Genomic DNA, 57671 nt, shown 5'->3' with positions numbered 1-57671 from the left:
AACAATCAGGCTTTTGATCTGTTTGGTCTCATATTGGGCAAAGGTTGCATTGATATTTTTCTGATTCTGATTGTTATTCTCAATCTCTTCAAATGAAGATAAGGCCAAATACCCGATGTTGTTACCGCTATAGGTATATATCGTATCCTTGTAGATCGGATTGATCACATACGAATTGTTATAGCTCATCGCTTTTTCGAAGATCTTATTATCAGCACGCTTCACCTGCAATGTAAGAGCTGCTGCATCCAATGCCGTATTGATATTATTCCGCAAACGGCTGTAGGCTGCAGGATCTTTCACTTGACAGGTACCACCCGGGTCAGGACAGCTGACTTCGATCGAATAATTTTCCTTGTCATTATTGACAGATGTAATGATATCTGCACGTTTAAATCCAGCGACTTGTGCCGGAGACCCGCCTTCGACAAAGGAAATATAGGGCCGCGCAGTCTTACTATCTAGCGAAAACCATTGTACTGAGATGCCATAGCCTTCATTGTTATCCATCTTTGTACTGGCCTGCTCGGCGATATTGTAGCCGTTGATACCTTCCATAAAGGAAAAGCGGTCAAAAACACCTGCATATCCTGCGGCAACATGGACTGGTGTCAGCCTTTTGAGTGCATCAAGCACGTTACTCGCCGAACCATATTGATCGGTATACTGAGCCGGATTGTTTAAATAATCCGGGATGGATCCATCCGCCCATACGGAATAGAGCTTATAATATTTATAAATATCGTCTTTAATAAGCTGACCATCGGTACGGTCAGTTGGTTCCGGCTCCGGTTCGGGCTTTGGATTATCCTTTTTACAGGAAAGAACAGTAAGTCCGATCAGCGCTATCGCTGCCCAACGCCCTACTTGCTTTAGAGGCACTATGTTCATATGTTGAAGCAATTTGTAAAACAAACATAGATAAATTGCTTTTTATATGCAATTTAATTACGCTTGATATCAAAGAATTGTAGTTTTTCGGCGGCCTCTTAAGCTCAAAAAAACAGGATCACATCAAAACCACAGTCTTTAATAAAAATAACCATTGCCTGGTAGACTTACACCCCATAATCTAAATACTAACTACTAAGATCTAAATACTAATATCTATATTTCTCTTTCCACTTGTCCCGAAGGCTCTGGCGGATCTTCTCCTCCTGAGGATTTTGCCCCGGTTCGTATAATTTTACACCACTAACCTCTTTGGGCAGAAATTCCTGTAGCACAAAATTTCCAGGATAAGCGTGTGCATATTTATATTCGGCTCCATAATTAAGCTCCTTCATCAGTTTAGTCGGTGCATTACGGATATGTAAGGGAACCGACAGATCACCGGTTTGTTTCACGAGCGCCTGTGCCTTATTAATGGCCTCATAGGATGCATTGCTCTTGACCGAAGTCGCAAGATAAATGACGGTTTGCGAAAGAATAATACGTGATTCGGGCCATCCGATGACGTTCACTGCCTGGAAACAGTTATTAGCCAACAGGAGCGCATTGGGATTGGCATTACCAATATCTTCTGAAGCTAAAATCAATAACCTGCGGGCGATAAATGAAGGATCTTCTCCCCCTTCGATCATCCGGGCAAGCCAGTATACCGCAGCATTTGGATCGGATCCTCGTATAGATTTAATAAATGCCGAAATAATATCATAATGTTGTTCCCCCGCTTTGTCATAGATCGCCATATTCTGTTGCACCTGCTTCAGCACAAAAGCATTGCTAATGGGTTCCTTATGGAGAACTGCAGCATTGACAACAAGTTCAAGTACATTCAACAGCTTGCGTGCATCACCACCAGACAAGCGTAACAGCGCCTCATACTCTTCAACAGTAATCGCTTGTTTTTGGAGATATTCATCCTCATGAAGTGCCTTTTGAACCAGACCGATAAGATCTGCCTCTGACAGGTGCTCCAGCACATAGACCTGACAACGGGATAACAAGGCTGATATAACCTCGAATGAAGGGTTTTCAGTTGTCGCGCCAATCAGTGTAACCAAACCGCGCTCAACAGCCCCCAGTAGCGAATCCTGTTGGGATTTGGAAAAACGATGTATTTCATCAATAAACAGAATTGGCTGATCCTGATTGAAATTCATCAGTCGCTCGGCTTTATCAATGACCTCCCGGATATCTTTTACGCCAGCCTGAATTGCACTCAGGGCAAAGAAAGGTCTATCCAGCTCCTTGGCAATCAACAGCGCTAAACTTGTCTTTCCAACACCTGGAGGCCCCCATAATATCATTGAGGGGATATTCTTTTGTTGGATCGCATGATAAAGTACTGCATCGGGACCAACAATATGCTGCTGCCCCACATAATCTTTCAATTGATGTGGTCGTAATCGTTCTGCAAGAGGGATACGTGTTGCCATAGTACAAATTTAAAAATTAAACCCTACAATAACTAAATATTTTAGTTTAGCCAAATAAAGGACTCCCAAGCAGTGAACGTATAACTAAAAAAGAAAATAACCGGTAAGCCACAGGTTTGTGCCACCAAGGTCTCAATACTCAATACTAACTACTTCATACTCAAAAAACACTTTAACATTTTTTCACACAATTTTTCTTCATATTTGCTCTATTATTAAAGTTCTTTATGGCGGAGCAGAGATCGATAAATTGATTTCACTATACAATTTATCTGAGTTTGCTCTATTATTAAAGTTCTTTATGGAAGAGCAGAGATCGATAAATTGCTTTTGGTATACAATTTATCTAAGTTTGTATGAGACGTTAATTGACGCGTAATAATGAATGAGTATGACGAAATACTGGACCTTACTTTTGACTGCCCTAACCACGACCCTTGGAATGAGCGGAAAGGTTATGGCACAGAATACCCCAAAAGACTATACTGGGGCAATAAAAAAATATGATGCTTCCTTTAGCGGCGTAGGTCCAGAGGTGTATTTCCTACCTCCCCCAAAGACTGAAAACGAAATTATTGAAGACAATTATACGAGCAAAAAAAGCTTTAGTAAGGAAATCGCCAGGCAACTGCTATTCCAACGTTTGTTACTGCAATTGAAAAGCACCAATAATATGGGGCATTTTCAATATTTGATGAATCCCGTTCCTGCTAATACCACAGCATGGAATAATACCATCGAAAATCAGAAAAAAGTAGAGAACTGGATTGCAGGCTATGCCTTAGCCAATGAAGCTGCCCTATTTTCAATTAAGAATAATGATAGTAGTGCTGCTTCAAAATTTCTATATGATGCATTATCATTAGCAAATCGTACCGACAACAAGGATGATATTGCAACAATTAACTTGAATTTGAGCAATTTTCAATTGTATCATGGCGATTTCGACAAAGCCGAAGAAAGCGCCCAAAAATATCATACCTATGCCACGGTAAGTAAAAGCTATCTCGAGCAGGCCAATGCATGGTTATTAATTGCCATGGCCCGTGCAGGGCAAAAGAACTTTAAGGCCGCAGAAAATAACATTATCCGAAGCGCTATCCCTTTATTTAATAAAGCAAAGGCTTATGAAGGTAAAATATTCGCATGGGAGATGCTGGCGGAAATCTATTTTAAACAAAACAAATACACCGAGGCACAATGGTTTTTATTGCAGGCACGTGATCTGGCCAATGCAAAAAATCTAAGTGGTGAGCTTGCAGAGATCGAATATCTGCTTGCCGCTTCCAAGCAAAAGGATGGGAATTACAAGGTGTCCATTAAAGAATTTATTCAAGCTGCTGAATTGGCCTCCAACGAGAATAACAAACAGTTGTCCTTGGCGATATTAGACAAATTAGGCGAAGTATACCTTGTATTGAAGGACTATCCTTCGGCCGACCAGACCTACAAGGCCTATACACAACTGAAAAACGAATTGTACAATTAATTGATCTTCGTACGATAATAACAACCGAAGAATCGAAAGTAAGAAATAAATCGTATTTTAAGCTTTTTGTAAATATTAAAGGATAAATCAAATAAATTTTTAGAATCTATGATAATGTGCTATGAATTTCACTAAATTTAGCACGCTTATCAATAAGAGCTGAATATTTTTTTTATAAAATGATTATTAAAACTGTCGAAAATATGTTTAGGAAACTCATATTTGCACTTTTTGTGGTATCTATTGTCTCCTGTGGATCAAAACCACGGGTGGCGCTTCCAGATGACGGTGGGCTCAAGCCGAGCACCCAGCATCAGATCATCGCGAAAGAAGTGATTGGATTACTGGAAAATGCGAGCTACAAGAAGGTCAAAATGAATGACTCGATATCTGGAATTATCTATGATAATCTGATCAAAGGTTTGGACCAAAGCAAAAATTATTTACTCCAGTCGGATATCGATGAATTTCAAGCTTACAAGAGTAATCTTGCCCAAGATATAAAAGATGGCGACCTATCGCCGGCTTTCCAAATCTTCAATGTCTATAAAAAGAGATATTTGGAAAGAATGCAATATGCACTTTCTGAAATCGACAAAAAGCAAGATTTTACCAAAGATGAATATTATCAGCCTAACCGTGAAAAATTAGGTTGGTTCAAAACGGATGCCGAAGCCAACGACCAATGGCGTAAACGTGTGAAGTACGATTTGTTGAACCTGGAAACCGCTAGTGGTAAATCTACTGACAGTGCAAAGACTAAACAGGTAGAAACATTGAAAAAACGTTATGTGAATTTAATTTCCCAAACAAAGAAATATAATTCAAATGACGCCTTTCAGATCATTATGCAGGCGCTTACAGATGCTGTAGATCCACATACTTCTTATTTCAACCCTTCTTATGCACAAGCCTTTAATGAAGGGATGGCCAATACATTTGAAGGTATTGGAGCAAGACTGACCATAGACAATGAGGCCGTAAGCATCAATGAGATCATTCCGGGGGGACCTATCTTTAAAGACAAGACCATCCAAGTGAATGACAAGATCATTGCTGTGGCGCAAGGTAAAGATGGTGAATTTGAAGATATCATCGGCTGGAGATTAGACGCCGCAGTAGCCAAAATAAAAGGTCCGAAGGGAACGATCGTACGACTTAAGATTATCCCTGCAGGACAACCGATGAACTCGCATCCGCGCATTGTTTCCTTAGTACGAGAAAAAATCGTTGTCGAAGAAGAGTCTGCCAAGAAAGAGATCATGAACATCAAAGGGGCTGATGGAAAAATGTATAAAGTCGGGGTGATCAATATCCCTAAATTTTATATGGATTTTGAAGCCTACAGAAGACGCGATCCGAACTATAAAAGTACAACAAGAGATGTGAGACTGATCTTAGATACGCTAAAACAAGCCAAAGTGGATGCTGTAATTATCGACCTGCGTTTCAATGGCGGTGGCTCACTACCTGAAGCAATTGATCTTACGGGATTGTTTATTGATAAGGGCCCTGTTGTACAAGTAAGGGATACTAAAAATAATATTGATGTCGAAGAAGATAAGAATGCAGGTGTAGCATGGGACGGCCCATTAGGTGTAATGATCAACCGTTTCTCTGCCTCAGCCTCAGAAATTTTCGCTGGTGCAATTCAAGATTATGGTAGAGGAGTAATCCTTGGCTCACAAAGTTACGGTAAAGGAACTGTTCAATCGGCTATCGACATGTCGCGTGTGATTAGCCCTACAAGTCGCCTATTATTAAAAGCATCAGGAGAGAAAGATCCGGATACACCGGAAGGTGCGCCACAATATGGACAGATCAACATCACGTTGGGTAAATTTTATCGTGTCAATGGTAGCAGTACGCAACACAAAGGAGTAACTCCCGACATTACATTCCCATCCCAATTCTCTGCAGAGAAATTTGGTGAAAGCTCAGAAAAATCTGCTCTTCCTTGGGATCAAATTCAATCCAGTAACTTCAAAAAAGTAGCAGATATGAGTGGAGTGGATAAAAAGTTGGAGACGCTACATGAGACCCGGATTAAAAATTCACTGGAATACAAATATTTGAAAGAAGACATTGAAGAGGCTCAAAAAGATGAAGATGTCAAAATTTCATTGGAATTAAATAAATTCAAAAAAGAAAAAGATGACAATCTTAAGAAAAATAAGGACCGCATCAATGCTTTATTGAAATTACAGGGTAAACCGGCATGGGAAGAAGGCAAACCTCAACCGAAGATGGACCTTGACTTTGTAAAAGATGAGAGTGCGAAAGTAATGACTGATTACATCATTAATTTTGCGAACAAAAAATAAAGACGGATAAAATTCCACGAAAAAAAGGCAATCGTAACAACGGTTGCCTTTTTTTATGATGCTCATCACAACCTCAAACCTTTAACATCAAATTCATATTTTCTTTGTAACTTATCATAACATTAATTGTTCTACATATAAAGGCTTAAAAAATAGAACTGACAATTGCTTCACAAGCTCAGAATCTATAAAATGAGAGTCTGGATAATGATGGATTTTACCCTTAAAACGATATCACAATGAAACGTATCCTACTTCTAACCGACTTTTCAGAAAATGCACTTTTAGCCGCAAAACAAGTAGCCTTATGTGCAGAGGCTTGGAAAACTGAAAAAGTTATTGTTTACCATACTTATAACAGTGTAACAATTGTAAACAATGAACCCATTGTTGTGGTTAATGACGAAGTAAAAGAGGCTAAAGAGAAAGAGTTAAATGCCTGGTTGGAGCTGATCGGACCACTCTTTCCACCACAAGTGACACTGTCCCACAAGATGGAAGATGTCGATCTTCCGATAGGTGTAAATGACCTATGTAAATCCGGAGATATTGATCTTGTCGCACTAGGGATCACAGGACAGACTGGTTTCGCGAAGATCCTGGTGGGAAGCAATGCCATTACCCTAATGGACATCTGCAATAAACCGATGTTGATTGTCTCCCATAAGGTAAATCCGGCTGTTCCAAAAAATGTATTGGCAACCACTGACCTTAAAGAAGTTGACAGAAAACTGAGTTTGTTTAATCTGGATCAAGTCCTCGACACATTTTCAGCGCAGTTATATGTTTTGAATGTTGCGAAGAAAGAAGGCTCCGCCGCAGATTTGGCGCAAGAATTAAAACATTTGCATGAACGGCTGGATAAGTATAAACCAATCTATGATTACATCAGTCATGAGGATATTACATTGGGAATAGCAGAATATGCGAAAGAGAAACATATAGACCTCATCCTATCCTTTCACAAGAAACAAGGTCTATTGGCGAGCTTATTTAAAACAAGTATATCCAAAAAAATTGCTTGGAATGGCGCGGCAAACTTATTAGTCATTCCGATGGATAAATCATAAATAGCATAAAGGGCTAGGGCAAAAGTATCTCTCCAAATATTCAATATTCAGGATATACTTTTGCCTTTTAGGGTTGCTGCCATTTTACATAGATTTCTATGTATCCGCAATCTACTTCTTGTCTACAGAATGTTTGCCCGGACCAATAAAGACGAGTCCCAGAAATACAAAGAACAATTCAATGGCATGAGATGCGCCAGAGACACCATCGCCTTTTGAAAGATGCATCAATCCGGCAACCACCATGGTAAAAGCAAGTAACAAGGCTGAAGGTCTAAAGAAAAGACCCAATAGTAAGAAAAGACCACCAATAGTTTCCGTTGCCGCCGCCATAAAGCCCCAAAATGTCGGAATAAAATTGATACCGATATTGCCCATAGCCTTTCCAACCCCCGTCCAGAGCTCAGGACCTCCTTGCAGCTTTGGCAAACCATGCATAATCATCATGACACCTAATCCGATACGAAGGATCAATAAACCTGTATCCCTATATTTTCCCAATGAATTCCAAATTGCCATAAATAGAAAATTATAATGTATTAAAATGTTAATTACTGATTGATATTTCTAAAATAATCAATTTTTGTTGATTATTGTCTATTTTCAGCGGCATCAATGAGCCCACTCCGTTCGGTTATTGATTTGTGTTTATTTCTCAAAGGTATCAATAAACTCATTTCATTCGCTAATTAGTGTCTCATTTATCCTACTTGGTATCGGTGACCTTTCCCCCTTCATGCGACATACTTTATCCACCTTTAACGAGAACAAAATAAGGTCAAAATGTGTTACCTTTCCTTGATATAGATTAAGAAATTCAACAAAACATGCCTATTTGAGTGAAAGAAACAAGGACGAAATGAGGGAATACACTTAAAGAAAAATAGGGAAGCTGACAGAAAAATATTGTATTTATGATTCTAAATACGTAATTTAAGTCTCATAGACCCGATTATAAAATTATTATGAAGAATCTTCTCTTGTTAACAGATTTCTCGGACAATGCCTATGCTGCAGCTCAATATGCCGCAAAATTAGCTCCACTTTGGGGCATAGAAAGGGTTGTGTTGTACCATACTTATGAGGTGATACCAACGGTTGGAACAGAGCCTGTTGTCATCAGCAATCTGGATATACTAGAAGAAAAACAAAAAGACCTCAACGTGTGGCAGGAAGATCTCATGCAACTCTTTCCACAGGGAATAGCATGGAAAGTAATACTGGAGGAGTATGAATTGAGCTATGGTGTCAACCGCACTTGTGCTGAGGAAGATATCGATATTGTTGTCGTCGGAACTGCTGGAAAAAGTGGTTTTAAAAAGCTTCTCTTGGGTAGCAACACACTAAAATTAATTGAGAATTGCCACACGCCGTTATTGGTTGTACCTGCCAAAGCCGAATTCAGAATCCCTAAAAAGATGCTGATCGCAACCAATCTCAAAGAAGTGAAGCTTAAGTTAGACCGGCTGCTGATCAATGCAGCTGAAGTACTCCGAAAGAGTGAGGTCTATGTGGTTCACGTCACCAAGGAAGATCCCGCCAGTAAAGTTGTCAGCACAGAGATTAACATTATGAACGATCTGCTGGCCCCCTACCATCCCATATACAGCTATATCTTACACTCGGATATTGCCGTTGGCATCAATCAATATATTAATGAAAACCATATTGATATGATGGTTACATTCCATCGCGACAAAGGCTTACTTAGCCGGATTTTCAACACCAGTATTGCACAAAAAATGGCTTGGAAAAGTCAGGCAGCCATGATGGTTATTCCTGTACATTCAGGATAATATAAAAATATCGACAATTAAAACGTATCGTCCCGGACACAACTATTTAATTGTCGACATAGTAAATCGCTATAAATAGATGAGTTCCGTTTTATCGGCACTCGTTACCAATTTCACTTTCCGGCCTAATACCAATGCATGGTTATCATCTATATGTCCTGCTGGATAACCAAAGGCGACAGGAAAATCATATTCTTTGACTTTATCCCAGATAATCTCCTCTACAGTCTGTCCAAAAGTAGGATCATTGTCTTTCATGGATGAAAAACTGCCCACAATAAGACCTTTCAATTTTTTGAATTTGCCAGCACGTTTCAGCGCCCACAGCATCCGATCCACGGAATAATAAGCCTCACCCACATCTTCGATGAAAAGAATCTTATTTGCATACTTGACATCTGAGTCTGACGCCAAAACAGACAATAAAATAGCCAAATTTCCGCCAATTAGCTTGCCTTCAGCCTCACCGGAGCGGTTTGGGAATACAGATTGTTCATAGCTAAAGTCTGTGGAAGCACCAAACAACGCATTTTTTAATGTCTCCAAGGAAGCTTTGGTTCCTGATTCAAAAGATTTGGGCATCTGCCCATGTATCGTCGCAATTTTATAATTACGTTGGATATGGCTATGCAATACCGTGATATCGCTAAAGCCGACCAACCACTTGGGATGCTCCTCAAACTTAGAAAAATCGATCTCGTCGACAATCCGAACACAGCCATAGCCCCCTCGGGCAGCAAATACGGCTTTAATGGATGGATCATCCAGGGCCCATTGGAGGTCTGCAGCACGTAAGTGGTCATCGCCAGCAAATTGATGATAAGATGTCCCTACTGTCTCCCCTACCAGGACTTCAAGCCCCCAGCTCTTCAATGTTTCTATCCCCATATCAATATTCCCACGGATAAAGCTTGCAGGGCAAACGATGGCGACTTTGTCGCCCTCTTTAAGAAAATCAGGTATTTTAGACATATTTATTATGTTTCATATATAATTTGATTCTTTATGGCCATGAAGCGATCATTAGCCAACTCATTTTATTTTAACCCAAAGTAATTTGTTCTAACTCATGATGGTTTCCTCCAATAAAAATTTTCAATGGATGAGGAGACAACAAATTTATCTTAGTATTATACCGCAAATTGAATTATCTTTGTGAAAGAAACAAGTAAAAACTTTAATATACTTTCAAGCATTGAGTATTCTAGATAAAAAACGTTATACAATTACTTCGGCATTACCCTACGCCAACGGTCCTTTACATATCGGACACCTTGCCGGAGCTTATATTCCAGGTGATATCTTTGTTCGCTATTTGCGTTTAAATCAAAAAGATGTGGTCTATGTCTGTGGTTCGGATGAACATGGTGCAGCCATTACCATCCGTGCAAAAAAAGAGGGAATTACGCCTCAGCAGATCATTGATAAATACAACAAACAAATCAAAGAAAGCTTTGAGGAGTTTGGCATTTCTTTCGATATCTACCATCGTACTTCCGAACCGATTCACCACCAATTGTCTCAAGATTTTTTTCTGAACTTATACAATAAAGGTGAATTTGTCGAGAAATTTTCGGAGCAATACTACGATGAGGAGTACCATCAGTTTTTGGCTGACCGTTATATTACCGGGACCTGTCCAAACTGTAAATCCGAAGGTGCCTATGGTGACCAATGCGAAAAATGTGGTACATCACTAAGTCCAACAGATCTGATCAACCCAATTTCCACATTAAGTGGGAAAACTCCTGTATTAAAAGAAACGAAGCATTGGTATTTACCATTGGATAAATATCAGCCTTGGTTGGAAAAATGGTTAATCGAGGGTAAGAAAAACATTCTTAAATCCAACGTTTTTGGCCAATGTCAGTCTTGGCTCAAGTCAGGATTGCAACCACGTTCTATGACCCGAGATCTGGATTGGGGGGTAGATGTTCCCTTGGAAGAAGCAGAGGGAAAGAAACTTTATGTATGGTTGGATGCACCAATCGGTTATATTTCTGCAACAAAGCAGTGGGCAATCGACCACGGAAAAAATTGGGAAGACTATTGGAAAACCCATGACAATCCAGCGGACGATTCAACATTGATCCATTTTATCGGAAAAGATAATATTGTATTCCATTGCATCATATTCCCGGCGATCCTTCATGCTCATGGAGACTATATCCTGCCAGAAAATATACCTGCAAATGAATTCCTTAATTTGGAAGGCGATAAGTTATCGACATCCAGAAACCATGCTGTTTGGTTACATGAATATCTACAGGAATTCCCAGACAAACAGGATGAATTACGTTATGTATTAACCTCTATTTTACCTGAGACCTCGGATGCTGAATTTACCTGGAAGGATTTCCAAGCGCGAATCAACAACGAGCTAGTAGCGATCTTTGGTAACTTTGTCAACCGTGTGATGGTACTTTCCCATAAATATTTCGATGGCAAAGTATTAAATGGATCTCCATTAACAGCAGTGGATCAAGCGGTATTGGATGAGTTAAAATCCTATCCGGCGTCTATCAAATCATCACTGGAGCAATTCCGTTTCCGTGAAGCGCTGGCGGAGTTTATGAATGTGGCACGCCTTGGAAACAAATATTTGGCTGATGAAGAACCTTGGAAAGTAATAAAAACGGACGAGGAACGCGTAAAAACGATCCTAAATGTAGCGTCTCAGATTGTTGCTAACCTTGCCGTGCTGGCACAACCATTTTTACCAAAAACAGCAATCAAATTATTTGAAATGCTCAATTTCCCACAAGGAAATTGGAACGATGCAGGTAGCGAAGGCCTAATTCAGGATGGTCATCAACTGGGTGAAGTCCAATTGTTGTTTGATAAGATAACCGACGAACAAGTGGAGTTTCAATTAAACAAACTTGCGGAAGCGAAACTAAAAAATCGCGCGGACAATGCGAAGGTCGCCCCAGCTAAAGAAAATATTAGTTTTGACGATTTTGTCAAAATGGATATCCGTGTAGGGACAATTTTAGAAGCTGAAAAAGTTGCGAAAACAAAGAAATTACTAAAATTAACAATAGACACAGGTATTGACAAACGCACTGTTGTATCTGGTATCGCGGAGTTTTTTAGTCCGGAAGAGATTGTCGGACGCCAGGTCTCAATTTTGGTAAATCTAGAACCTCGTGAAATCAAAGGCATTACCTCACAGGGTATGATCCTGATGGCCGAAGATGCTGATGGTAGATTGGATTTCGTCAAACCGGATACAGCGATCAAAGTTGGTAGTACAGTACGTTAGTTAAACGTTAGATATAGCATAAACAAAGAATGCCTGTCGTAAAAGACAGGCATTCTTTGTTTTCAAAAGCCATCTAGTATTTCTATTCCCTTTTAATGATTGGCTTTAGCTACTGATACCAAGCCAAGAGCGATTAGAATAAGACATTCTGTAATCTCTTCTTAAAATCTTTCTCATCCATCCAATCATAGACAGTACCTTTTAACTTTTTTATAACCTCCGTTTTCGATTCGGCAACAACTTTCTTCTTTTTGGTAAGTACATTGGACACTGGAGTATTGGTGATCTCGACCTTCGTTGCAAACATATTGATATTCATACTGGGGATAGATATCCCTAAGATCAAGCCTGGAAGCCCATGGATTAATTCTGGCCCCCCTGGTATTGGAATCTGTCCCGCAAAAAATGCGACAACATAGATTGAATCTTGTATGATTCCATTTGCTCGCCGACAATCATAGCCGGCGATATTCCGATACTCATCAGTGTACTTCCATTTCACTGTTGGCAGAGAATCTTTCATCAACAGTTGCTCATCGCCAAAAGGCAATAATTTGATGAATTCTTGGTTCTTGAAATTCAAATAAGTTTTTGAATCAGTCAATGCCGGATTATACCAGGAAACATTTCGATAGTTAGCGGGGTAATCTTCCTGTACGGTTTCAAACAAAGTCTCGGTATCATAAAACTTCAATGTATGATGTGTGATCACTTCAACAGGTCCATTTTTGACCGCATTCTCTACCCCCAGTTTATCCCAGGTATCCAGATCTGGCTTACTTAAATAAGTTCGTTTCAAGTAGTTCTGCACATGAAATTTCCGTTCGAAAGTCACAGTACCACTGTTCGGAAAGAATGCATGCTGTGCCTGTATAGTAGTGACGGACAAGCATAAAAGCCACATCATTAATATTATTTGCTTCCTCATTTGGCATCTCCTTTCATTGTTGTAAAATTGTAGATCACTTTTAACATCCCATAACGACGCAATACATTGTTGCTCGTCTGGATAAATGCAGTACCATCTTGATAGCGACGCACTCCAATATTTTTATTTAATATATCGTTGACAAATAATTGCGCTTCCAAAGATTTGTCCTTTAAGAACTTTTTAGAGATATAGCCATTCATGTTCATCATGTTAATGGATTGCAAGGTCTTTGTTGCAGCCTGATAATTCTGTTGCATGGATAGCGAAATTTTAAAGTCTTTGGGTAAGTAATAGGTGACTTGTGAATAAGAATTGAATTTAAATGTTGTCTGGTTCAATTCGGGCTGTAAATAGGAATCCATTTTTTCTAGGCCTGGACTCAAGGTAACATAAAAGTCCATTTTATTTGCTTTATAACGGTTAAAACCTATATTAGGACCTACGCTCCAAGTTTTGTTACGGTTTAGCTGTGGTTCTTGATTCAATAAAGAAAGATAGCTATACTGGCTATTATAGTTAAGGTCCATACCAAGGTTCATCTTTAATCCCCATTTCTTTTGTATCGGAAAACTATAGCTTCCACCTCCATACACAGACCAATTATCCTTATCAATATTGACATAGGAGATTTGTCGGGTACCCTCTTCCAAGTTATAGCGCACACTACTATTAATATTACGTTTTCTCTGATAAGCGCCAACATAGAAATACATATTTTGATCTTTTAGCTGCTTATAAGAGTTATAATTGACAGAATAGGAATTATTGAAACCAGCTTTCAGATCCGGATTGTCCAAGTATTCTACGAGCGGCTGGGCATTTTGTTTGAGTGGTTCGATCTGTGTCAATGAAGGTTGGGCAGTCTGTCCACTGTAACGGAAACCGATGTTTCTACTTTTAGAAATTTTGTAATTTACCGAAAGTGAAGGCCTTAAAGAAGTCTGATCACGTTGCAATACGGTGTTTAAATTATTATAAGTCCTTTTCACAGCCTCAAATTCTGTTTGGTTACTCAGATTGACTGTCAAGTCATTTGTTTTATAGTTCAGCGAGGTATTGATACTATTTTTTAAACTGGAAAAATTAAAATCATTCAATACACTTTCATCCAGCACGGTATATTTTTGTGTGATAGGATCTCTATTGAAGGATTGATTGAGTGTCTCTGATCTATTGCTTGAAAAGGAATACCCTATTGATCCTGTAATCTTTTTCGAAAGGGGTTCTGTATAGGTTACCGAACCGCCATACGTATTATTTCTGAATTCATCTTTTTTAAATTGATCGATTGTGTCGGTACGCCGGCTATTTTCAAAATAGTTTTCCGAAAAATACTGTGTCTTCGAAAGGTTCCGATCCGTATTTGCGTTGACATTAAATGTGATGGAGCGACGTTCTTTTTTAAACCGTCGGGTCAAGATAGCATTCACATTGAATTTATCCTGATCACTATTCAGATCCGTACGCGATATGGTATTTGTAATCGGCTGTCCACTCAATGTTTTCTGATAAGCTTCCGCCTCAGAGATATTATCCCTATTGGATTTATTAAAGCCCATATTCACGGTCAAATCAGCTAACGAGTCCAACTTATAATCGTACCTCAAGTTAGCAACATTTGCTCTGTTTTCATTTTCCGTTCTGGTCGTATTACTGTCTATTTGTGCCCGTTCTGGTAAGTTATTCTGCGCATTATAGGTACTTGTATTATCAACATTGATCTGACTACGTTTGTAATTGACGTTAATTTTGTGCTTATCATTTTTAGATTTATCGGAATAACTTACCCCCATATTCAACGCTTTAGGCACCCCTCCACCCCTGTATTGGCCATCCCATCCACCATCAGTTTCGTCTCCACTGGAAGAGATCATGATACCTCCACCATCCATCATCTGCACATTGCCACTTCCACCCACACCATATTTTTGACTATCCTCAAAGCCCAAACCTACCATGCCATCATTGGCCAAAATACCATAAGTGGCAATCTTCTGCGCTCCCTTAAACTTATTGAGCATGACTTTCCCGCCATAATACTTATCTGTTCCTGCACCAGCGATTGCCTGACCAAACATCCCTTTCTTTTTATCCTCCTTGAGTTTTATATCAATAGTTTGTGTACGCTCTCCGTCATCCACACCCGTACGAACAGCCAGATCGGACTTCTTTTCGTATACCTGTACCTTGCTCACCATATCTGACCGAATATTTTTGGTGATCAGGGTCGGGTCATCCCCAAAAAACTCCTCCCCATCAAGCAGTACCTTTTTTACCTCTTTTCCCTGCGCTGTAATCTTCCCGCTCCCATCGATCGTAATACCGGGAAGCACTTTGAGCAAGTCCTCAACCTTAGCGTCTTTCTCAACCTTAAAACTACCGGCATCATACTCTATCGTATCTCCTTTAATAACGACTGGAATTCGTCCATTGACCTGTACCTCCTCCAAAAGTAATGCTGCCTTTGACAGCGATATCATACCAAGATCAAGACCTTGTGCTGTAATATGGATATCTTTCACGAGATCTGCATATTGCGGATAGGACACGACCATTTTATAAATACCTGTATCCAGATTGGCAATTTGGAAAGTCCCATTTTCTTTTGTTCGATCGAACTTAATTAAAATAGAATCTTTAGGGTTAAGTAAAGCAACTGACGCTTGATGGAGTTTGGCTTTGTCTTTGGTATCAACAACTACACCTGTAAGCCTCTGTTGGGCATAGGAAATAGAGCTTATGGCTGAAAGTACAAGAAACAAAACTAAGGTATAGGTTAGTCTCATAAATTTCCGTTTATATATTGTCGCAATAAAGATATCAATGTTGCTACGGAAAATTCGTAAAATAATGTTAAATAATTAAGAAATTAAAAAAAATACAAAAACCAACAACAACAGATTGTAAAACAACCAATTAAACATAAATACCTAATAAAACGGAATAGAACACGATGTTACGCCAGCTTTCTTTTCCCAATAAGACACAACTGATAACATCAGAAGAAATATAGTTTCACCCTTTTCTACCTGACATATTGAAAATAGTTTCGCTATCGAAAAACTGGTAGAGATAAATTGCGGATAGCTATTTCAAATACGATTCCCTAGTCCAGCTCATAGTATAAGGCTGCCTGTGTAGCATATTATCTTGCTAGGGACCTCTTTAGAAATACCTTCAGTATAAAAAACAGCAGTAAGCTTGCGCCACTGCTGTCTATACTATTCATTGCAAACAAGCTTTTTTGTCTAGTCTGCAGACGGCATCGAACAAGTCAATTATTCGACGTTTAGATTCAATTCTTTTTCTTTATTGATTAGATGTGCAATGCTGGTGTCATTCAAAATTTGCAACATCGCATTCCGCACTTCCACAAATGTATCACGGATGCCACAAGCATGCTCTTCGGTACACTCTTCACAGGAACGATAGAAATTTAGACTGACACAAGGGAGCAAAGCAATCGGTCCATCGATCAGACGCATTACCTGAGATAAAAATACATCTTCTGGAGCTTTATTAAGACTATAACCACCACCTGCACCTTTTTTACTATAGAGAATCCCTGCGTTGCGCATTTCAAGGAGAATCTGTTCCAAGAATTTTTTTGGAATATTTTCTTCCTGTGCAATCTTAACGATCTGCATAGGTTCATTTCCGTAGTTACGACCGAGCACCATAAGTGCCTTAATTGCATATTTTGTCTTTTTGGAAAGCATAATTTGTTAACCCCCTGTTGAATTGCAAATTTACGTTTTTTATTCAATAGAATAAAACCTATAAAACTAGCCTGTAAAAGAAAAGCCCTTAGCACAATTACCCATTGGATATCCTTATGCTAAGGGCGAATATTATTTGATCATCTAATTGCTATTGGCCCAATACTGCTGTAATGGGTTTACCGATACTTCCATTGGGTTCGGTAATATGCAATAGTGATGAAATTGTAGGCGCAATATCGACAATATGGACCTCGGTATTGGACACACCAGGCTTAATGCCCCAGCCCATAAATACCAATGGAATATGGGAATCGTATCCCGACCAAGTACCATGTGTCGTACCCGTAGATCGTGGCGTACCATCATACCATTGTGGTTCACAAACAATTTGGATAACACCACTTCGTTTGTAGTTATACCCATTGATCATTTTTTCACGCACAGGCTCCGGAATCATTAGGCCTTCGCTCTTTTCCATATCTGCAACATATGCAACACCTTCGGTGTGGCGCAATTCGCGAATAATTGTCTCTTTAATTTTATCCCGATCCAATTGAAGCGAATCAATGATTTGATTATTCAAATGAACCTGATAATTCATCATACTCTTGACGATTTTTTCCTGTCCAAATTTCTCTTTCAACTTTTTGTTTAGATCCGAGATAATCTGACGGGAATAGAAATAACCGCCATTTCCTTTCATATCCATATAGAATCTAGAGTTGTAAGAAGCACCATGGTCAGCTGTCAAGAAAAAGGTGTAATTGCCTTTACCAACAGTGTTATCCAGATAAGCAAAGAAATCGGCCAGTTGTTTGTCCAATTGCAGATAAATATCTTCAATTTCTACAGCTGTCAATGAGTAACGGTGTCCAACATAATCTGTCGCCGAAAGACTGACACAAAGGAAATCGGTATTTTTAGTTGGGTTATTTCCCATCTGCTCATTCTTGATGGCTTCCATTGCCAGATCTAAGGTAAACTGATTACCCATTGGTGTTGTTTTGATCAACTCAAGACCTTCGTCTTTCATCAACTTAGATGTCGCACGTGGCAAGGTTGGTTTCTCTTCACCTGGATATTTCCCCTCATAGATATTATCATCAGCAATACTGTTCGCCGCATAAGTACTCACATCGTACATCGGCTTCCAGTCTGCTTTAAGGTATTTTTCCGCTAACTTTTTCTTATTGAAGTCAACGACCCACTTCGGTAATTGATCCATATAAAAATTGGAGGTAATCCAATTGCCTGACTTCGCCTCAAACCAATAAGCAGCATCCGCAAAGTGACCGGCAGGTAATATACCGCCTCTGTCTTTAATTGCGATACCAATGACCTTAGATTTAAAATTTGACGCCAGTTTCAACTGATCCGTTACTGTAGATGCCAGTAAATTACGTGGGGATTGTTTTCCTTCTTTCTCTGTAGTACCTACACCAACGACATTGTCATCTTGGGTACAATACATATTCTTGCCTGTAAGCTCCTCGATCCAATCATTCCCCGCAATACCGTGGATTGAAGGAACAGAACCAGTGTATACCGAACTGTGTCCTATAGCTGTATAGGTCGGAATATAATTGATCAGGGTATTCTCACAGGAGAAACCTTCTTTCAAAAGTCGCTTGAAACCATCATTTCCATATCTGTCCGCAAAACGATATAGATAATCCCAGCGCATCTGATCCACCATCAGACCGACGACCAATTTGGGTCTTTCCGGTTGTTGTGCCATGGAGGAGAGTGCGGCTATTCCAAATACGACACTTAAAAAAAATCTTTTAATCATAATAGTATTGAGTATTGAGTAAAGCGCCCGCTATGCAGGCCCCATCGTTTAATAACGAATGCTAATGTAGGATTTAATCTTTTAAATGTGTTTTTAAAAATTGTCCTGTATAAGAATCTTTACAATGCGCAAGATCTTCTGGAAGCCCCGTAAAAACCACCTTTCCGCCTTTATTACCCCCTTCAGGGCCAATATCAATTACCCAATCCGCCGACTTGATCATATCCATATTATGCTCAATGACCAAAATACTATTGCCGAGAGCAATCAAAGCATCAAACGATTTTAGCAGTTTTTTAATATCCTGAAAATGCAAACCAGTAGTCGGTTCATCAAAGATAAACAGGGTCTTCTTGCTGTTATTACCTTTGATCAGAAAGGAAGCAAGTTTAATCCGCTGAGCCTCACCACCTGAGAGCGTACTGGAAGACTGCCCGAGCTTTACATACCCCAGACCAACATCTTGTAATGGCTGTAACTTAGCCAATATCTTAGGCTGATCGTCAAAGAAGACAATGGCTTCATCCACGCTCAGTTCAAGTATATCTGCTACGGATTTACCTTTATATTGCACATCTAGCACAAACTGCTTGAAACGTTTTCCACCACAGGCCTCACATGGAAGTACGATATCCGCCATAAATTGCATCTCGATCTTCACTTCCCCCTCACCTTGACAGACATCACAGCGGCCGCCCTCGACATTAAAGGAAAAAGCAGCAGGTTTCAATCCCGCAGCTTTGGATGCCGCTTGATTTGCATACAAGGCCCTGATCTCATCCCAAGCCTTAACATAAGTCACTGGATTGGATCGTGAAGAACGACCGATTGGATTCTGGTCAACCATTTCGATCTGTTCTACTTGTGCAATATCGCCTTCTATGGAATCATATACACCTGTTTGTTCACCAGAATAATTACCGATTGATTTCTGCAAAGCCGGATAAAGAATACGTTTCACCAAGGAGGTCTTTCCGGATCCCGATACCCCTGATACAACGGTAAATGTATTTAATGGAAACTGCACATCGATCCCCTGAAGGTTATTTTCATGCGCTCCCTTTACAGTAATGCTATTGGACCATTTTCGCCGTTTTTTTGGAACTTCGATCTTGCTCTTGCCACTCAGGTATTGACCGGTTAAACTCCTATCATCTTTTAGGATCTCACTATACGTTCCAGCAAATACCATCTCACCACCATTGATCCCTGCTTCAGGGCCAATATCGATCAGGTAATCGGCAGCCTCCATCATCTCCTGTTCATGTTCAACCACAACAACCGTATTACCTACATCACGCAAGGATTTCAGTACCGAAATCAGACGCTGTGTATCGCGTGGATGCAACCCAATACTTGGCTCATCCAACACATAGATTGAGCCAACGAGCGAACTTCCGAGTGAAGTGGCCAAATTGATCCGTTGCGATTCTCCCCCAGATAATGTATTGGACAGACGGTTTAAGGTAAGGTAGCTTAACCCTACATCACATAGAAATTGTAGCCGGTTATTAATTTCGGCCAACAAGCGTTTGGCGATCACCTTTTCATTTCCTTCCAGGGACAAATCTGTAAAAAATGCCAAAGCTTCTTCAAGAGGCATCAATACGATATCGGTAATTGACCTACCACCCACTTTTACATAGGTCGCATCTTTGCGCAACCTTGTTCCCCTACAATCCGGACAGTCGGTCTTACCACGGTAACGTGATAACATCACACGATATTGAATTTTATAGGTCTGTTCTTCAAGCTCTTCAAAGAACTGGTTAAGCCCAGTAAAATAACTATTTCCCGTCCAGAGTAATTCTTTTTGCGCTGCGGTCAGATCGGAATAAGCGCGGTGTATCGGAAAATCAAACTTTAAAGAATTTTTTACCAGCACCTGTAACCATTCGCCCATTTTCTCTCCTCGCCAAGGAGCAATTGCGCCATCGTAAACAGAGCGGCTCTTATCTGGTATAACAAGATCTGGGTCTATACCAATGATCTTCCCATAGCCTTCACACCGACGACAGGCACCATAGGGATTATTGAAACTAAAGAAGTTGGGACTAGGCTCCTCAAAGGTAATTCCATCGAGTTCAAACTTATGTGAGAAATGATGTCTTTTACCCTTTTCTTCGATATACAATTCACCTTTACCCTCAAAAAATCCCGTTTGAATGGAATCGGATAATCGATTAATGGTATCATCATCCTGTTCGATACGTACCCGATCCACGACAATCAATACCTCGCCGTCCTGAATCGTTTCATTCGCCATGCTCTTATCGTCAATAATACTTTCGATTTTTTGCATTTTATCCTGATAGACGACACGGACAAATCCTTTCTGTAGTAAGAGAGACAATTCTTCCTTGAGCTTTCGCCCATGGGAAGGCACCAATGGAGCCAATAGCGTGAGAGATTCTCCCTCGTCAAATTTCAAGGCAAAATCTACCACCGAACTCACACTGTCTTTAGTCACCTCCCTGCCTGAGACAGGAGAAATTGTCTTCCCGATCCTTGCATATAGTAATTTCAGATAGTCATATATTTCGGTAGAAGTTCCGACAGTAGAACGGGGATTGCTGGTAATAACACGTTGTTCAATCGCAATCGCTGGGGCGATCCCCTTGATGTAATCGACTTCGGGTTTATTCATCCGCCCCATAAACTGTCGTGCGTAGGAAGAAAGACTTTCAACATACCGTCGTTGCCCTTCAGCATATAGGGTATCAAAAGCGAGGGAAGATTTGCCCGAACCCGACATCCCAGTAATGACAACCAATTTATTTTTGGGAATATCAACATCAATATTCTTCAGATTATTGACTCTAGCCCCCTTTATTTGAATATATTCTTTTGGAGTATGCTCCACTTTTTTACTCATAATAATCCTTATCTCACACAAAGTTACGCAATCTTGGCTGATTATAGTCCCTACGAATTAAAAGCTCTTGCGAAAAAATATAGTCCCTATCATAGTGCAGTTCTATGAATTTAGAGGTTGCCTTTTTTCATTTCAGCGACAGCATAATCTACGGCTCTAGCTGTTAATGCCATATAGGTCAGCGACGGATTTTGCGTTCCTTTTGAGGTCATGCAGGCACCATGATTTGTTACAAAACAAACGATGAACAAATGCATTAACCACAGCTTATCAAAGGGAACTCTTTTACATCTTTACAGAATTTAACAAACAATTATTCTAAATATTTATTCATTACCAATTAATCCTTCTGTATTTTAAGCCGTCTTAGAAATATAGTTTTACAAAACAAAGTAGCAATAGCGATAGAAATTGCGTTTAAAGAATAAAATAAAAAAAAGGTTATGAGAAAAAATGTATTTAAAGTTATGGTCATGATGCTATTCGTTTTCGTCGCATCCACAACAGTAAGTAAAGCACAAATGGTAATTGATAAAATAGACTTAAATATTTTTCCTGCAGCGGAAAAAGGATACAAAAAAATGGTTATCGAAGTTCCGTATTCGGAGAATGATAAGAATAAGAAGATTGAATTCTCTGTAGGTAAATGGATGGAGGTAGATGGTTGTAACAATTTTAATCTAGCTGGTTCCTTTGAGAAAAAAGATCTTCAAGGCTGGGGTTATGATTACTATGTATTTAAAACGAATGGAAATGTAGCAAGCACAATGATGGCTTGCCCAGATAAAGCAAAGCGAAATCTTTTTGTAAGTGCTCAACCTGAGACAGTACGTTACAATGGTCGGATGCCTATCGTTATTTATGTCCCTGAAGGCTATGAAGCGCAATTCAAAATCTACTCAACAGATGGGGATACCTACCGTGCTGCTGAAGTCAGAGAAAAGAAGTAAATATAACGTTTAGTTATTTAGAATAATAGCAGAAAGGGGCTGTATCAAATTTCAAGATACAGCCCCTTTTGTTTTACAATCTTTAGTTACCTACTATTGAAATTTTTTCGCGTTTACTTTACGCTCATTTTCTGTCAAGTAGATTTTACGCAAACGGATAGATTGTGGTGTAACCTCGATGTATTCGTCCGCTTGGATATATTCCATAGATTCTTCTAGAGAGAATTTAATTGCTGGTGCAATACGCGTGTTATCATCTGTACCAGATGCACGCATATTTGTCAATTGTTTACCTTTAACAATATTGATCGTTAAGTCATTGTCACGGATGTGCTCTCCTAAGATTTGTCCTTCATAAATATCCACACCTGGATCAACGAAGAACTTACCTCTATCTTGTAACTTATCAATAGAGTAAGCAGTTGTTGTACCTTTATCTAAAGAGATCAATACACCATGCAAACGTCCAGGGATTGTTCCTCTCCAAGGCTCGTATCCTTTCAAACGGTGTGCCATAACAGCCTCTCCAGCTGTAGCAGTCAATACGTTGTTACGTAGACCAATGATACCACGAGAAGGAATTTCGAACTCAAGATGTTGCATTTCACCTTTCGTTTCCATCACTAAAAGCTCACCTTTACGTTGTGTTACCAACTCGATCACTTTACCAGAAACTTCTGCAGGAACGTCAACAACCAACACTTCGATAGGCTCACATTTCTTACCGTCGATCTCTTTCAAGATTACTTGCGGCTGACCTACTTGCAATTCGTAACCTTCGCGACGCATTGTTTCGATCAATACAGATAAATGAAGGATACCACGTCCATATACCAACCAAGCGTCTGGAGATTCAGTAGGAACGACGCGTAATGCCAAGTTCTTCTCTAATTCTTTTTGTAAACGATCGTGAATATGTCTAGAAGTAACCAATTTACCTTCTTTACCAAAGAATGGGGAGTTATTGATCGTGAATAACATATTCATTGTTGGCTCATCAATGCTAATAACTTCCAATTGTTCTGGGTTGTCAAAATCAGCGATTGTATCACCGATATCAAAACCTTCGATACCAACAACAGCACAAATATCACCACATTTAACTTCTTCCACACGGCGACGGCCTAAACCTTCAAATGTATGCAATTCTTTTACACGTGATTTTACGATCTTACCGTCACGTTTTACCAACGAGATTGGTTGACCTTCTTTAATTATACCACGAGCTACACGACCGATTGCGATACGTCCTACGAACGTAGAGTAATCTAACGACGTGATCTGCATTTGCAATGTACCTTCAACAAATGGTGAAGGTGGGAAGTGATTGATGATCGCATCTAATAGTTCAGATACATCTTCTTTCTTTTCTTTCCAATCTGTTGACATCCAACCATGTTTGGAAGAACCATATAATACTGGAAATGCCAATTGCTCTTCTGTAGCATCTAGGCTAAAGAATAAATCAAATACGTTTTCGTATACTTCTTCTGGGCGACAGTTTTCTTTGTCCACTTTATTGACAACAACCAAAGGTTTCAAACCTAAGGATAGTGCTTTTTGTGTAACGAAACGTGTTTGCGGCATTGGACCTTCGAAAGCATCCACAAGCAATACAACACCATCAGCCATTTTCAATACACGCTCAACCTCACCACCGAAATCGGCGTGACCAGGTGTATCAATAACGTTAATTTTTACTCCTTTATATTCAACAGAAACGTTTTTAGCGACAATAGTAATACCGCGTTCACGTTCTAAATCGTTATTATCCAGAATTAAATCACCTGTACCATCATTGTCTCTAAAAAGATTTGTGAAGTGTAAGATTTTGTCTACCAACGTAGTTTTACCGTGATCGACGTGAGCGATAATCGCTATGTTTCTAATATTTTGCATCTAGCAAGTAAATTTGTTTTTAAATTCAGGGTGCAAAGATAAACATTTTGCACCATAAAATTTATAACTATGTGTATTTTATTTAATTACACCTAATTCTTTACCTACTTTAGTAAAGGCGGCGATAGCTTTATCCAAGTGAGCAAGATCATGTCCTGCTGAAATTTGAACACGAATACGAGCTTTTCCCTGAGGTACAACAGGATAGTAGAAACCGATCACATAAATACCTTCGTCCAACATCTTAGCAGCAAAAGCTTGTGCAAGTTTCGCGTCGTAAAGCATCACAGGGACGATTGGGTGGAAACCTGGTTTGATATCAAATCCTGCTTCCGTCATTTTTTCACGGAAATATTTGGTGTTGGATTCAAGTTTATCACGCAAAGCGGTTGTCTCACTCAGCATATCCAAAACCGCAACAGAAGCGCCTGCAATTGCTGGTGCCAATGTATTTGAAAATAAATAAGGGCGTGAACGCTGACGTAACAAATCGATAATCTCTTTTTTACCTGATGTGAAGCCACCAGAAGCACCACCAAGGGCTTTACCAAGTGTTCCGGTAATGATATCTACACGATCAATCACGTTGAAAAGTTCATGCGTACCGCGGCCTGTGGCACCAATGAAACCTGTACAATGCGATTCATCGATCATCACCAAAGCTTGATATTTGTCTGCAAGATCACAGATCTTGTCCAATGGCGCTACTGATCCGTCCATAGAGAATGCACCATCAGTAACGATGATTTTGTGTCTTGCTCCTGAGGCTGCCTGCAACTGTGCTTCTAAATCTGCCATATCTGCATTCTTATAACGGAAACGTTGCGCTTTACACAAACGTACACCATCAATGATCGAAGCGTGGTTCAATTCATCGGAAATAATTGCGTCCTCAGCACCAAACAATGGTTCGAAAACACCGCCATTCGCATCGAATGCCGCAGCATATAAAATCGTATCTTCTGTTCCTAAGAACTGGGAAATCTTTGCTTCTAATTCTTTATGTACATCTTGTGTACCACAGATAAAACGTACTGAAGACATGCCATAACCATGTGTATCAATGGCCTGCTTTGCCGCTTCGATAACCTTCGGGTGAGAAGATAGTCCCAAGTAGTTGTTTGCACAAAAATTGATGACTTCCTGTCCTGTGCTCACTTTAATATCTGCTCCTTGAGGGGTAACAATCACCCGCTCTTGCTTATACAATCCCGCTTCTTTGATTGCTTCCAATTCCTTTTGTAAAACTGGTTGTAATGTATTGTACATAATTCGAATTTATTTTTTTATACAATATTACAGTTTTTCTTTGGTGGAAACAGCCTGTTTATTGAGAATTCACCTCAAATCAATGTTTTGATAACATTAAACCGTTTGCACAAATTTATACCGCCCTTTCATTTCCTTCCTTTTGCAACGAATAATGGTATCATCATGGAATAGATCCCTGGCTGGCGATTTCGGATTACTGGCAAGCCTCCTCGGATCACGGGCAGCATGACAGCGCAGTGTTAAAAATGTAACAACTGATAGGGATCAACAATGTATTAATTTAATACAGATTTGGTTTATTCGTAACGCAGCGCATCCACGGGATCTAATTTTGAAGCTTTTGATGCCGGATAATAACCAGATAGCATCCCGACAAGACCACACACGGCAAATCCAAGAATAATAGCTGCCCAAGGAATAATAAAGGATGTCCCCAGTTGAAGGGCTAATAAATTACCGATCAGGATGCCGATAAATATACCCGCGACGCCGCCCATCATACAGATGACAATGGCCTCCATCAAAAATTGCTTGCGTATCACACTGGGTGTAGCCCCTATTGCCTTCCGTATACCTATCTCCCGTGTCCGTTCGGTAACAGACACCAACATGATATTCATTAATCCGATAGATGCACCAACAAGGGTAATAAAAGCAATCACGACAGCTCCCAGGGTCACCATCGCCATATTCTGCATAAGCATTTGTGCTACAGCATCGGATTTGGTAATCTCAAAATCATTGGTTTGTCTCGCAGATAGCCCGCGAATATTCCGAAATACAATGGAAGCTTCTCCAATTGCAGCTTCTAATCGCATTGGATCATTAGAAGAAACGGTGATTACATAGGATGGTTCCACGACCTGCATGACAGATCTTGCTTTCACCAGAGGGATAAAACAGGCTCTATCACCCCCCATACCTGCAGAGGACCCCTTGCTTTTCAATACGCCTATCACCTGATAACGAATGTTATTGACTGTGATATATTGTCCTATTGGATCTATGATTTCACTAAAAAGCATTTTACTGACCTCACTACCAATAATAATCACAGCTCCACCGGTTTCCACATCCCGAACAGAGAAATTACGACCTTCATTGACTACATATCCTGAGGTTTGAAGATAATTTTCATCTGTCCCTATGAGTCCAATATTTGGATTGGTTTTTTTGGATTGAAATTTTACGGTCGAATTCCAGGTGACATTGGCGCTGATGGAGGTTATCGCGTTAAAATGAAAATTCTGTCTGAAACGGGATGCCTGGGCATAGGTTATATTTGCGAAGACCTTGGATCGAGTTCCACCGGTACCAATCTGAACATTTATACCCCGATTTCGAATATTGAATGAGTTGGAGCCCATGGAGGAAAAAGAATCCGTGAGGGAATTTTTCATGGCGTCAATAGATGTCAACACGCCAATCAGGGCCATCATCCCAATAGCTATAATCAACGCTGTTAAAAATGTCCGAAGTTTATTGCCTACAATAGATTGCAGCGCAAGTTTTACGTTCTCAACATAAGACATTTTTACGGACATACAGCGATTATTATAATTTGCAGATGAAAATACTGTTATTCCTCCATAAAACCAAAAGGCAATTTATTCTAATGAAATAAATTGCCTTTTTTTATACCAAACCATTGCCATCAAGAAGGTCGGTTTTGGGTTGCTAGCTTTGCACCAATTAGTTGATCCTTTTCCAGGTTTCAGTCCTACCCAATAAACTAACCCCAACATAGCCACGTATGTCAAGTTTATCACCTTTTAAAGTCATTTTACAGCTATAGGTCTTTCCTGTTTTTGGATCATAGATTTTTCCATCCTCATAGGTATTCCCGTCTTTTGTAAAATTGGTCAGGATCTCCAAACCCTGAACCGCCCTACTCTGAAGTGCTTTGTCAGGATTTTTCACATCTTTCTTGGGCTGTCCAGACTCATTGTTCGGAAATTTAAGCCAATACAATTTACCGAAAAATTTGTCTCCTTTTTTATAAATCTCCACACGCCCCTCTCCACTTGGGTTTTCCCATTTTCCGATGATCGGATCTGTTTGTGCAAACAATGTTACTGTAGCAAGTAACATGATGAATGACATCATAATTTTCTTCATTGGTCTACTATTTATGAGTTATAACTAAAAAACGATCGCTAGTATCTTATTTATTAATATAAATAAATATACAAAATATTTACTATGCTTGCATACATTTATATTCCGTGATTTCAATTTATTTAAATAGACACAAAGATTCCCTTTTGGTTTAACTTTACGCTCCTCATTATCAAGTCTTATTTGGAACTCATTCGACCTCGCATGACTCTTCGTCTGTCCCTTCTTTGTAAATCTTATCCCTTTTTTCTATCGTTTGGTTATAGATCGCTTACCAAATCGATAAGGAAACGATAGCGAATTAGTCATTGACTTCCGAACAAAGTATGAGCAGATCCGAACAAAGTGCGAGGAAAGAAGAAACGAAACAGCAGTTTGTCTGTATATACACATTAAATTTTGGCATCGCGTTTGCACGATAGTTTTTATATTATTACTTATTCACTATTTATAAATTAGCGCATATTATGAAATTTATTATTAGTCTTTTACTCACCGGAGTTGTTGTCGCTATCGCTTGCTGGATTATACCGGGTGCAAAAGTTGCTGGTTTTGGCTGGGCTATTGTCACAGGATTGGTTATCGGGTTTGTCAATGCTACTGTAGGTTCTATTTTGAGGCTGTTCACCTTTCCTTTGAACTGGCTTACACTGGGTCTGGTTTCCTTTATTATCACTGTTTTAATGGTCTTGCTTTCAGACTCACTCCTTGGAGACAAATTTAATGTGGATGGATTTTGGACTGCGGCCTTATTTGCCATTGTTGTCGCAATACTAGAAATGATCATCGGAAGTACTTCAAAAGACTAAAATTATATTTATTGAATATAAAAAGGCTGTTTTTCTATTTGAAGAACAGCCTTTTCTGTTTCAGCATGGCGAACGACTTACTGATGGGACTTCTATTTTGAAAGCCCTTTATCTGCCTTTTTATTAAGCCTCCGCTCGCTTTTTAAGCTTAAAATAGCTAAATTTATATTATTTAATAGACCCCTCGATATATGTGCGAACACAATCACGAGCATAGCCATACAGAAAAAGATACACCTTGGTGGATTTCACAACGCAAACTCCTTATTGCTCTCATCATATTGATCACACTGCTGATACTCAAGTACGCATTTAAGATCACAATTCCGTTTTACGCGTCTCTCATTCTAAATGGCATTGCTTACCTATTGGCAGGTATTCCGGTTCTCCAAATGGCTTTTCGGAAAGCAAAGCGTGGCGATTTCTTCAACGAGTTCTTTCTAATGAGCGTGGCAACCTTAGGCGCATTCGCAATACGGGAATTTGAAGAAGGCGTAGCTGTCATGGTATTTTATCAGATTGGTGAATGGTTTCAGGATACTGCCGTGGACAACGCAAAAAAATCCATTAAATCGCTGTTGGATATACGTCCGGACAAAGTCACTGTCTTGCGAGATGGAAAACAAGTAGATGTCGATCCTAAGACAGTTGAAATCGGTGAAATTATTCTCGTCAAAGCTGGCGAAAAAGTGGCTTTGGATGGTAAACTGATCAATGAACGGGCAGCGTTCAATACCGCAGCGCTAACCGGGGAAAGCAAACCGGACACCAAATATAAGGGTGAGGCTGTCTTTGCAGGCATGATAAATCTAGAAACAGTTTCTGAAATCGCAGTAGGCAGCTCGTTTCAGGACAGCAAATTGAGCAAGATATTGGAGATGGTACAGGATGCAACAGCGCGCAAATCTAAAACACAGCTCTTTATCTCAAAGTTTGCAAAAATCTACGTCCCTATTATCTTTGCGCTGGCACTTCTGGTACTTATCGTCCCTATATTCCTTGTCAGTGACTATAGCTTTAGAGACTGGTTTTACCGCAGCTTGGTCTTTTTGGTGATCAGTTGTCCTTGTGCATTAGTGGTCTCAATCCCCTTGGGTTATTTCGGCGGAATTGGATTGGCCTCTAGAAATGGAATATTATTCAAAGGCGGCAATTTCCTGGATGCCATCACTACAGTTGATACTATTGTTATGGATAAAACAGGTACCCTCACCGAAGGTGTTTTTGAAGTAAAGGAGGTCCACGCTGTCAATGGACAAGCGACAACATTACTGGATTATGCCAAGGCCATTGAATCAAATTCTACCCATCCTATTGCGAAGGCAATAGCTAGCCACCATCCGGGGGATAACTCATTCATTACTGAAGGGATTGAGGAAATCGCGGGCCATGGACTCAAAGCAACGATCAACAATAAGCTTGTCCTCGCGGGCAATAGTAAATTGCTAGACAAGTTCAACATTCGCTATCCGGAAGAAATAAAGCAAATTGTCTATTCCATTGTATTAATTGCCATAGACAATCAATATGCAGGCTACATTACTGTTGCAGATCGAAGTAAGCCTGATGCAAAAGAGGTTATTTCGGCTATGCGGGCACAAGGCTTATACACGGTCATGTTGTCCGGTGATAAGACAGCAGTGGTAGATGAAGTCGCAGGGGAACTTGGTGTTGATAAAGCTTACGGTGATCTTTTGCCCGAAGATAAAGTAAGTCATGTACAAAGACTGATCGACGAAGGACGCAATGTCGCTTTTGCAGGAGATGGCGTCAATGATGCCCCCGTGGTCGCCTTAGCTCAAGTAGGTATAGCAATGGGTGGATTAGGAGCAGATGCGACTATTGAAACGGCAGATGTCGTGATCCAGAATGATGAGCCCCACAAAATTTTATCCGCAATAAAAATTGGTAAAATTACCCGCAATATTGTTTGGCAGAACGTCATCCTGGCAATGGGCGTAAAGATTATTGTATTGATCTTGGGTGCCGGGGGAGTTGCAACACTCTGGGAAGCTGTTATCGCCGATGTTGGGGTAGCACTCTTGGCGATTCTAAATGCCATCCGTATACAAAATAAAACTATATAAGCTAAGTCGCTAGCAGAAGAAAACTGTGCAAAATCGGTAAAACATAAGCGGCTGACTTTTTCCAAAGTCAGCCGCTTATGTTATATAGTGGTATCAGTAATCCTGAATGCCATGTACTTTTCGGTCATCTTAATCACGCCAGGATTTATAAGTATTAATCAATCCATTGGTGGAAGAATCATGACTAGCGATGGGATTATTATCACCTAACTCAGGTAGAATCTTATTGGCCAACTGTTTACCCAGCTCAACGCCCCATTGGTCAAAACTGTAGATATTCCAGATTACACCTTGTACAAAAATCTTGTGTTCATACAGGGCAATAAGTCTTCCCAGTGTACGTGGCGTCATTTTTTTCAATAAAATAGAGTTTGTCGGCCGATTACCCTCAAATACTTTATACGTTTTCAATTCCGCCACCTCTTCATTGGATTTACCTGCTTTTTGCAATTCAGCAACAACCTCTTCCTCCGTTTTACCGTTCATTAGTGCCTCTGTCTGTGCAAAGAAATTAGACAATAAAAGCTGATGATGGTTGCCTATCGGATTAAGGCTGTTTGCTGGAGCGATAAAATCACATGGTATCAATTTTGTTCCCTGGTGGATCAATTGATAAAAAGCATGTTGTCCGTTTGTTCCAGGTTCACCCCAAATGATCGGTCCTGTCTGGTAGTCTACACGCTCGCCATTCCGATCTATATATTTTCCGTTGCTCTCCATATCCCCTTGTTGAAAATAGGCTGCGAAACGGTGTAAGTACTGATCATAAGGAAGAATGGCGTGGCTTTCGGCTTCAAAGAAATTATTATACCATATACCAAGCAAAGCCAATATCACCGGAATATTTTCCTCAAAGGCGCTAGTTCTGAAGTGCTCATCAGCATCGTATGCACCTTTTAGAAGTTCCTCAAAATTATCAAAGCCAATAGCTAGGCTAATGGACAGTCCGATTGCAGACCATAGGGAATAACGTCCGCCAACCCAATCCCAAAATTCAAACATATTTTGTGGGTCTATTCCAAAAGCCTCTACTGCATCCGTATTGGTGCTCAACGCCGCAAAGTGTTTAGCAACATCCTGCTCACTTGCTCCCTTACTTAGAAACCAATCCTTAGCGGTATGCGCATTAGCCATGGTCTCCTGTGTTGTGAAGGTTTTGGACGCAATCAGGAACAATGTTGTTTCAGGGTCTACTCCCTTTAGCGTTTCGGCGATATGTGTACCATCTACATTAGAGACAAAATGTACATTCAACCTGGTCTTGTAAGCTTTTAAGGCTTCGGTGACCATTACTGGTCCCAAATCAGAACCACCGATACCAATATTAACAACATCAGTGATCTCCTTGCCTGTATAGCCTTTCCATTCACCGGAGAGAATCTGCTCTGTGAACGTTTTTACATGTATCAATACGCTTTTAACAGCAGGCATCACATCCTTTCCATCGACAAAAACAGGTCGATCGGATTGATTTCTCAATGCGGTGTGCAAAACGGGCCTGTTTTCGGTCACATTGATCCGCTCACCCGCAAACATAGCCGCAATCGCTTCGGAAAGCTGACATTCCTTTGCTAGCTGGATCAACAGTGCCATTGTCTCTTCGTTTACACGATTTTTAGAATAATCTAAAAGAATATCCTCAAAAAGGATCGAAAACTTCTCAAATCGCAGTGGGTCTGCCACGAAAAGCTCACGGAGGTCCTGCTGATTGATATCAATATAGTGATCTACCAAATATTGGTAGGCTTTGGTTGTTGTAAAATTAATTTTTGGAAACATACTGTTTTTGTTGAAATTATTTGTTTTAAACCGCTAATAAGAACCTTACGTATTTTTCATTACACCTGGCACAGATCGCAAAATGAAGGTTTATGCTGTTGATGATATCAAAACTAAAAAAAAAAGGTCAAATATTAGTATTGAGTGAAGAGTATTGCAGAATTAGAAGCCAGCAGTACAAGTCTATGGCTTATAACATTATTCTTAATATAGCTGGCTACAGTCTTAATAACATATTGGACTTAAGAACGATTTATTGATTAAAAATATCTACATTAGCAGATATGACAAAAGAACAAATTCAAGACTTGAGGGATCGCGTTACTTCCCTGAGGAGGCATCTTTGACATCGATGTCCGTAAAGAAGAAATAGAAAGAGATCAAGCCATTACAATGGAAGCAAACTTCTGGGATGACTCCAAAGCGGCAGAGAAAATACTGTTGGCCATCAAAAACCAGAAAGTATGGACAGATCATTTTGATGAAGTTGCTTCAGCGGTTGAAGACACCTATGTAATGTACGAGTTTTTTCAATCTGGAGACGCAACTGACAAAGAACTGGACGACCAGTATAAACTTGCATTGGAACAGGTCGAAGAACTGGAGTTCAAAAATATGCTCAGTGCAGAGGAGGATCAGCTGGATGCGATCTTACAGATCACCGCGGGAGCTGGTGGTACGGAGAGCTGTGACTGGGCGGCCATGTTGATGCGGATGTATATCATGTGGGGGGAGAAAAATGGGTATAAAGTCACCGAACAGGATTCTCAGGAAGGTGATGTTGCCGGAATTAAAAGTGTAACTCTTCAACTATCTGGAGACTTTGCATATGGCTACCTTAAAGGTGAAAACGGAGTACATCGACTGGTTCGTATATCGCCGTTTGACTCCAATGCAAAACGACATACCTCCTTTGCCTCGGTTTATGTATACCCCCTGATTGATGATAATATCGAAATAGACGTCAAAGATTCAGAAATCGAATGGGATACCTTCCGTTCTGGAGGTGCTGGTGGTCAAAATGTAAACAAAGTAGAAACAGCTGTACGACTCCACCATAAACCCACGGGCATTATTATCAAAAATCAGGAGACAAGATCGCAATTGCAAAATAAGGAAAATGCGTTACGCTTATTGAAATCACAATTGTATGAGATTGAAATGCGCAAACGCCAAGAAGCCTCCGCAGCGATCGAAGGAAATAAAAAGAAAATCGAATGGGGATCCCAAATTCGTAACTATGTCCTACATCCTTATAAATTGATCAAGGATCTACGCACAAATTACGAAACATCAAATACCCAAGCGGTATTGGATGGAGACTTAAATGATTTCTTAAAAAATTATTTGATGGAATTTGGCGGTTAATCTATCGCGAAAAATCTGCAAAATCGAAAGGGGTATCAGCAAGGCTTGATATCCCTTTTTTCACACAAAGTCACTGCCTTCTTTCGGACACAGTTTGTCACTTAAACTGTCAAGTTCTCTTAAAAAAAATCCCAAAAACGTTAAAAAACCTTAAATGTCTACTACTCGTATAGTGTTGTTATTTTTTGATTACATAAGCACTTGAAAAACACAAAGCTCTGTAATTCAACAATTTAAAAACAATAAAAGTGTATCAAGAACGTTACAAAAGAGCCGATCCTTCGATTTTTGGCATAAAATAAAGGCATGTATTTTGCGTTTATGGATTCGTAATATTTTCATTACAAAAGACTCCTCTTTTGAGTCAACAAAGAAAGTAAAGAAGAATGTATATCTAAAAATAGAACGGCTATGAATTACATGAAAGAAAACTCAATCGTATCAAAGCAGATGGCTAAACAATGGGAACCTGCAATGTACGACGTAAATGAAGAACAGCAGCAATCCGAGACAACAGTAGAGAAAGTCGAAGAAAGCAATTTTGGACCAAAGGAATACGGTATTTTTGGAGCGACCTTTTTCGTCCTATTTGCATCGGTCTTTGGTGTATATATGCTCCAACCAGATTTTGATGCATTACGCTTCCAACGTTTAGATAGTATAGGTGGAACATTTTTAATAGGTTTAGGTATATTTTTGGCCACTGTCGCGATCAGCTTTTTAATATTTTTAATTGTGCTTCACCGTAAATACAAGCCAATTGCATCTGTTTCAGATGAAGAACTACCGACCTGTACGATTATAGTTCCGGCTTATAATGAAGGACAATTGGTTTACGATACACTTCATAGCTTGGCAAGTAGTGATTATCCGGAGAAAAAACTTCAGATTATCGCCATTGATGATGGAAGTAAGGATAATACTTTCGCTTGGATACAACGTGCCAAAATGGAGTTGGGCGATCGCATCGAAATCTATCAACAGCCTAAAAATATGGGCAAACGTCATGCGTTATACCGCGGTTTCAAATTAGGTACTGGTGAGGTATTTATTACCGTAGATAGTGACTCTGTGGTCAACAAGGATACAATCCGTAATATGGCCAGCCCATTTGTAACCAATCAGGAATGTGGCGCCGTAGCGGGTAATGTGCGTGTATTGAATAATAAAAAGGCTATTATACCACGTATGTTAAATGTGAGCTTTGTCTTCAGTTTTGAATTTGTACGTTCGGCGCAAAGCATGCTAGGTACTGTGATGTGTACGCCAGGGGCATTATCTGGATATCGCAGAGAAGCTGTCTTGAACTGTCTTGAAGATTGGATCCATCAAACATTTATGGGACAACCTTCTGACATCGGAGAAGATCGTGCCATGACCAATATGATTTTGAAGCAAGGATATCATGTATTGTTCCAGTCTAATGCGTTTGTATATACGGATACTCCTGTACGTTATAAAAACTTATATAAAATGTTTATCCGTTGGGAACGAAGCAATGTTCGTGAAAACATTATGATGAGTCAGTTTGCCTTTAAAAATTTCCGTAAAGGACCGAAGTGGGGTGCGCGTATCTTATTGATTATGCAATGGCAGAAAGTGCTGCTTTCTTACCCAATGCTATTATTGATGCTATGGACAGTATTCCATTATCCATTGATGTTCTTAAGCTCAACGTTGGTAGGTATTCTTATATTTTCAAGTATCCAGGCATATTTCTTTGCCTCTAAAAATGCAAATGCGAAAGAAGCATTCTGGGCATATAGCTACAGTATATTTTATGCCTTTAGTTTATTTTGGATCACTCCTTATGCCATTGCAACTGCTGGACGTAGTGGTTGGTTGACAAGAGGTTAATTTCAACGTAAAGAATATATTTTCATTTAAATATAATCTGGGAGGCTTTCAAATAAAAAAGCCTCTCATTGGACAAGAATAGGATGATTGCCATTAGAGCTAAATTTCTCTGATTTCTTTCCAATGATAGGCTTCAATATCAACAAAACGGACATTGACGAACTTAAAGCCAGCGTAGATCGGACAATGGAGTCCCAAAAAATGAACTCATCCTTCCGTTGTGTTTGATATCAAAGGAATATTAGATCGAAAATTAGTGGACACTCGCTTGTAGGGTCGTGTTTTTTTTAGATTATTTTCTGGTAACATTCTTTTATACCATCAGTTTTCTTACTATTTATTGAGAAAACTGATGGTTTTTGTTATAAATGAAGATTATGCAATCGTTTGCTTAAAAAAACATCATCAAATCTTTTGTTTTTAATATTAACTTAACACCACAATTATAAATTTGACCTCATTAAACTAAGGGATATTTAGCACAAATTGCGGTACTTATGAAACAGTTAGACGACACCGAGCTATTCATCAGAATTCAAGCGGATGACCGTTATGCTTTTTCTGAATTAGTCAATCGCTATTCAGATATACTTTTCCGTTTTATTCAGCGCCGTGTTTCCTGTACTGAGGACAGTGAAGACATCTTGCAGGAAATATTTGTCTCACTATGGCACCAACGTCTTAACATCACAATAGAATACTCGTTATACCCTTATCTATTTAAGACTGCTAAGTATAAAATTATCGACTGGACAATAAACGAACAAAAGAAAATTGTCCGTGCCGAAAAACTACTGGCAAGCTTTCAAGGGGCATCCCCGACATCCGAAGATGAGCTTCTGGCAAAAGAATTAGCGGTATTGATCGACACCGAAATAGAAAAAATGCCCACAACAATGAAATCGGCATTTTCACTTAGCAGAAAGGAATCCATGTCCATCAAAGATATTGCTTCGGAACTCGCCATATCCGAACAAACCGTGAAAAACAATATTTCGTTAGCCCTGGGTTGGCTAAAGCTTCGTTTCAAATAACGAATAAAAAAATATATACCTAGTTTACAGCTACTTAAACTATTTTCGTAATTTTCTTCGGTACTTTTATTCTCCTTCTCCGATTATAGGTCTGTATGAAGGAACAAGAATCGTCAGATCAAGCTAAAGCTCTGCTCAAAAAGTATCTGGAAGGCCAGTGTACTCCAGAGGAAGAACAACAAGTTCTTCACTGGTTTTATGCACAGGATCAGCCCCAGGAGGAGCAATTAAAGGAATACCAAACAGGATTAGCATCACGTATCAATACGAAGCTAGAGGAACAGCTATTTAGTGAATCTACTCCTACCGTCCGACGACTAACTTGGTTTCGCCCCAAATGGATGGTGGCGGCGATGCTTGTTGCAGTTTCGGGCTGTAGCCTTTGGATGTACAATAGATTTTCTTCGCCAGATCAAAAGCCACTGGAACTCGCTGCGGAAGTACCTTCACAGGATCAGGCCTTTCACAACGATATCCTTCCTGGAGGGCACTATGCTAAAGTCATAACACCTAAAGGAGAAGAAAAACAACTAGCCGATCCATTTGTCCAGCGACTTGAGCAATCATCCGATCAACAAGGAAAAAATTTTCTTGTTGATGTTCCAAAAGCGGGTTCTTATATGATTATTCTTGAAGACGGAACAAAAGTATGGTTGAATGCTTCTACAAAATTATCCTACCCCACACATTTCGAACCCAATCAACGTCAAGTTGCTTTAACAGGGGAAGCCTATTTTGAAGTAGCAAAAGATGCTAACAGACCTTTCCGGATCAATGCCAATGGAACCACAATTGAAGTCCTTGGAACAACTTTTAATGTCAATGCCTATCACGATGAGGTTTCTACATCTTTAGTGGAAGGCAGCGTGAAAGTCCGTAAAGAAGGCAACCAAATTATTATCAAGCCAGGTCAACAGGCGACAACATCGCTGACAAACGATATCAAAGTTACAGCAACTGACCTGACAAAAAATACAGCTTGGCAACGGGATGAATTTTATTTCGATGGCAACAATTTCAAAGATATCTCTCTTCAGATCGCCCGCTGGTACGATGTTGAGTTTGAAAATATGGAAACAATCGGAGCAAATTCAACCTACAAAGGCTCCATCAGCAGAAATAGTAGACTTTCAGAAGTATTGCAGATCTTGGCTCTTGCCACGGGACGCAAATTTGATATTATCGGACGAAAGGTTATAATACAGTGAGACTAATTACCCAAATATTAAACGGCCTATGGTATAGACATCAACTTTAGCGCTTTGTGGTTAACAAAAAAGGGGATGTTGACGCATCCCCTGTTAAATTCAAGGCTTATTTTACTGATTACCAACAGAAATTTTAAAACCTTAAAAATCATTCTAATTTATGAATTTTTTTTCTCCAATGAAAAGGCAGGAGAAAGATCGGGGATTCCGTATCCCTCCGGCCTTTAAAACTTTATGTATGATAAAGTTAAGCACTCTTTCTCTGCTTTCCCTCGCACTTGGAGCCCATGCGTCGGGAACAGCACAAACCGTCAACATCTCCCTGAAAAAGGTAAAGGTAGAACGTGTATTGCAAGAAATCTCAAAACAAACCGATCTCCGCTTTTTCTATGATGAAAAGCTATTGGATAATCTTGCCCCAATAAGCGTCAATGCTGACCATGCTTCGATAACACAGGTACTTTCCAAGGCATTAAAAGGCCAAAACCTGACTTATCAAATTCTGAACAATACGATCGTCATCTCTGAGAAGCAAAGAACTGATATTGAAGTAACCGGTACTGTACGGGATTCACAATCAGCATTAGCCGGTGTTACGGTATCTGTTCAAGGAAACACAGCCCTGTCCACAAAAACCGATGCCAATGGGGAGTTTAAACTTGGTGTACCCGAAAATGCCGTGTTGCTTTTTCAATATCTAGGTTATACGACAGAACGCATACAAGTGGGGAATCAGCGTACCTTCAATGTAACATTACAAATAAGCAACTCGCAATTGGATGAAGTTATTGTTGTAGGTTATGGTACCCAACGAAAGGTAAATCTGACAGGTGCCGTTGACCAAATTTCTGCCAAAGAAATTGAAAATAGACCTGTTACCAATTTAGGTGCTGCCTTGCAGGGATTGATCCCCAACTTGAACATCACCAACGCGAGCGGTAATCCTTCGCAAAGTGCCAAATTCAATATCCGGGGTATCACGTCCATTAATGGTGGCGAACCGCTTATTTTAGTAGATAACATTCCTGTTACTGGCGATGAATTAGCCAGACTCAACCCAAATGATTTTGAAAATGTATCGGTCTTAAAAGATGCCGCGTCGGCTGCAATCTACGGAGCGCGTGGTGCTTTCGGGGTTGTTCTTATTACAACCAAATCTGCCAAATCCGAAAAACTTCAGGTGAATGTAGGAATGAGCACCCAATGGCGCACCACAGGTAAATTGCCTGAAATCGTTACAGACCCGCTTACGGTGATGCAATATAAGCACGATGCCGCTTATCCGCTTTATGATCTCTATCCGGATGTAATACGTGACTATGCGAAAAAGCTTCAGCAGGATCCTAGTTTACCCAACACGATCTTAGACCCTACAAATCCAGAGAAATGGGCTTATTATGGGCAAACAGACTGGATGAAGGAAGCCTATAAAAAAATGGCTCCAACCAATACACTCAACTTGAGCTTGGGCAAAAAAACAGACAAATTAAATTATTTGTTCTCAGGAGAATATTATCAATTAGACGGTGCACTAAAATATGGGAATGACAAACTAAACCGCTACAATGTTCGTAATAAAGTAGATTTTCAGGTCACTCCTTGGTTGAACTTCGGAAATAATACGGTATTAACAAGCCGACAATACGAAGCTCCTGTTTTTATGAGCGGTGATTTTTTCTGGAATGTTAACCGTACCCCATCGTTAGATGTTCCAAGAAATCCAGATGGCAGCTGGACGCAATCAGGTGCTAGCCTATTAGGACTATTACAAGAAGGAGGACGAAGAAAAGAAAACATCAACGAGTTCCAAACGACATTCAATGCCAAAGCAGATCTAATCAAAAACATATGGACAGCTAATGCAGATGTTACTTTCCGTCGTTCCTTTGATGTAATAGATGGTTTTAATCGTCCCGTGCAGTACAAGACCGGACCGAATGCTACGCCTCAATATGCTGGTGGAACTGTCCCTTCTGCATACAAACAGCAGGAAAACACCCGATATGACGTAATCAACGTATATACGCAATATACACAGCAATTTAATGACCACCATGTCAGCGCCTTAGTCGGTTATAACCAAGAATATAGAAATACCGAAACGAATTACGCGCTTAAAAATGGCCTTTATTCCGCTGATATACCATCCATCGGCTTAGGCAGCGGATCAACAACAGTTACCCACAATATCGATGATTATGCACTGCAAGGTGTATTCTATCGTCTAAACTATGATTATAAAGGTCGTTATCTAATTGAATCCAATGGCCGTTTGGATGGTTCTTCACGCTTTCCAAAGGGAGACCGTTGGGGATTTTTCCCATCGGTATCAGCGGGATGGGTACTTTCTGAAGAGCAATTTTTCAGTCCGCTCAAATCTACAATCAACTTTTTGAAACTTAGGGGGTCTTATGGACAATTGGGTAACCAAACCGTCTATGACAAGGATATGAATCCGCTAAGTTATCCTTATTTGCCGTCTATGGCTGTGGATAATGGCATTCCTAGAGTTATTGAAGGTAATCGTCCAATATCACTTAATCCACCATTAGTTGTTGCCAAATCCTTAACATGGGAGCGTATTTCAACAATCAACGGAGGTATTGACCTTAATCTACTTAACAATCGCCTGAATACGACATTCGATATTTACAAACGTACGAATGAGGGTATGCTGATCCCAGGAAGGACTCTTCCAGGGGCTTTTGGTGCTGATGCGCCGAACTTCAATGCGGCCGACATGAAAACGAATGGTTGGGATCTACGCATCAGCTGGAAAGATAAATTCGAGTTGAGCGGTTCCCCATTCCACTATAATGCGACATTTACGCTGGCAAATAGCAAAGCTACAATTACCAAATTTGACAACCCAACGGGTGATATTAGACAACATTACGCCGGACAGCGCATCGGTGAAATATGGGGTCTTCAAGCAGATGGTTTCTTCCAAAATGAAGACGAGCTTGCTAATTTGGATCAAACGGACGTGGGAACGGACGATCAGCAATATAAATTCTATGTTGGTGACATCAAGTTCAAGGATATTGCAGGAGGGCCGGATGGAGGACCTGACGGTAAGGTCACCAAAGGAAAACAAACGCTTGCTGACCATGGCGACCTCAAGATTCTAGGTAATTCAGAAATTCAATATCCATATAGCTTAGACCTATCAGGTTCATGGAAAGGTTTTGACCTACGTGTATTTCTTCAAGGTGTCGGAAAAAGAGACTGGTATCCACCGGGAAGCCAAATATATTTCTGGGGAGTTTATGCACAACCTTGGACGAATGTGACCAAACAGAACTTAGACCATTGGTCTCCAGATAACAGAGATGGGTATTTTCCACGGATAAAATCGTACAGCGCAGAAGATACCGGGCAAGAACTCGGTCTGCCTAATACACGTTACTTGCAGAATGCAGCCTATTTAAGGGTAAAAAACATCACTTTCGGCTATAGCCTTTCGCAGAATTTCACAAAAAGAATTGGCTTACAGGCCGTACGCTTCTATGTAAGTGGCGAAAATCTATTTGAACGCTCAGGGCTTAAAGTAAGTATAGACCCAGAAGCCTTAGGCGATACAAAAGTATATCCTTTCCAACGGACTTATGCCTTTGGATTAAATGTTAAGTTTTAATACGCATATTCATGAAAATATTTCACTACACTACATTAGCATTGTCTTTGTCAATACTGACAATAAGCTGTAATAAAGACTTCTTGGATCGTAGCAGCAAGACTGGTGTCACAGACCAAAATTTCTTTAAAACTGCGGAAGATCTCAAGACCTATACCAATGGCTTTTATCGATTTATTGGCGCATCATATGACGATATCTTCACAGATAATATCGGTGGATTCACAGGAAGCAGTTCAACCAATAATATGCTCCGTGGTACACTAACACCTGGCAACGCATCTGGTTGGTCTGATGAATGGAAAAATTTACGCCGAATCAACTATATGATGGATCACCTTGGTACTGTAACCGGCGATCAAGCACAAATAGACCATTATGTTGGAATCGCTCGTTTCTTTCGTGCCTATATCTACTTTAATCTAGTGCGCGATTATAACAATGTTCCGTGGTATGATACTGCTTTGGGTGCTGAAGATGAAGCCATGTACAAAGACCAAGATTCGCGCGAAGTGGTCGTTAAACATATTATGGAGGATCTTGAATTTGCAGCAGCCCATATCAGGGAAGATAAAGTGGCCGGTAATTTCAAAGAACGTGTCACACAAGGAGCTGCATTAACATTATTAGCTCGCATTGCCCTACACGAAGGAACATTCCGTAAATACCATGAGGAGTTAAATTTACAAGCCACAGCAGATGAGTTCTTAAAAAGAGCGGCTTCAGCATCCCAAGAAGTTATAAATTCTGGAAAATACAAAATTCATAACACTGGTGCCAAAGAAGTCGACTTTAGAACATTGTTCAGCAGCAACAATCTATCTTCGAATACAGAAGCGATTTTTATCCAAAAGAATGACCGTTCACTGGGTATTGCAAACAATTCACATACCGTATTGGACTGGCAATGGGCTTTAAGCGGAGAATTGATGGAAGAATTCCTAACTGCTGACGGAAAATCTTTTACATCAACTCCGGATTACAAAACGAAAACCTTTACACAAATATTTCAAAACAGGGATCCTCGCCTGGCTGAAACCATCATGCCTGCCGGATTTAAGACTGATCCGAATAACCCTACACCTTATCTTATAAAGCCTAGTTTTGGTGGATATCTACAGATCAAATTCTACCCTAGAGATCCTGCTCTTCGTGGTGGCTGGAATGCAAACTACACCGATCTTCCTATTATGCGTTATGCCGAAGTATTGCTTATCAATGCCGAAGCGAAAGCTGAATTAGGTACGCTTACACAAGCTGATTTGGATGCAACCGTGAATGTTTTACGTGGACGCGTCGGTGTACCAGCCTTACAGTTAGCAACCGCCAATACACAGGTAGACCCTGTTCTTGCGGCACGCTATCCGAACGCCCAAGGAGCCAATAAAGGTGCCTTGCTAGAGATCCGTCGTGAGCGTCGTGTCGAGCTTGCCTGCGAAGGTTTCCGTTTCAACGATGTGCTCCGCTGGAAAACTGGCGACCTACTAGCCGTCGCCCCGCATGGAATCTATGTACCTGCATTAGGTGCCATGGATGTTACCGGTGATGGAAATCCGGATATTGCCATTCTTGAAAATGAGAAAGCAACAGGTCCAATCGACCAGTTACCGGAAGCCGTAAAAACCAAGCTGGTAAAATATTACCTCGATGGAGGCGCATTTTACCTCAGTAATGGTACTTCGGGGTATATTATGATGACTGTTGACCAAAAAAATAAGCGGTCATTTGTCGCTCCAAAATATTATTACAAACCTATTCCTTTGGGACAAATAACATTAAATCCAAATCTAAAACAGGTATTTGGATGGGATAAATAATCTTTTCACTTTAACGCTAGCTCTGAATTCAGAGCTAGCTTTTTAATAAAAACATGAAATTAATTAAGCTACTCGCCTATTGTCTATTCCCTATTCCTTCGCTATTTGCACAGCAACGGACAGGACGGGTTTTTGAAGATCAAAATGGAAACAACCAGTTCGAACAGAACGAAAAACAACTTGCCGGAATTGTTGTATCTGACGGTTATGATGTTGTGAAAACGGACAATACAGGAACATATACCTTACCTCACAATCCAAGCGCGCGCTTTTTGTTTGTTACCATCCCTAGTGGATATAAAGCCACTAAAACACATTATATTCCGCTTCGTGCTGAGCATAAAAATTTGGATTTCGCCTTAACCAAAGACGCCGTACAACAAACTGATTTTTTGCGTTTTATCCAAATTACGGATACTGAAACGCCTCTTTATGGTCCATGGATAGATAACGTCAGAAATTATGCGCAGCAGCAAAAAGCGAGCTTGATTATGCATACCGGTGATATCTGTTATGAACCAGGCATGCTTTTTCATGCCAAGCAAGTAAACTCCGAACTGATGGGCAGACCTACATATTATACAGTGGGCAACCATGATCTCGTAAAAGGAGAATATGGAGAAAAACTATTTGAAGACCTCTTTGGTCCGACCTATTACTCGTTTGATGCTGGTCCTGCCCATTTTGTCGTGACACCAATGCCAAATGGAGACTATAAACCTAGTTACACCGCCGATCAGATCATTGCCTGGCTCAAGAAAGATCTTGCAACAATGGACAGATCAAAACCTTTGATCTTTATCAATCATGACTTCTTCGCTGGCCCAGATTTTATCCTGAAAGGTGAGAAAGAGCAAATTGACCTGATGCAATATAATCTAAAGGCTTGGTTTTACGGTCATTGGCACAACAATTTTGCCTTTAAACAGAAGGGAGTCTATGTAGTCTGTTCAAACGCTCCCAATAAAGGAGGGATTGACAATTCTGCCGCACAATTTGTTGTGGTCGATATCGACAAACAAGGAATCAAAGATATTAAACCTATTTATACCAATCTACGTGACCATATCCAATTGGTACATCCAACCGCTGACCAACAAATAGGTGCTCAAGAAGCTCTTCCAATCGTGATCAGTGCTTATGACAGTGAGCGAAAAATACAAAAGGTAGCCGTGGAGATCTCTGCCCACGAAATGGGTAAACGTCTAGCCAATGTTCAGCTGTCTCCTTCTGGCGATTGGTTATGGCAAGCAAAAGTACCATTCGGAAAACAAAAGGGACAATATGATGCACTCATTACTATTCATTATGAAAATGGTGAACAAGCCTTAAAAAGGCAGTCTTTTAATTTGGCTGGCCATGCAGAAAGCACCATGAAACTGCAATGGTCTGCTGCTGTAAACGGAAACATCTGGAAAACCAGTCCGCTGATTGTTGGAGATAAACTTTTCGTTGCGACGATGGACGATGGTATTGGGACTAATCATTCCATTATAGCACTAGATAAACGCACCGGCAAAACGCTGTGGTCATTGCCAACAATCAATTCCATCAAACATAAACTGCGCTACAGCGACGGAATATTGCTCGCAACTGATGTCGAAACAAATATATATGCCATCGATGCAAACACAGGCAAAATCCTGTGGACAAAAAAACCATCCAATCCAAGTCTTCCTACATTCGTATCTGGTCCAGCACTTGACAACGGAATTTATTATACAGGTCTGGGCAAACGTATGTCAGCAATTGACATCCATACCGGAAAAGTGCTTTGGGAAGGTGTCGATCCATCGGGCGGCGAAGCAACTCCAGCAGAGCTATCGGTCGTAGATCAAACTTTATTGGCAGGATACAATTGGAATGCCTTATGTGCGTATGATATCCAAACGGGAAAGCTACTTTGGAAACGTCAGGAAGATGGACTACGTTTTAGAAGCGGCGGCGTTACAGCAAAAGACGGTTATCTGTATACAACGGGGCTTAATGGTATATTTAAGCTAAACTTAAAGACTGGCGAAATCGCGCAAAAAAGCATCAAAACAGATGATTTTAAAGTCATGGCCTCGCCCAAAATTGTCGAGGACCTGTTGGTCATGCCGACATCCACAAATGGAATAAAAGCATACGACCCTCAGACTTTAGAAGAGAAATGGCATTTTTCCACTGGCGAGGCACTGGTATACACCTCCCCTTATAGCAGTCCTGACCAACATAAATTGGTTGGAACCGTAGAGTCATCGGTAACTGAGGCAAAAGGAAAGCTGTTTTTCGGGGCTTCGGATGGTTACGTCTATATGCTCAGCAAACAAGGGAAGCTACTCTCCAAATTTAACCTGGGCGCTCCTATTTTCTCGGAGATCACAGTAGATGGCGATTTTATTTATATCGCTGATTTCGCAGGAAATGTTTCCTGCTTTAAGTTATAATAGACAATAGCATCTGCAAGACTCGCGAATCTGGGAAATGCCTAAATTCGGGAGTCTTGTTTATTTGTCAATTAAATGACCTTCTGAGATATCTATGAAAAAATTGATCAAATAATCTGTACCCTATCCTAAAATAAAAAACACTGTTGGTTAGTCTATAAAAAATGATTTATGGTTGCCAATATACCTTGTCGCTCTATATGAGTAACTATTGTATGAACTAAAGAAATGAGACCTGGATAATTATGAAGTGGTCTATCCCATATCTTAGGATCGGATAATATCCTTGTTGTTAAATTGGGGTACTCCTGGTGTCTTGATATTATTAAGCTAGCGTCATCCTGAAATGAAGGTTCTGTTGTGGTTTGATTGCGTATGACAAGTATGTATGCAGCTAGGCCAATAGCAATACCAATCGGTGGTTCAGATTGTTTGCTATACCATTGTTCAATTAAAGGACACACGCGCATGTTAAGTTTGGCTGTGTACTGAAATGCGATGGACTGCCATTTGTGTAATAAAAATGGGTTCTTAAAACGATCAATAACTGCCTCACCAAAGGGTTGAATAAGTTCATGACTGATACCTGATTGCTCAACTATTGGACTTATCTCTTTAAAAAGTAAATATTGAATATAACGGTCTAAGATCTCATTATTAAAGAAGTCCTTAACAAATTCTGTATTGGACAAGAGCGCGATACCACAACATAAAATATGCGGAGCATTAAGCAGACGCAGTTTCAATTCTCTATATTGCGCTATGCTGGGAACTATCTTCACGGTGCTATCAACCAATGCAAAACTCAAAATATTCTTAACATCCTGATTATCTGATTCAATAGCCCATAACTTATACGGTTCGGCCATAATTGCAAGTTGATCAGTATAGGAAAGGTCCTCTTCAGAGACCTTACCGGGAACAATACGATCTACCAGTGAGTTGCAAAAGTAATTGGCCTTGTCAATCCAATCGATAAAATCCTTGCTTAATTTTTGCTGTTCCGCAATCCAAACGATGTTATGCTTAAGTACCTTCGCATTATCTGAAACTAACTCCGTAGGAATGATGACAAGACCTTTAGCGTTATCGCCATTAAAATGGGAAAATCGATGATATAAATAAGCTGTTACCTTTGCCGCAAAGCTTACCGGGGGACTGTCATCAATAGCTCCTCCCAATTCCAACAATCCAGCTTCAGTTGTATTTGAAATCAGAATGCTTATCAAAGGAGAAGTCGCTGTTGTAAGTATCTCTTCCCACGAATCATGGGCGGAAAACACCCTGGAGATGGAAGCATTAATACATTTCAGTTCTTTAATCTTTCCTTTCTCCAGCCCCCTCGTAATCAAAGTATAGAGTCCATTCTGATTGTCAAATGCAGTTGTATTTCCAGTGCGTGTTGATTTGACAACAACTATACGGCCATTAAATATTCCTTTTTGATTGGCTTGATGGATATAATCATCAGGCAGGCCACGTAAGAGTGCTCCTGTTCCAAATTGGATGACCCGTTCCGGCATATTAAATATTGACTCCTTGGGAACTTCAATTTCCTGATGGTTAATACCCGCTAAATGTTGTTTATCTAAATTCATCACGCTATTTCTTTAATACCAAAAGCTTTTGTTTTCTTTACCTATACTTAGTCCTCACCAAAATGGTTATTATTCAAATTGTACACGCTATTTTGATTGTCATGATTGCGTACAGTTATCCCGCTGTTTTCATCAAAACTCTTTACTTTGATCGTACTGATAATCTCTTTGGGTTATTCAAGGTTATCAATAGCATATTAATTGAGATAAAGAGCTTTAATTTATACTATGCGGTATGTTATGGGGCCTAAATTATGATTAAGTTATATCAACGAATAGATATCATCGCTTTTATTACCGATGATGATGGATCAAGCCAACTTTTAAACTCAGTTTTTACTTCATCAAAAAATACCCTGTGTGTAATATAATATTCGGGGTTGATCAATCGCTTTTTCATACAGTTTATTACATGATCAAAATCTTCGATAGTTGCATTTCGACTGCTCATGAGTGTGCCTTCGCGTTTATGGAATTCCGGATGACTCACAATCAATTCACCCTTTTGTAAGCCAACCAATACATATCTGCCGCCGTGTGCCATGTAATAAAAAGAATTGTTAATCGCTTTTTGGTTACCGGTAGCATCTATCACCAGTGTAGGCATATCACCAGCAGTAATTTCAGCTAATCTATCGGCTACATTTTCATTGCCTGCATTTATGATGTGTCTTAGATTTAACTTTTCACTACAGAAGTTTAAACGGTTGTTGTTGATGTCCAAGGCAATTACTTGAGCGCCAGCAATTCTGGCGAGTTCAATAATACCAAGTCCTATTGGACCCGCTCCGACCACGAGCACGAACTCACCTGGCTGTATCTGAGCTCTACGCAGGCTATGGGCGCCTATAGCCAAAGGTTCTATCAAAGCAAGTTCATCAAAACTCAAGCCACATCCCTTTACCAACAAACGTGCAGGAATCTGTATAAACTCCGCCATACCTCCATCTGTGTGCACTCCACAGACTTTTATATTTATGCAACAATTAGGCTTTTTACTTAAGCAGGCAATGCAGTTTTCGCAATTGAGGTAAGGAATAAATGTCACAGACTCCCCCACTTCAAAATTTTGATTACCGCCAGTATCGATCAGTTCACCAGAAATCTCGTGTCCCAAAATGCGGGGATAAGTAAAAAAGGGTTGCGTTCCTTCAAATGCATGTAAATCGGTACCGCAAACCCCGATGCGATGTATTTTTATAATTGCAAAATCAGCTTTGGCTTTTGGCATGGTGCCGTCTTTGTATTCTAGTTTTTGTGGTCCTGTACAGATTAGAGTTTTCATAATTCATTGTCTTAGTGACACTTAATCATATACTAAAAGCCAAATGTCCTATTTAAACCTTCCTCGCTAATCAAATTTCCCCGATATAGATGATGCCAAAAACTTTTAGGTACGTGGGTATGTGTCAAACCAATATTCTATTCAATATGCTCGAGCGAACTCGCGCTTAAAGCAATACTACTTATTCTCGAAGCTGCTATCCCAAATTTTGCACACACTGCTACTGGAGTAAGATTCGTTTGCCCTTAATATTCAGTTATTCAGAGCAAAAATAATTTTTTGAAATCGATTTCCAATATTTTAATTCATTTTTGAAAAATGGGGGTAATAAGGCGAAGGAGAAAGATTAATCATTCAAAGTGAACTTATTGTCCGAAATAGTTCCAGAAGAAAGTAAAGCTGTTTCTAAAAAAAGGCAACTTTTAATTGAGCTTTCAAGAATTCAGCTTGATCTGGATAAGCGAACAAAGTAGCGGAAGAGGACAAAAAAAAGCAAATCAAGTAAAAACTTGATTTGCCTACTCTGTAGCCCGTAGGGGAATCGAACCCCTGTTTCAAGAATGAAAATCTTGCGTCCTAACCCCTAGACGAACGGGCCGTTTTCTGTTTCGGTGTGCAAATATAGAAAGCTTTCTAAACTTCACCAAATTTTTATGAAAATTTTATTCATTTTTTTCAAAATAGATCGCAAAGCCCTCTAAAATAGCTATATTTAGACTCATTGAAAAAGTAACCAACATGACTAATTTTAAAAAAATCAAAAAATCCCTACGCTATGCTGGCCTTGGCATGGCACTTTTTAGCCAGGCGGCATATGCTCAAAAATCGAGCTCAATCGCCGATCAGCTGCAAGTCACCTGGCAGGTCAAGGATGGCCAGAACATCCGTAAAAACCCTGTCTCAACAATCATTCTGAAAAATAAGGGCAAAAGCGCGATACAGCTTAATGATTGGAGCCTCTGGTTTAATTTTATTCGGTCTATCGATCCCAATAAAGTAGATAAAAGATTTGCCATTGACCACAGGAATGGCGATCTATTTCAAGTGAGCTTTAAGAAAAACAATTTTTCATTAAAAGCACAGGACACCATCCATATCGATTTCATTACAACAGGACTCGTCAATTATACCGATGGACCAATCGGTTTGTACATAAAAAATAGCAAAACTGGGCTTTCAACAGATATTCAGAACTATACTTCGGTGAAAACAGCACCTCAATCTGATACTGAAAAAGCGGATTATTGGTCTTATAAATATGACCAAAATAAACTTGCCGAAGGTATAGAGGCGCAGGCCATTATCCCCCTTCCCAGCAATATCAGTATCAATAATAACGCAAAGTTCAATGTGGCGACCGGTACAAAAGTATTTATCGCCAGTGAATTCTCTTCCGAAGCAAGCTTTTTGACAGATTTCCTAAACAAATACGCCGGCATCAAGTTGGCAACTAGCCCGGAAAAACAAGATGGCGTTGTTATCGTCAAAGCAAACGATCTAAAACCTGAATCTTATCGCCTAAACATCGATTCAAAAGGTATTCGGATAGAGGCTGCAGATAAGGCAGGCGCATTTTATGCCATACAATCGCTAAAATCCTTGATCAATCATCGACAATGGAATAAAACGAGCAAATCAATTGCCTTAGCTTATGCAAAAGTAGAAGATAGTCCGCGTTATGGCTACCGGGGATTTATGTTGGATGCTGCCCGCAATTTCCATAGCAAAGCAGAAGTGTTACGGATATTGGATCTGATGGCTACCTACAAATTAAATAAGTTCCATTTTCACTTTATTGACGATGAAGGTTGGCGATTAGAGATCCCCTCCTTACCAGAACTTACTGCAGTGGGTGCTAACCGCACAGCAAGTTTTGAAGACGGTAAAGGAATTCAACCTGCTTACGGTTCTGGTGCAACTGCAAAAGCAAATCAATTCTACACCGTAGCTGACTATATCGAAATCTTACAATATGCTAAAGCAAGACATATTGACGTAATTCCTGAAGTCGAAACTCCAGGGCATGCCCGTGCGGCGATCAAAGCAATGCGTGCGCGCTTTGCACATTTCACCAAGGCTGGCGATAAACAAAAAGCGGAGGAATTCCTGTTGGATGATGCGGATGACAAATCGGTCTATAACTCTGCACAGAACTGGAATGACAATGTAATGAACCCTGCTCTCCCTTCAACGTATCATTTCCTGAGCAAAGTGGTCGATGAAATCAAAGCAATCCACGACAAAGCTGGAGTTCCGTTGAAAATTATCGATTTGGGTGGCGATGAAACGCCGAATGGTGTTTGGGAAAAATCACCAAAGATCCTTGCTTTCATGAAGGAAAATAATATTAGCAATGTACTTGATGTATGGCCGATATATATCACCAAAATCAACAAACTTGTTCAGGATAAGGGTTTGACGATGTCAGGATGGGAAGAGATGGGCATGCGTAATAAAGGGAAAGGAATGGAAGTTAACGCGGAATTGGGCAAATCAGGCATCCATCTCAATGTATGGAATAATCTTCCGGGTCAAGGACAGGAAGATCTCGCTTACCGCTTAGCAAATGTAGGCTATAAGGTTGTCTATACCAGCGCAGCAAACAACTATCTGGATATGTCATGGGACCGCGACTTTGCAGATCCAGGCCATAGCTGGGTAGGTACTGTAAACCTGAACAGAACCTACTCCTTCTCTCCGGAAAACTTCTTTATCAATCTTCGCAAGGATGACACGGGAAAAGATCTCGTAAAAGAAGCGTATACCAACAAAGAGCAGCTCACTGCGGAAGGAAAGAAAAACCTACTCGGCATCAAGGGAGCACTATGGGCTGAAAAAGTATCCACCGATCAACGTCTTGAAGAGATGATATTCCCACGGTTAATCGCCATTGCCGATCGTGCCTGGGCGCAAGAACAAGACTGGGAAAAAGGGAACTCGTATGATGAAGTAAGTTATCGTAAATCGTACACAGCCTTTATTAAAAAATTAGGCGAGGATGAATTGAGGAAACTGGATATTATTGACGGTGGCTATACTTATCGCCTTCCGAAGCTTGGTATTAAAAAAGAGGGCAACCAACTCCTTATCAACACCGATTATCCCGGGTTCAAAGTATATTATACGGACAATGGAAGCACACCGACATTGAAATCAAAAGAAGTAAATGGCGCAATTCCTTTTCAAGCGGGCAAGAAATATCTATTCCAGGTCTTTGATGCCAAAGGTAGATCCGGAGACGTTATTGCATATTAAAAACTGAACTGGATTATTACAATAAAATAGTGATATCCGATGTTCTTAAGATCACCGGCGAAATAGTATAGGCCAATAGCAATTCTAAAACTGAAAAAGGGATGATTTCAAAATAGAAATCATCCCTTTTTACTTGCGCTCAAGATTAAATGCTATCTGCTTAAAACTTATAGCTTAATGATAGGGCAGCATTTCTAGGGTCGATCTGATTAATAAAACCGCCTCTGAAATACGAATTCAAGCCAATCTCATTGGTGATATTGTTAACAAAAACTTTTGCATCAAACCTACGCCATTTATACCCTACCTGTGCATTTAACGTTGTATAGGCAGGCATATTGAATGGTTTTTCGCCATAATATTCGCCATGGCCCTGCGGCGTTAGGCTATATTCATTCACTGGACGGTCGCCGACATAATAAACTCCGGCACTCAAACTCAGATTTCTTAAGGCACCCTGGTTAAACACATATTGCACCCAGGCATTGGCAGTATGTTTTGGTGCATTCATTGGCGCGGAGCCATTCATATAGGATGGAGAGTTTTTATATCGGGCATCCAAATATGCATAACCTAACATCACTGTTAGATTTTCCAACACACGACCGTTTAATTCAGCTTCGATACCATCCCGGATTAAATCTCCCGCTTTAAAATAAAGACCCGTCGGCTGATTTGCATCATTATATTCCGCATTCGTTAAGTCAGATGTATAAATATGGAAATACGTTAAATTGAAACGTAGTCTATTATCCAACCAATCTGATTTAATTCCCCCTTCGAATTGCTCCGTAGTTGAGGCACCGGCCTTAGTCCCATCAACCATTGGATTGGCGGCACTCCGCAAATTGGTCGAGTTGGTATAAGATCCGAATACATTAAAATTCTCGAAAGGTGTGACGATAATCCCTGCCATCGGATTCCAGGCTGATTCCCGTTTATTTCCGTTTGAGGTAAAGTCTTTCGTAATAATCTCGGAATATCTTAGACCTAAAACAGCTTTAATATATTTATTGAATTCGATTACATCCTGAGCCATAAAGCCAATAGAGGAATAATAATTTCGAACAGGTGTTTTGGTCTCAAAAGCCACCTTCTTACCTGTCCGTTTATTTCCCAAAGAATCCACATAAGATACTTGATCCAAATCATTAGCCCAGTCGCCATGAATATCAATAACATCAATTACCCCGGCAGCTAAAGCCGCCTGGTCGGCCTTTTTTAAAAGAACTTTATCTTCTAACAGATTCAGTTTGGTATTAAACGATGTCGTTGTTGCATCTGCAATACGATAATCTACACCAGCTTGGACCAAGTGCTTTACTTTACCTGTGTACAAGTCCTTTCCGATCAAATCAAATTGAAAGGTCTTGTTTTTATCGTCACGCAAACTTTTGCTCATCTTCCGTGAAAATGTATCGAACTTTTTTTCCGCATCGTTAACCAGCGAAGCCGAAGTCGTTAAGTTATCGACTTGATAGGAAGAAGTCGCAATTGAGGCCCGAATACTCCAACGATCGGTCAATTCATGATTGATCTGTCCCATAAAGCTCTTCATCTCTGTATTAACATTATCAGAATTCATACCTAAGAATTTATTATTGGGTATGACATATAAAGCATTAATACTCTGCGAAGGGTTTAAGCTAACCGCCGAATTTACTGGGGTACGGTTATCGTTGAAATAGTCTCCTTCCAATGTGATCGTTGTTCTCTCAGTAGGCTTCCAAGCAAGTGATGGATTCAGATAGACACGGTTGGCTGAAAGCCCTTTTCTGAAACTATCATTCCTTTCATAGGCACCATCCATACGAAAAGCGACAGTCTCTTTTTTGTCTAATACGGTCTGAAAATCGAATGTTGGCCGAAACTGCCCCCAGCTCCCCACACGTACCCCAACCTCACCAGAGTTTGTAAAATTAGGCGTTTTTGTCACGACGTTAATCACCCCACCGGCATTCCCGAGGTCAGTAATAACACCTTGCGTCACCGCTGCGGATCCTTTGATCATCTGAATAGACTCCACCCCTTGCATATCAACGACGCCAGAAGCTGTCTGAAACTGCGAGTCCATACGTACGCCATTTTTCAAAACTGGTACACCCCTGAAACCCCGTGTGGATAGTGATTCTTTGACGCCACCGTAAGAACCAAATAGTGTAACACCCGGAATATTTCTAACAGCATCAGTCAATGTCAATATACCCTGATCTTGAATTACTTTATTGGATATCACCGATATACTCTGAATCTGATCGGAAGGTTTTAACGGCATACGGGTAATCATCTCAAGCCCCTTCGGCTTTTTATTCCGCTCACCAAACACTTCCACCTCGTCGATGGCTCGCTCATTGCCCACTAACACCACCGGTTTCATGACAACCTCACGGCTAGTGGAACTAAAAACATAATCAACCGATGTCGCCTGATAACCTAGATAAGTAAAACGAATGATTGCATTCTGATCGACACCCTGAAGTCTGAAATGACCTTTATGGTCTGTCCGTACTGTTTTATCACCGATTGAAACGGTTACTGAGCTTAATGGGTTGTTGTTTGCATCTACAACCTTTCCTTTTACGATTCCTGAAGTTTGACCGTATACAGCGCTTCCGATTAAAAAGGTAGAGGCAAGTGCAAGTAAGTGTTTGTCCATGTTAATAATCTTGAGTAATTATTTTTAATTAATCTAAATAGTGAGGCAAAGGTATAAAAATTTTGCTTGCTATAACAACTAAAAACAAAAAAGCTCTGAACCAATTAAGATTCAGAGCTTTCCTATATTAATTCAGACTATTTTAGTCAAATTTCCATCTTACAAAAGCTTCTATCGCTTCATAGTTTGCAAGACCTAATCGGTCATACATTGCTGCGGTATCGCTTGTACGGTCTTCAGCACGTACCCAGAATTCACGTGGATCATCACCTGGGAATACGGGTAGATCTTTTTGGGATTGATGTTTGAAGATCGCCAAACGTTTGCGATATACCTCTTGCGGAGATAATGGAACCGCCATTTCGATCTCATGGATCGGATATTCATGCCATGCACCTCTATACAACCACAACCAACAGTCTTTTGTCCACTCGTCAGTTTTGCTCAATCTGCTCAAAGCTTCGAACAAAATATCAAAACATACTTTATGCGTACCATGTGGATCTGCAAAATCTCCTGCTGCGAATACTTGGTGCGGTTTTACCTGACGCAACAATTCCATTGTTTGTTGGATATCATCTTCAAACGATACATCCTTCGCAAATTTTTGTCTATCGTAGAATGGTAGATCTTGGAAATGGATATTTTCATCTGGCAACCCGACTAAACGAGCTCCAGCAATAGCTTCTCCTTTACGGATCAATGCCTTTATTTTGCGAACAAGTTCGGTATCGATCTGATTTGGTTTTTTCGTTGCAAAGATTGCTCTTTCTTCATCATAAATCTGATTGATTTGAGCTGCCTCTGTATTTGCACCAATTTGATTTGCTAAATCTTCAGCAAATTCCAAGTAACGTACCACATCATCATCCCATACAGCTGTATTACCACAAGTCTGGTAAGCAACATGCACATTGTGTCCTTGGTCAGCCAAACGGATAAATGTTCCGCCCATAGAGATGACATCATCATCTGGGTGCGGAGAAAATACAATCGCATTTTTCTTAGCCGGATTAGCACGCTCTGGACGTTGTGAATCGTCTACATTAGGTTTGCCCCCTGGCCATCCTGTAATCGTATGTTGAAGTTCATTAAAAATACGGATATTGATGTTATAAGCAGGGCCAGTTTCTGTCACCAACTTTGCCATACCATGAGCGCTATAGTCTTCGTCCGTCAGTTTCAAAATCGGTTTATTGATTTCCAGCGCTAACCAAACAACGGCTTTTTTGATCAATGTTGGCGTCCAGGTAACATCTTCTGCCAACCATGGAAGGTCAAAACGTGTCAACAAGGATGCCGCCGCCTCATCTAAGATGAATTCGACATTATCCGATAGTTGAAGATATGTTGCAGGAATCTCTGACGAAATCTCGCCCTCAACCGCTTTCTTAATGATCTCGGCTTTCGTTTCAGTCCAAGCCATCAAGATAATCTCGCGCGCTTTGAAAATTGTACCTACGCCCATCGTTATGGCTTTTCTTGGCACATTTTCTTTACCACCAAAAGCACGTGATGCATCCCGACGTGTCAAATCGTCTAAGGTTACAATACGAGTACCAGAGTTTGGAGCAGAACCTGGTTCATTAAAACCAATATGGCCTGTACGACCAATACCTAATAATTGAATATCTAAACCACCAGCAGCAGTAATCTTTTGTTCGTATGCTTCACAAAATGCATTGACTTGATCCGGTGCTAGGGTACCATCAGGAATATTTACATTCGCCTTATCAATATCTACGTGATCGAACAAATTTTTGTTCATAAAAGCCACATAGCTCTGATCGGCGTCAGGTTGCATAGGAAAATATTCATCAAGATTGAAGGTAATCACGTTCTTAAAGCTTAAACCTTCTTCTTTGTGCAAGCGAATCAATTCTTGATAAACTTTCACCGGTGTAGCACCAGTAGCAAGACCTAGAACAGCTTTTTCACCTTTCTCCTGCTTTGCACGAATAATTTCAGCAATACGATTTGCAACGTTTTTCGAAGCTGAATTTTGATCTGGATAGACGCTTACGGGGACTTTTTCGAAGCGTGTTTCTTCCAATAAATTTAATCTAGCCATTTTATGGATATATTGATAAACGTGAATTACAAATTTATGAAATTAGTGAGTTAAGTTGAAGTAAAATTTTAATAAAGTGGCTTATTCTTAACAATATTTTAAATAAAACCTTTTAGCCCTTATTTTAGCATAGAAATCCCACTATATTTCGTTTAAAATCGTTACTGCTTTTAACAAAGTAACATCCTGCTTAGCAAAACAAACACGTAAAACTTGCTGATCTGTAGCTTGTTTATAAAACGCAGAGAGCGGAATCGTCGCTATTTTGTGATGTTTTGTCAAATAGCAGGCAAAATCAAACTCCTTCTCCTGACTAATGGCACTATAATCGAGATTAAGAAAATAGGTCCCTTCACAAGGGAGAATCTTGAAGCGAGACTGCGCTAATCCATTTTTGAGTAAGTCTCTCTTCTTCGCGAAAAAACCAGCAAGACTCTCCACATAAGCAATATCTTTCAAATATTCAGCAATTGCGATCTGCATAGGCGTATTAACACTGAATACATTAAACTGATGGATTTTCCGAAATTCGCGCATCAATAGAACTGGCGCCACACAGTAGCCAATCTTCCATCCCGTGGTATGCAACAGCTTTCCAAAGGAAGCGACGACAAAACTCCGTTCACGCAAACTCGGTATACTTAAAACAGATTGCGGTGAAACTCCATCAAAAACGAGATGTTCATAAACTTCATCGCTTAGTAACAGGATGTTTGTTCCCACTAATAGCTTCCCAAGTTTATTCAGGTCCTCTTTTCCAAGTACTTTTCCAGTAGGATTATTCGGATTATTGATAATCACCAATCGCGTTTTTTCGTTGATCAGTGTAGCCACATAATCCCAGTCAATTTGAAAATCTGGTGCCAATAATCGAACTGGAACAACCTTACCCCCAAA

36 protein-coding genes and 1 tRNA gene (2 of these 37 only partly in view) are annotated in these 57671 nt (G+C 40.1%); 16 read left to right on the top strand and 21 right to left on the bottom strand.

All coding sequences use genetic code 11. The annotated features are described in order from the left end of the window. Positions 1-891: the 5' portion of a S41 family peptidase gene (locus LC454_RS19855; RefSeq protein ID WP_223584143.1), read on the bottom strand. It extends 675 nt beyond the left edge of the window; only the first 891 of its 1566 coding nucleotides appear in the window; it begins with the start codon at positions 889-891; its stop codon lies off the left edge, out of view. A 209-nt stretch (positions 892-1100) separates the two neighbouring features. Beyond that, positions 1101-2381 carry a replication-associated recombination protein A gene (locus LC454_RS19850; protein ID WP_223584142.1) on the bottom strand — a complete coding sequence of 427 codons (1281 nt, stop codon included), beginning with the start codon at positions 2379-2381 and terminating at the stop codon, positions 1101-1103. Positions 2382-2772: 391 nt separating this feature from the next. On the opposite strand from LC454_RS19850, the gene LC454_RS19845 reads away from it, so the two are divergent. The 3 genes from LC454_RS19845 to LC454_RS19835 all read left to right on the top strand — a co-directional run bounded on the left by LC454_RS19845 (position 2773) and on the right by LC454_RS19835 (position 7264). Continuing rightward, complete coding sequence (locus tag LC454_RS19845; RefSeq protein ID WP_223584141.1) at positions 2773-3870, top strand: tetratricopeptide repeat protein; 1098 nt, start codon at positions 2773-2775, stop codon at positions 3868-3870. 203 nt (positions 3871-4073) lie between these two features. After that, on the top strand, positions 4074-6194 hold the full coding sequence (locus LC454_RS19840) for a carboxy terminal-processing peptidase (RefSeq protein ID WP_223584140.1): 2121 nt from the start codon (positions 4074-4076) through the stop codon (positions 6192-6194). Between the two features lie 239 nt (positions 6195-6433). After that, positions 6434-7264 carry a universal stress protein gene (locus tag LC454_RS19835; RefSeq protein ID WP_223584139.1) on the top strand — a complete coding sequence of 277 codons (831 nt, stop codon included), beginning with the start codon at positions 6434-6436 and terminating at the stop codon, positions 7262-7264. A 111-nt stretch (positions 7265-7375) separates the two neighbouring features. On the opposite strand, the gene LC454_RS19830 is transcribed toward LC454_RS19835, so the two are convergent. Further along, the gene (locus LC454_RS19830; protein WP_223584138.1) at positions 7376-7783 is read right to left on the bottom strand and encodes a DoxX family protein; all 408 of its coding nucleotides are present in this window, start codon (positions 7781-7783) and stop codon (positions 7376-7378) included. A gap of 446 nt (positions 7784-8229) precedes the next feature. Here LC454_RS19830 and LC454_RS19825 point away from each other — a divergent pair, with 446 nt between their 5' ends. Further along, positions 8230-9060, top strand: coding sequence for a universal stress protein (locus LC454_RS19825; protein ID WP_223584137.1), 831 nt, complete (start codon positions 8230-8232; stop codon positions 9058-9060). 69 nt (positions 9061-9129) lie between these two features. Here the strand turns inward: LC454_RS19825 and LC454_RS19820 are convergent, their stop codons facing one another. Beyond that, positions 9130-10032: an LD-carboxypeptidase gene (locus LC454_RS19820; protein ID WP_223584136.1), complete on the bottom strand. Its 903-nt coding sequence runs from the start codon at positions 10030-10032 to the stop codon at positions 9130-9132. Between the two features lie 223 nt (positions 10033-10255). Between LC454_RS19820 and metG the strand changes: the two genes are divergently transcribed. Beyond that, the gene (gene metG, locus LC454_RS19815; protein WP_223584135.1) at positions 10256-12325 is read left to right on the top strand and encodes a methionine--tRNA ligase; all 2070 of its coding nucleotides are present in this window, start codon (positions 10256-10258) and stop codon (positions 12323-12325) included. 133 nt (positions 12326-12458) lie between these two features. Here metG and LC454_RS19810 read toward each other — a convergent pair whose 3' ends face one another. The 6 genes from LC454_RS19810 to LC454_RS19785 all read right to left on the bottom strand — a co-directional run bounded on the left by LC454_RS19810 (position 12459) and on the right by LC454_RS19785 (position 21902). After that, positions 12459-13232, bottom strand: a complete 774-nt coding sequence (locus LC454_RS19810) for a GLPGLI family protein (RefSeq protein WP_223584134.1) — start codon at positions 13230-13232, stop codon at positions 12459-12461. Positions 13233-13249: 17 nt separating this feature from the next. Beyond that, a complete protein-coding gene (locus LC454_RS19805; RefSeq protein ID WP_223584133.1) occupies positions 13250-16042 on the bottom strand; it encodes an outer membrane beta-barrel protein in 2793 nt (930 codons plus the stop codon). 492 nt (positions 16043-16534) lie between these two features. Continuing rightward, a complete protein-coding gene (locus tag LC454_RS19800; protein WP_120261185.1) occupies positions 16535-16975 on the bottom strand; it encodes an RrF2 family transcriptional regulator in 441 nt (146 codons plus the stop codon). A gap of 151 nt (positions 16976-17126) precedes the next feature. Continuing rightward, complete coding sequence (gene pafA, locus LC454_RS19795) at positions 17127-18770, bottom strand: alkaline phosphatase PafA (RefSeq protein ID WP_120261186.1); 1644 nt, start codon at positions 18768-18770, stop codon at positions 17127-17129. Positions 18771-18843: 73 nt separating this feature from the next. Then, positions 18844-21645 (bottom strand): excinuclease ABC subunit UvrA, encoded by a 2802-nt coding sequence (gene uvrA, locus LC454_RS19790; protein WP_223584132.1) that lies wholly within the window; start codon positions 21643-21645, stop codon positions 18844-18846. 110 nt (positions 21646-21755) lie between these two features. Further along, positions 21756-21902, bottom strand: coding sequence for a hypothetical protein (locus LC454_RS19785; RefSeq protein WP_223584267.1), 147 nt, complete (start codon positions 21900-21902; stop codon positions 21756-21758). A 186-nt stretch (positions 21903-22088) separates the two neighbouring features. On the opposite strand from LC454_RS19785, the gene LC454_RS19780 reads away from it, so the two are divergent. After that, entirely contained in the window at positions 22089-22595 is a 507-nt protein-coding gene (locus LC454_RS19780; protein WP_223584131.1) for an ecotin, read from the top strand. Between the two features lie 93 nt (positions 22596-22688). Here the strand turns inward: LC454_RS19780 and typA are convergent, their stop codons facing one another. The 4 genes from typA to LC454_RS19760 all read right to left on the bottom strand — a co-directional run bounded on the left by typA (position 22689) and on the right by LC454_RS19760 (position 27884). Further along, the gene (gene typA, locus LC454_RS19775; RefSeq protein ID WP_223584130.1) at positions 22689-24494 is read right to left on the bottom strand and encodes a translational GTPase TypA; all 1806 of its coding nucleotides are present in this window, start codon (positions 24492-24494) and stop codon (positions 22689-22691) included. A gap of 78 nt (positions 24495-24572) precedes the next feature. After that, positions 24573-25763 (bottom strand): glycine C-acetyltransferase, encoded by a 1191-nt coding sequence (gene kbl, locus LC454_RS19770; RefSeq protein ID WP_223584129.1) that lies wholly within the window; start codon positions 25761-25763, stop codon positions 24573-24575. A gap of 299 nt (positions 25764-26062) precedes the next feature. Further along, positions 26063-27310 (bottom strand): ABC transporter permease, encoded by a 1248-nt coding sequence (locus LC454_RS19765; RefSeq protein ID WP_120261194.1) that lies wholly within the window; start codon positions 27308-27310, stop codon positions 26063-26065. A 148-nt stretch (positions 27311-27458) separates the two neighbouring features. After that, positions 27459-27884 (bottom strand): DUF2147 domain-containing protein, encoded by a 426-nt coding sequence (locus tag LC454_RS19760; RefSeq protein WP_120261195.1) that lies wholly within the window; start codon positions 27882-27884, stop codon positions 27459-27461. Positions 27885-28351: 467 nt separating this feature from the next. Here LC454_RS19760 and LC454_RS19755 point away from each other — a divergent pair, with 467 nt between their 5' ends. Both LC454_RS19755 and LC454_RS19750 read left to right on the top strand, forming a co-directional pair. After that, positions 28352-28693: a phage holin family protein gene (locus tag LC454_RS19755; protein ID WP_120261196.1), complete on the top strand. Its 342-nt coding sequence runs from the start codon at positions 28352-28354 to the stop codon at positions 28691-28693. A gap of 191 nt (positions 28694-28884) precedes the next feature. Further along, positions 28885-30780, top strand: coding sequence for a heavy metal translocating P-type ATPase (locus LC454_RS19750; protein ID WP_223584128.1), 1896 nt, complete (start codon positions 28885-28887; stop codon positions 30778-30780). A gap of 129 nt (positions 30781-30909) precedes the next feature. On the opposite strand, the gene pgi is transcribed toward LC454_RS19750, so the two are convergent. Continuing rightward, positions 30910-32559, bottom strand: a complete 1650-nt coding sequence (gene pgi, locus LC454_RS19745) for a glucose-6-phosphate isomerase (RefSeq protein ID WP_223584127.1) — start codon at positions 32557-32559, stop codon at positions 30910-30912. A gap of 284 nt (positions 32560-32843) precedes the next feature. On the opposite strand from pgi, the gene prfB reads away from it, so the two are divergent. The 7 genes from prfB to LC454_RS19710 all read left to right on the top strand — a co-directional run bounded on the left by prfB (position 32844) and on the right by LC454_RS19710 (position 45909). Beyond that, positions 32844-33927, top strand: a protein-coding gene (gene prfB / locus LC454_RS19740; RefSeq protein ID WP_223584126.1) for a peptide chain release factor 2 whose coding sequence is annotated in 2 segments (ribosomal slippage) — positions 32844-32903 and positions 32905-33927 — 1083 coding nt in all. Because the reading frame shifts where the segments join, the coding sequence is not laid out codon by codon here. Positions 33928-34338: 411 nt separating this feature from the next. Beyond that, positions 34339-35784 (top strand): glycosyltransferase, encoded by a 1446-nt coding sequence (locus tag LC454_RS19735; RefSeq protein WP_223584125.1) that lies wholly within the window; start codon positions 34339-34341, stop codon positions 35782-35784. A gap of 497 nt (positions 35785-36281) precedes the next feature. After that, positions 36282-36818 (top strand): RNA polymerase sigma factor, encoded by a 537-nt coding sequence (locus LC454_RS19730; protein WP_223584124.1) that lies wholly within the window; start codon positions 36282-36284, stop codon positions 36816-36818. Positions 36819-36913: 95 nt separating this feature from the next. Then, the gene (locus tag LC454_RS19725) at positions 36914-38026 is read left to right on the top strand and encodes a FecR family protein (protein WP_223584123.1); all 1113 of its coding nucleotides are present in this window, start codon (positions 36914-36916) and stop codon (positions 38024-38026) included. Positions 38027-38264: 238 nt separating this feature from the next. Beyond that, the gene (locus tag LC454_RS19720) at positions 38265-41663 is read left to right on the top strand and encodes a TonB-dependent receptor (protein WP_223584122.1); all 3399 of its coding nucleotides are present in this window, start codon (positions 38265-38267) and stop codon (positions 41661-41663) included. A gap of 11 nt (positions 41664-41674) precedes the next feature. After that, positions 41675-43480, top strand: a complete 1806-nt coding sequence (locus tag LC454_RS19715; RefSeq protein WP_223584121.1) for a RagB/SusD family nutrient uptake outer membrane protein — start codon at positions 41675-41677, stop codon at positions 43478-43480. A gap of 53 nt (positions 43481-43533) precedes the next feature. Then, positions 43534-45909 (top strand): PQQ-binding-like beta-propeller repeat protein, encoded by a 2376-nt coding sequence (locus tag LC454_RS19710; RefSeq protein WP_223584120.1) that lies wholly within the window; start codon positions 43534-43536, stop codon positions 45907-45909. A gap of 155 nt (positions 45910-46064) precedes the next feature. Here LC454_RS19710 and LC454_RS19705 read toward each other — a convergent pair whose 3' ends face one another. From LC454_RS19705 to LC454_RS19695, 3 genes are all read right to left on the bottom strand, one after another. Further along, positions 46065-47507, bottom strand: a complete 1443-nt coding sequence (locus tag LC454_RS19705; RefSeq protein WP_223584119.1) for a tagaturonate reductase — start codon at positions 47505-47507, stop codon at positions 46065-46067. A 268-nt stretch (positions 47508-47775) separates the two neighbouring features. Continuing rightward, a complete protein-coding gene (locus tag LC454_RS19700) occupies positions 47776-48792 on the bottom strand; it encodes a zinc-binding alcohol dehydrogenase family protein (RefSeq protein ID WP_223584118.1) in 1017 nt (338 codons plus the stop codon). Positions 48793-49318: 526 nt separating this feature from the next. After that, positions 49319-49390 (bottom strand) — tRNA-Glu (locus LC454_RS19695). Positions 49391-49530: 140 nt separating this feature from the next. Between LC454_RS19695 and LC454_RS19690 the strand changes: the two genes are divergently transcribed. After that, complete coding sequence (locus LC454_RS19690; RefSeq protein WP_223584117.1) at positions 49531-52047, top strand: family 20 glycosylhydrolase; 2517 nt, start codon at positions 49531-49533, stop codon at positions 52045-52047. 160 nt (positions 52048-52207) lie between these two features. Here LC454_RS19690 and LC454_RS19685 read toward each other — a convergent pair whose 3' ends face one another. From LC454_RS19685 to LC454_RS19675, 3 genes are all read right to left on the bottom strand, one after another. Then, positions 52208-54703 carry a TonB-dependent receptor domain-containing protein gene (locus LC454_RS19685; protein WP_223584116.1) on the bottom strand — a complete coding sequence of 832 codons (2496 nt, stop codon included), beginning with the start codon at positions 54701-54703 and terminating at the stop codon, positions 52208-52210. 142 nt (positions 54704-54845) lie between these two features. Further along, complete coding sequence (gene nagB / locus LC454_RS19680) at positions 54846-56774, bottom strand: glucosamine-6-phosphate deaminase (RefSeq protein ID WP_223584115.1); 1929 nt, start codon at positions 56772-56774, stop codon at positions 54846-54848. Between the two features lie 141 nt (positions 56775-56915). Then, a protein-coding gene (locus LC454_RS19675; protein ID WP_223584114.1) for a methionine aminotransferase crosses the window boundary here: on the bottom strand, positions 56916-57671 show its 3' portion. The gene runs 393 nt beyond the window's last position; only the last 756 of its 1149 coding nucleotides appear in the window; its start codon lies off the right edge, out of view; its stop codon occupies positions 56916-56918.

Source organism: Sphingobacterium sp. GVS05A (assembly GCF_019969845.1).
Taxonomy (GTDB): Bacteria; Bacteroidota; Bacteroidia; order Sphingobacteriales; family Sphingobacteriaceae; genus Sphingobacterium.
The sequence above is the reverse complement of the archived record's forward strand: the minus strand, read 5'-3'. Positions and strand labels throughout refer to the sequence as shown.

Excerpts from the sequence above, each read along its gene's own strand:
- LC454_RS19690 (WP_223584117.1), top strand. The coding sequence starts at position 49,531 with ATGACTAATTTTAAAAAAATCAAAAAATCCCTACGCTATGCTGGCCTT.
- LC454_RS19735 (WP_223584125.1), top strand. The coding sequence starts at position 34,339 with ATGAATTACATGAAAGAAAACTCAATCGTATCAAAGCAGATGGCTAAA.
- LC454_RS19805 (WP_223584133.1), bottom strand. The coding sequence starts at position 16,042 with ATGAGACTAACCTATACCTTAGTTTTGTTTCTTGTACTTTCAGCCATA.
- LC454_RS19830 (WP_223584138.1), bottom strand. The coding sequence starts at position 7,783 with ATGGCAATTTGGAATTCATTGGGAAAATATAGGGATACAGGTTTATTG.
- LC454_RS19845 (WP_223584141.1), top strand. The coding sequence starts at position 2,773 with ATGACGAAATACTGGACCTTACTTTTGACTGCCCTAACCACGACCCTT.
- LC454_RS19750 (WP_223584128.1), top strand. The coding sequence starts at position 28,885 with ATGTGCGAACACAATCACGAGCATAGCCATACAGAAAAAGATACACCT.
- LC454_RS19835 (WP_223584139.1), top strand. The coding sequence starts at position 6,434 with ATGAAACGTATCCTACTTCTAACCGACTTTTCAGAAAATGCACTTTTA.
- LC454_RS19725 (WP_223584123.1), top strand. The coding sequence starts at position 36,914 with ATGAAGGAACAAGAATCGTCAGATCAAGCTAAAGCTCTGCTCAAAAAG.
- LC454_RS19785 (WP_223584267.1), bottom strand. The coding sequence starts at position 21,902 with ATGCATTTGTTCATCGTTTGTTTTGTAACAAATCATGGTGCCTGCATG.
- LC454_RS19755 (WP_120261196.1), top strand. The coding sequence starts at position 28,352 with ATGAAATTTATTATTAGTCTTTTACTCACCGGAGTTGTTGTCGCTATC.
- nagB (WP_223584115.1), bottom strand. The coding sequence starts at position 56,774 with ATGGCTAGATTAAATTTATTGGAAGAAACACGCTTCGAAAAAGTCCCC.
- uvrA (WP_223584132.1), bottom strand. The coding sequence starts at position 21,645 with ATGAGTAAAAAAGTGGAGCATACTCCAAAAGAATATATTCAAATAAAG.
- LC454_RS19685 (WP_223584116.1), bottom strand. The coding sequence starts at position 54,703 with ATGGACAAACACTTACTTGCACTTGCCTCTACCTTTTTAATCGGAAGC.
- LC454_RS19715 (WP_223584121.1), top strand. The coding sequence starts at position 41,675 with ATGAAAATATTTCACTACACTACATTAGCATTGTCTTTGTCAATACTG.
- LC454_RS19760 (WP_120261195.1), bottom strand. The coding sequence starts at position 27,884 with ATGAAGAAAATTATGATGTCATTCATCATGTTACTTGCTACAGTAACA.
- LC454_RS19840 (WP_223584140.1), top strand. The coding sequence starts at position 4,074 with ATGTTTAGGAAACTCATATTTGCACTTTTTGTGGTATCTATTGTCTCC.
- typA (WP_223584130.1), bottom strand. The coding sequence starts at position 24,494 with ATGCAAAATATTAGAAACATAGCGATTATCGCTCACGTCGATCACGGT.
- LC454_RS19730 (WP_223584124.1), top strand. The coding sequence starts at position 36,282 with ATGAAACAGTTAGACGACACCGAGCTATTCATCAGAATTCAAGCGGAT.
- pafA (WP_120261186.1), bottom strand. The coding sequence starts at position 18,770 with ATGATTAAAAGATTTTTTTTAAGTGTCGTATTTGGAATAGCCGCACTC.
- LC454_RS19820 (WP_223584136.1), bottom strand. The coding sequence starts at position 10,032 with ATGTCTAAAATACCTGATTTTCTTAAAGAGGGCGACAAAGTCGCCATC.
- LC454_RS19710 (WP_223584120.1), top strand. The coding sequence starts at position 43,534 with ATGAAATTAATTAAGCTACTCGCCTATTGTCTATTCCCTATTCCTTCG.
- kbl (WP_223584129.1), bottom strand. The coding sequence starts at position 25,763 with ATGTACAATACATTACAACCAGTTTTACAAAAGGAATTGGAAGCAATC.
- LC454_RS19800 (WP_120261185.1), bottom strand. The coding sequence starts at position 16,975 with ATGCTTTCCAAAAAGACAAAATATGCAATTAAGGCACTTATGGTGCTC.
- LC454_RS19780 (WP_223584131.1), top strand. The coding sequence starts at position 22,089 with ATGAGAAAAAATGTATTTAAAGTTATGGTCATGATGCTATTCGTTTTC.
- LC454_RS19700 (WP_223584118.1), bottom strand. The coding sequence starts at position 48,792 with ATGAAAACTCTAATCTGTACAGGACCACAAAAACTAGAATACAAAGAC.
- LC454_RS19825 (WP_223584137.1), top strand. The coding sequence starts at position 8,230 with ATGAAGAATCTTCTCTTGTTAACAGATTTCTCGGACAATGCCTATGCT.
- pgi (WP_223584127.1), bottom strand. The coding sequence starts at position 32,559 with ATGTTTCCAAAAATTAATTTTACAACAACCAAAGCCTACCAATATTTG.
- LC454_RS19850 (WP_223584142.1), bottom strand. The coding sequence starts at position 2,381 with ATGGCAACACGTATCCCTCTTGCAGAACGATTACGACCACATCAATTG.
- LC454_RS19765 (WP_120261194.1), bottom strand. The coding sequence starts at position 27,310 with ATGTCCGTAAAAATGTCTTATGTTGAGAACGTAAAACTTGCGCTGCAA.
- LC454_RS19720 (WP_223584122.1), top strand. The coding sequence starts at position 38,265 with ATGATAAAGTTAAGCACTCTTTCTCTGCTTTCCCTCGCACTTGGAGCC.
- LC454_RS19810 (WP_223584134.1), bottom strand. The coding sequence starts at position 13,232 with ATGATGTGGCTTTTATGCTTGTCCGTCACTACTATACAGGCACAGCAT.
- LC454_RS19705 (WP_223584119.1), bottom strand. The coding sequence starts at position 47,507 with ATGAATTTAGATAAACAACATTTAGCGGGTATTAACCATCAGGAAATT.